The sequence below is a fragment of the Acinetobacter sp. RF15B genome (genome assembly GCF_007558235.1).
Taxonomy (GTDB): Bacteria; Pseudomonadota; Gammaproteobacteria; order Pseudomonadales; family Moraxellaceae; genus Acinetobacter; species Acinetobacter lwoffii_C.
The window spans coordinates 1-57,671 of the sequence record NZ_VLSR01000007.1 but is presented as its reverse complement, the minus strand read 5'-3'; the positions used below and the strand labels follow the sequence as shown (position 1 = coordinate 57,671).

Annotated in this window: 52 protein-coding genes and 2 pseudogenes (1 of these 54 running past the window's edge); 31 read left to right on the top strand and 23 right to left on the bottom strand. The window is 45.0% G+C overall.

Annotation, left to right across the window (positions count from 1 at the left end; genetic code table 11):
* Positions 1–109: the 5' end (the start) of a DUF805 domain-containing protein gene (locus E2K74_RS07160; RefSeq protein WP_151206888.1), read on the bottom strand. The gene continues 461 nt to the left of window position 1, outside the view; 109 of the gene's 570 nt are visible here — the first part of the coding sequence; the start codon lies at positions 107–109; the stop codon falls past the left edge of the window.
* Positions 110–403: 294 nt separating this feature from the next.
* Here E2K74_RS07160 and acs point away from each other — a divergent pair, with 294 nt between their 5' ends.
* Together acs and E2K74_RS07150 are read left to right on the top strand one after the other, a co-directional pair.
* Positions 404–2,350: an acetate--CoA ligase gene (gene acs / locus E2K74_RS07155; protein ID WP_151206887.1), complete on the top strand. Its 1,947-nt coding sequence runs from the start codon at positions 404–406 to the stop codon at positions 2,348–2,350.
* A gap of 611 nt (positions 2,351–2,961) precedes the next feature.
* The gene (locus E2K74_RS07150; protein ID WP_151205581.1) at positions 2,962–3,612 is read left to right on the top strand and encodes a response regulator; all 651 of its coding nucleotides are present in this window, start codon (positions 2,962–2,964) and stop codon (positions 3,610–3,612) included.
* A gap of 124 nt (positions 3,613–3,736) precedes the next feature.
* Here E2K74_RS07150 and E2K74_RS07145 read toward each other — a convergent pair whose 3' ends face one another.
* Both E2K74_RS07145 and E2K74_RS07140 read right to left on the bottom strand, forming a co-directional pair.
* Positions 3,737–4,507 (bottom strand): hypothetical protein, encoded by a 771-nt coding sequence (locus E2K74_RS07145; RefSeq protein WP_151206886.1) that lies wholly within the window; start codon positions 4,505–4,507, stop codon positions 3,737–3,739.
* A gap of 438 nt (positions 4,508–4,945) precedes the next feature.
* A complete protein-coding gene (locus E2K74_RS07140; protein ID WP_151206885.1) occupies positions 4,946–8,437 on the bottom strand; it encodes a PAS domain-containing hybrid sensor histidine kinase/response regulator in 3,492 nt (1,163 codons plus the stop codon).
* 181 nt (positions 8,438–8,618) lie between these two features.
* Here E2K74_RS07140 and E2K74_RS07135 point away from each other — a divergent pair, with 181 nt between their 5' ends.
* From E2K74_RS07135 to E2K74_RS07120, 4 genes are all read left to right on the top strand, one after another.
* Positions 8,619–8,951 carry a DUF485 domain-containing protein gene (locus tag E2K74_RS07135; protein WP_151205088.1) on the top strand — a complete coding sequence of 111 codons (333 nt, stop codon included), beginning with the start codon at positions 8,619–8,621 and terminating at the stop codon, positions 8,949–8,951.
* A 1-nt stretch (position 8,952) separates the two neighbouring features.
* The gene (locus E2K74_RS07130) at positions 8,953–10,659 is read left to right on the top strand and encodes a cation acetate symporter (protein ID WP_151206884.1); all 1,707 of its coding nucleotides are present in this window, start codon (positions 8,953–8,955) and stop codon (positions 10,657–10,659) included.
* A 223-nt stretch (positions 10,660–10,882) separates the two neighbouring features.
* Positions 10,883–11,599, top strand: a complete 717-nt coding sequence (locus E2K74_RS07125; protein WP_151206883.1) for an ion channel — start codon at positions 10,883–10,885, stop codon at positions 11,597–11,599.
* A 280-nt stretch (positions 11,600–11,879) separates the two neighbouring features.
* Positions 11,880–13,844, top strand: a complete 1,965-nt coding sequence (locus tag E2K74_RS07120) for a BCCT family transporter (protein ID WP_151206882.1) — start codon at positions 11,880–11,882, stop codon at positions 13,842–13,844.
* 65 nt (positions 13,845–13,909) lie between these two features.
* Here the strand turns inward: E2K74_RS07120 and omp33-36 are convergent, their stop codons facing one another.
* Positions 13,910–14,788 (bottom strand): porin Omp33-36, encoded by an 879-nt coding sequence (gene omp33-36, locus E2K74_RS07115; RefSeq protein ID WP_151206881.1) that lies wholly within the window; start codon positions 14,786–14,788, stop codon positions 13,910–13,912.
* 1,006 nt (positions 14,789–15,794) lie between these two features.
* On the opposite strand from omp33-36, the pseudogene E2K74_RS14850 reads away from it, so the two are divergent.
* Positions 15,795–16,547, top strand: a pseudogene (locus E2K74_RS14850) (IS5 family transposase); the annotation flags it as partial.
* A 322-nt stretch (positions 16,548–16,869) separates the two neighbouring features.
* On the opposite strand, the gene uvrA reads toward E2K74_RS14850, so the two are convergent.
* Both uvrA and tenA read right to left on the bottom strand, forming a co-directional pair.
* The gene (gene uvrA, locus E2K74_RS07105; protein ID WP_151206880.1) at positions 16,870–19,701 is read right to left on the bottom strand and encodes an excinuclease ABC subunit UvrA; all 2,832 of its coding nucleotides are present in this window, start codon (positions 19,699–19,701) and stop codon (positions 16,870–16,872) included.
* 555 nt (positions 19,702–20,256) lie between these two features.
* On the bottom strand, positions 20,257–20,934 hold the full coding sequence (gene tenA / locus E2K74_RS07100) for a thiaminase II (RefSeq protein WP_151206879.1): 678 nt from the start codon (positions 20,932–20,934) through the stop codon (positions 20,257–20,259).
* A 221-nt stretch (positions 20,935–21,155) separates the two neighbouring features.
* Here tenA and E2K74_RS07095 point away from each other — a divergent pair, with 221 nt between their 5' ends.
* From E2K74_RS07095 to ahpC, 4 genes are all read left to right on the top strand, one after another.
* Entirely contained in the window at positions 21,156–22,244 is a 1,089-nt protein-coding gene (locus E2K74_RS07095) for a DUF475 domain-containing protein (RefSeq protein WP_151205081.1), read from the top strand.
* A 151-nt stretch (positions 22,245–22,395) separates the two neighbouring features.
* A complete protein-coding gene (locus tag E2K74_RS07090; protein WP_151206878.1) occupies positions 22,396–23,760 on the top strand; it encodes an MFS transporter in 1,365 nt (454 codons plus the stop codon).
* A 48-nt stretch (positions 23,761–23,808) separates the two neighbouring features.
* Positions 23,809–24,381: a single-stranded DNA-binding protein gene (ssb, locus tag E2K74_RS07085; protein WP_151205579.1), complete on the top strand. Its 573-nt coding sequence runs from the start codon at positions 23,809–23,811 to the stop codon at positions 24,379–24,381.
* A 318-nt stretch (positions 24,382–24,699) separates the two neighbouring features.
* Positions 24,700–25,263 (top strand): alkyl hydroperoxide reductase subunit C, encoded by a 564-nt coding sequence (gene ahpC / locus E2K74_RS07080; protein ID WP_151206877.1) that lies wholly within the window; start codon positions 24,700–24,702, stop codon positions 25,261–25,263.
* Between the two features lie 67 nt (positions 25,264–25,330).
* Here the strand turns inward: ahpC and E2K74_RS07075 are convergent, their stop codons facing one another.
* Together E2K74_RS07075 and ycaC are read right to left on the bottom strand one after the other, a co-directional pair.
* Positions 25,331–26,254: a LysR substrate-binding domain-containing protein gene (locus tag E2K74_RS07075; protein ID WP_151206876.1), complete on the bottom strand. Its 924-nt coding sequence runs from the start codon at positions 26,252–26,254 to the stop codon at positions 25,331–25,333.
* Positions 26,255–26,396: 142 nt separating this feature from the next.
* Positions 26,397–27,023 carry an isochorismate family cysteine hydrolase YcaC gene (ycaC, locus tag E2K74_RS07070; RefSeq protein WP_151206875.1) on the bottom strand — a complete coding sequence of 209 codons (627 nt, stop codon included), beginning with the start codon at positions 27,021–27,023 and terminating at the stop codon, positions 26,397–26,399.
* Positions 27,024–27,330: 307 nt separating this feature from the next.
* On the opposite strand from ycaC, the gene E2K74_RS07065 reads away from it, so the two are divergent.
* From E2K74_RS07065 to E2K74_RS07055, 3 genes are all read left to right on the top strand, one after another.
* Positions 27,331–28,206 (top strand): pirin family protein, encoded by an 876-nt coding sequence (locus tag E2K74_RS07065; protein WP_151206874.1) that lies wholly within the window; start codon positions 27,331–27,333, stop codon positions 28,204–28,206.
* A 415-nt stretch (positions 28,207–28,621) separates the two neighbouring features.
* On the top strand, positions 28,622–29,929 hold the full coding sequence (locus tag E2K74_RS07060) for an FAD-dependent oxidoreductase (protein WP_151206873.1): 1,308 nt from the start codon (positions 28,622–28,624) through the stop codon (positions 29,927–29,929).
* 1 nt (position 29,930) lies between these two features.
* Complete coding sequence (locus E2K74_RS07055; protein WP_151206872.1) at positions 29,931–30,776, top strand: SAM-dependent methyltransferase; 846 nt, start codon at positions 29,931–29,933, stop codon at positions 30,774–30,776.
* 73 nt (positions 30,777–30,849) lie between these two features.
* Here the strand turns inward: E2K74_RS07055 and E2K74_RS15125 are convergent.
* Together E2K74_RS15125 and E2K74_RS07045 are read right to left on the bottom strand one after the other, a co-directional pair.
* Positions 30,850–30,954, bottom strand: a pseudogene (locus tag E2K74_RS15125) (IS982 family transposase); the annotation flags it as partial.
* Positions 30,955–31,097: 143 nt separating this feature from the next.
* Positions 31,098–32,018 carry a Dyp-type peroxidase gene (locus tag E2K74_RS07045; protein WP_151206871.1) on the bottom strand — a complete coding sequence of 307 codons (921 nt, stop codon included), beginning with the start codon at positions 32,016–32,018 and terminating at the stop codon, positions 31,098–31,100.
* A 157-nt stretch (positions 32,019–32,175) separates the two neighbouring features.
* On the opposite strand from E2K74_RS07045, the gene E2K74_RS07040 reads away from it, so the two are divergent.
* Positions 32,176–32,796 (top strand): LysE family transporter, encoded by a 621-nt coding sequence (locus E2K74_RS07040; protein ID WP_151206870.1) that lies wholly within the window; start codon positions 32,176–32,178, stop codon positions 32,794–32,796.
* On the opposite strand, the gene E2K74_RS15045 is transcribed toward E2K74_RS07040, so the two are convergent.
* The 6 genes from E2K74_RS15045 to E2K74_RS07015 all read right to left on the bottom strand — a co-directional run bounded on the left by E2K74_RS15045 (position 32,790) and on the right by E2K74_RS07015 (position 35,920).
* Complete coding sequence (locus tag E2K74_RS15045) at positions 32,790–33,059, bottom strand: DinB family protein (RefSeq protein WP_319922816.1); 270 nt, start codon at positions 33,057–33,059, stop codon at positions 32,790–32,792. The genes E2K74_RS07040 and E2K74_RS15045 overlap by 7 nt on opposite strands.
* Positions 32,983–33,306: a DinB family protein gene (locus E2K74_RS15040; RefSeq protein ID WP_319922815.1), complete on the bottom strand. Its 324-nt coding sequence runs from the start codon at positions 33,304–33,306 to the stop codon at positions 32,983–32,985. Before E2K74_RS15040 ends, E2K74_RS15045 begins: the two co-directional genes overlap by 77 nt.
* A 62-nt stretch (positions 33,307–33,368) precedes the next feature.
* The gene (locus E2K74_RS07030) at positions 33,369–33,848 is read right to left on the bottom strand and encodes a DUF523 domain-containing protein (protein WP_151206869.1); all 480 of its coding nucleotides are present in this window, start codon (positions 33,846–33,848) and stop codon (positions 33,369–33,371) included.
* Between the two features lie 6 nt (positions 33,849–33,854).
* On the bottom strand, positions 33,855–34,655 hold the full coding sequence (gene znuB, locus E2K74_RS07025; RefSeq protein ID WP_151205307.1) for a zinc ABC transporter permease subunit ZnuB: 801 nt from the start codon (positions 34,653–34,655) through the stop codon (positions 33,855–33,857).
* 3 nt (positions 34,656–34,658) lie between these two features.
* The gene (gene znuC, locus E2K74_RS07020) at positions 34,659–35,426 is read right to left on the bottom strand and encodes a zinc ABC transporter ATP-binding protein ZnuC (protein WP_151205306.1); all 768 of its coding nucleotides are present in this window, start codon (positions 35,424–35,426) and stop codon (positions 34,659–34,661) included.
* Positions 35,423–35,920: a transcriptional repressor gene (locus E2K74_RS07015; RefSeq protein WP_151206868.1), complete on the bottom strand. Its 498-nt coding sequence runs from the start codon at positions 35,918–35,920 to the stop codon at positions 35,423–35,425. The genes znuC and E2K74_RS07015 overlap by 4 nt, the downstream gene beginning before the upstream one ends.
* 147 nt (positions 35,921–36,067) lie before the next feature.
* Here E2K74_RS07015 and E2K74_RS07010 point away from each other — a divergent pair, with 147 nt between their 5' ends.
* From E2K74_RS07010 to adhP, 12 genes are all read left to right on the top strand, one after another.
* Positions 36,068–36,901: a metal ABC transporter solute-binding protein, Zn/Mn family gene (locus tag E2K74_RS07010; RefSeq protein ID WP_151206867.1), complete on the top strand. Its 834-nt coding sequence runs from the start codon at positions 36,068–36,070 to the stop codon at positions 36,899–36,901.
* 174 nt (positions 36,902–37,075) lie between these two features.
* Positions 37,076–37,474, top strand: a complete 399-nt coding sequence (locus E2K74_RS07005; RefSeq protein WP_151204714.1) for an ATP synthase subunit I — start codon at positions 37,076–37,078, stop codon at positions 37,472–37,474.
* Positions 37,475–37,578: 104 nt separating this feature from the next.
* The gene (atpB, locus tag E2K74_RS07000) at positions 37,579–38,454 is read left to right on the top strand and encodes a F0F1 ATP synthase subunit A (protein WP_151204713.1); all 876 of its coding nucleotides are present in this window, start codon (positions 37,579–37,581) and stop codon (positions 38,452–38,454) included.
* Positions 38,455–38,536: 82 nt separating this feature from the next.
* Positions 38,537–38,782 (top strand): F0F1 ATP synthase subunit C, encoded by a 246-nt coding sequence (gene atpE, locus E2K74_RS06995; protein WP_000424060.1) that lies wholly within the window; start codon positions 38,537–38,539, stop codon positions 38,780–38,782.
* Positions 38,783–38,821: 39 nt separating this feature from the next.
* Positions 38,822–39,292 (top strand): F0F1 ATP synthase subunit B, encoded by a 471-nt coding sequence (locus E2K74_RS06990; RefSeq protein WP_151204712.1) that lies wholly within the window; start codon positions 38,822–38,824, stop codon positions 39,290–39,292.
* Positions 39,293–39,304: 12 nt separating this feature from the next.
* Positions 39,305–39,841, top strand: coding sequence for a F0F1 ATP synthase subunit delta (locus tag E2K74_RS06985; protein ID WP_151204711.1), 537 nt, complete (start codon positions 39,305–39,307; stop codon positions 39,839–39,841).
* Between the two features lie 46 nt (positions 39,842–39,887).
* The gene (gene atpA, locus E2K74_RS06980; RefSeq protein WP_151204710.1) at positions 39,888–41,432 is read left to right on the top strand and encodes a F0F1 ATP synthase subunit alpha; all 1,545 of its coding nucleotides are present in this window, start codon (positions 39,888–39,890) and stop codon (positions 41,430–41,432) included.
* A gap of 89 nt (positions 41,433–41,521) precedes the next feature.
* Entirely contained in the window at positions 41,522–42,391 is an 870-nt protein-coding gene (atpG, locus tag E2K74_RS06975; protein ID WP_151204709.1) for a F0F1 ATP synthase subunit gamma, read from the top strand.
* Positions 42,392–42,417: 26 nt separating this feature from the next.
* Positions 42,418–43,812 (top strand): F0F1 ATP synthase subunit beta, encoded by a 1,395-nt coding sequence (gene atpD, locus E2K74_RS06970; protein WP_151204708.1) that lies wholly within the window; start codon positions 42,418–42,420, stop codon positions 43,810–43,812.
* 27 nt (positions 43,813–43,839) lie between these two features.
* Complete coding sequence (locus E2K74_RS06965; protein WP_151204707.1) at positions 43,840–44,259, top strand: F0F1 ATP synthase subunit epsilon; 420 nt, start codon at positions 43,840–43,842, stop codon at positions 44,257–44,259.
* Between the two features lie 152 nt (positions 44,260–44,411).
* The gene (locus tag E2K74_RS06960; protein ID WP_149520205.1) at positions 44,412–44,717 is read left to right on the top strand and encodes a hypothetical protein; all 306 of its coding nucleotides are present in this window, start codon (positions 44,412–44,414) and stop codon (positions 44,715–44,717) included.
* Between the two features lie 437 nt (positions 44,718–45,154).
* Positions 45,155–46,186: an alcohol dehydrogenase AdhP gene (adhP, locus tag E2K74_RS06955; protein ID WP_151206866.1), complete on the top strand. Its 1,032-nt coding sequence runs from the start codon at positions 45,155–45,157 to the stop codon at positions 46,184–46,186.
* 57 nt (positions 46,187–46,243) lie between these two features.
* On the opposite strand, the gene E2K74_RS06950 is transcribed toward adhP, so the two are convergent.
* From E2K74_RS06950 to E2K74_RS06935, 4 genes are all read right to left on the bottom strand, one after another.
* Complete coding sequence (locus E2K74_RS06950; protein WP_151206865.1) at positions 46,244–46,831, bottom strand: hypothetical protein; 588 nt, start codon at positions 46,829–46,831, stop codon at positions 46,244–46,246.
* Between the two features lie 311 nt (positions 46,832–47,142).
* The gene (locus E2K74_RS06945; RefSeq protein WP_151204703.1) at positions 47,143–47,685 is read right to left on the bottom strand and encodes a glutathione peroxidase; all 543 of its coding nucleotides are present in this window, start codon (positions 47,683–47,685) and stop codon (positions 47,143–47,145) included.
* Positions 47,686–47,816: 131 nt separating this feature from the next.
* Positions 47,817–48,401: a DUF3558 domain-containing protein gene (locus tag E2K74_RS06940; RefSeq protein ID WP_151206864.1), complete on the bottom strand. Its 585-nt coding sequence runs from the start codon at positions 48,399–48,401 to the stop codon at positions 47,817–47,819.
* A 185-nt stretch (positions 48,402–48,586) separates the two neighbouring features.
* Positions 48,587–49,348: an AraC family transcriptional regulator gene (locus E2K74_RS06935; protein WP_151206863.1), complete on the bottom strand. Its 762-nt coding sequence runs from the start codon at positions 49,346–49,348 to the stop codon at positions 48,587–48,589.
* 115 nt (positions 49,349–49,463) lie between these two features.
* Between E2K74_RS06935 and E2K74_RS06930 the strand changes: the two genes are divergently transcribed.
* On the top strand, positions 49,464–50,363 hold the full coding sequence (locus tag E2K74_RS06930) for a DMT family transporter (protein WP_151206862.1): 900 nt from the start codon (positions 49,464–49,466) through the stop codon (positions 50,361–50,363).
* 439 nt (positions 50,364–50,802) lie between these two features.
* On the opposite strand, the gene E2K74_RS06925 is transcribed toward E2K74_RS06930, so the two are convergent.
* From E2K74_RS06925 to E2K74_RS06915, 3 genes are all read right to left on the bottom strand, one after another.
* Positions 50,803–51,372, bottom strand: coding sequence for a Sua5/YciO/YrdC/YwlC family protein (locus E2K74_RS06925; protein WP_151206861.1), 570 nt, complete (start codon positions 51,370–51,372; stop codon positions 50,803–50,805).
* A 41-nt stretch (positions 51,373–51,413) separates the two neighbouring features.
* Positions 51,414–52,553 (bottom strand): DNA-processing protein DprA, encoded by a 1,140-nt coding sequence (dprA, locus tag E2K74_RS06920; RefSeq protein ID WP_151206860.1) that lies wholly within the window; start codon positions 52,551–52,553, stop codon positions 51,414–51,416.
* Between the two features lie 90 nt (positions 52,554–52,643).
* Positions 52,644–53,798 (bottom strand): LysM peptidoglycan-binding domain-containing protein, encoded by a 1,155-nt coding sequence (locus E2K74_RS06915; protein WP_151206859.1) that lies wholly within the window; start codon positions 53,796–53,798, stop codon positions 52,644–52,646.
* Positions 53,799–53,918: 120 nt separating this feature from the next.
* Here E2K74_RS06915 and def point away from each other — a divergent pair, with 120 nt between their 5' ends.
* The 3 genes from def (at position 53,919) to E2K74_RS06900 (ending at position 57,112) form a co-directional block, all read left to right on the top strand.
* Positions 53,919–54,449, top strand: a complete 531-nt coding sequence (gene def / locus E2K74_RS06910) for a peptide deformylase (protein ID WP_151206858.1) — start codon at positions 53,919–53,921, stop codon at positions 54,447–54,449.
* A gap of 103 nt (positions 54,450–54,552) precedes the next feature.
* Positions 54,553–54,975 (top strand): DUF2946 family protein, encoded by a 423-nt coding sequence (locus E2K74_RS06905; RefSeq protein WP_151206857.1) that lies wholly within the window; start codon positions 54,553–54,555, stop codon positions 54,973–54,975.
* 70 nt (positions 54,976–55,045) lie between these two features.
* The gene (locus tag E2K74_RS06900; RefSeq protein WP_151206856.1) at positions 55,046–57,112 is read left to right on the top strand and encodes a TonB-dependent copper receptor; all 2,067 of its coding nucleotides are present in this window, start codon (positions 55,046–55,048) and stop codon (positions 57,110–57,112) included.
* Positions 57,113–57,671: the final 559 nt, after the last annotated feature.

Sequence of the window (57,671 nt, the reverse complement as noted above, 5' to 3'; positions counted from 1 at the left end):
GAAGAAATGCGGACCAGGCAATAAAGCTGAGACGTCCAAATCGTCCCTGAACAGATAAGGGACGATCCGCTACGGATAAAGGAGGAGGGGAAGACGCTGACGATTTCATGGGCAAGATCCTGATCTGAATAAGATAAATCTGGAGATGAAGCGCTATTTTATTTCTTTTTTAAGCAGTAGGATGTAAATAGTGCTTTATTTTGAAGAACAGTTTCTTCACTCAGACTTGCATCACTGTAATTGGCATGATGATGATTGAATTTAAATAAGTATTCTACGACGAAAGCATGATTGTCGGATTTGAAATAAGCAGCTATTACTGACTTTATGCGCAAAAAATAATCAAGAATACAATACTATTAACCTCTCGTGATGAGATAGAGCAAAATCAAGGACGTGAATAATGAAAGAAATCTATCCAGTACCAGAAGAATTTAAAAAAACCGCGCGTACCACAGATACGCAGTATTTCGAACGTTATCAAAAATCCATTGAACATCCAGAAGAATTCTGGACCGAACAGGCAAAGCGCTTGGAGTGGATCAAACCGTTTAGCCAGGTAAAAAACACCAGTTTTGACCAAGATAATTTTAAAATTGAATGGTTTGCGGATGGCCAGCTGAATGTCAGTGCCAACTGTCTGGATCGCCATCTGAAAGAACATCCTTATAAACCGGCGATTATTTGGGAAGGCGATCATCCATCTCGCCACAAGATAATTTCCTTTGCCGAGCTGCATGATGAGACCTGCCGTTTTGCCAATGTATTGAAAAAAAATGGGATCCAAAAAGGTGACCGTGTGGTGCTGTATATGCCCATGGTGTCTGAAGCTGCGATTGCCATGCTGGCCTGTGCCCGGATTGGTGCGGTGCATTGTGTGGTCTTTGGAGGCTTTTCACCGGATTCACTGGCCAGCCGGATTGAAGACTGTCAGGCTAAGATCGTGATTACTGCTGATTCGGGCATGCGGGGGGGTAAGCAAATCTTACTGAAAGCCAATGTGGATGCCGCCCTGGAAATGAGTGGCACTGAATCGGTACAGCATGTGATTGTGGTGCATCGTACCGGTAACCCGATTGAGCTGCAGCCCGGGCGTGATCTCTGGTATCACATGGAAATCATGGCGGTGAATGATATCTGCCCGCCAGAGCCGATGAATGCAGAAGATCCACTCTTTATTCTGTATACCTCCGGTTCAACCGGAAAGCCCAAAGGGGTCATGCATACCACGGGTGGCTATCTTACCTATGTGGATTGCAGCTTCCGTGAAGTTTTTGATATTAAACAGGATGATGTGTTCTGGTGTACGGCAGATGTAGGCTGGATTACCGGACATTCCTATGTGCTCTATGGCCCACTTTCTAACGGTACAACAACCGTCATGTTTGAAGGGGTGCCTCAGTATCCAAGCTGGGCGCGTACCGGACATATTGTCGACAAGCACAATGTGACCGTGCTTTATACGGCCCCGACTGCTATCCGCGCCATGATGCGTGAAGGAGATGCCTATGTGCGGGAAAGTGATCGAAGCAGTTTAAGACTTTTGGGAACGGTCGGTGAACCGATTAATCCGGAAGCCTGGAACTGGTATTATACCGTGGTGGGCGAAAGCCGCTGTCCGGTGGTTGATACCTGGTGGCAGACCGAAACAGGCGGGTTTATGATTACCCCATTGCCGGGCGCAACTGACCTGAAGCCAGGTTCAGCCACCCGTCCTTTCTTCGGGGTACAACCCGCTATTGTGGATGCTGATGGCAATGAGCTGGAAGGTGCCACAGAGGGGAATCTGGTGATTAAAGACTCCTGGCCGGGACAGATGCGGACCATCTGGGGCGACCATGAACGTTTTATTGAAACCTATTTTTCGACCTATCCCGGGACCTATTTTACTGGTGACGGTGCACGCCGTGATGAAGATGGTTATTACTGGATTACCGGCCGCGTTGATGATGTACTGAATGTCTCAGGCCATCGTCTGGGAACCGCAGAAATTGAAAGTGCATTGGTCGCGCATGAAGCCGTTGCCGAAGCTGCTGTGGTCGGGATGCCGCATGAGATTAAGGGCCAGGGAATTTGTGCCTTTGTGACTTTACAGGCTGATGCTGAAACTACAGAAGAACTGCGGCATGAACTGGTTGGCTGGGTACGTAAAATTCTCGGACCGGTAGCCACACCCGATGCCTTGTACTGGGCGCCTGCTTTGCCTAAAACCCGTTCAGGAAAAATCATGCGCCGTATCTTGAGGAAGATTGCCGCCAATGAGCTGGACAGTCTGGGCGATACCTCGACCCTAGCCGAACCGCAGGTGGTTGATCAGCTGATTACTGAAGTACAGCGCAATACGGTCTAAATTGAATCGTTGCAATACCGGCATCATCTGCCGGTATTTTTTATTTTAAGTATGGTTTCTGTCCGCTTTGGGAGCGGGTTGAGGCATGTAATTTGCCAAGCCTAAGCCCTGCCGAATACAGATTAGTTTGAGAGGGCAGAGTAGGCCAAATGGTCTGAACTCCAGCTTTCGTTTTAGAAAATAGTGCAGACTGCCAGACATGCGCCTCATCGGCAAAGGTTCGGACTGATGAATATTCATTTTGTGATACTGAGCAAGAGTCAAGTCCGAGATCACTTGATTCATCACGATAAAGTAAAAAATAAAATAAATAAAAACTGTAAAGTGAGCCGATTTTGAGACATTGGTATAGAAATGAGATTGGATGAAAAGTAACGCAATAATATATTGAAATTTCTATTTATATTAAATTCAACCCAGTCTGAGAGAGCAAAAATAAACCGGGTATACAAAAGTGCTGAGAATGCAAGATTGAGTAAAATCCCTCAACAATGTGAGAATTTTAAAGAAAAACCACCATTATTTTAAAAATTATAGCCTCTCGCATATCCTTCTGGCGGCTTGTGTGGTTAGAATAGGAACTACCGTGTACAAGATCTTTCTCACGTCCTATGAATATTTTAATCGTTGATGATCATCCACTGTTTCGTCATGCTTTAATTCAAGCGGTTCGTTATAGTCTGCCACAGGCGCAGATTCATGAAACTGCGGCAGTCAATGAGTTTTATGAACGTCTGGAAAATGGTCCTGAACCTGATCTTGTCCTACTGGATTTAAACTTGCCAGGAGCATCGGGTTTCTCAGCTCTGGTTCATGTACGCGCCCAATATCCATCTTTGCCGATTATTGTAGTGTCTGCACATGAAGAAGTCAGTATTATCCAGCGGGCTATTGCACATGGTGCCATGGGGTATATTCCGAAGTCTGCACACCCAAGCCATATTGGTGAAGCCATCCGTGAAGTGCTGGAAGGGGAAATCTGGTTGCCGCCAAATCTGCCCGCCAATGTCAATTTTGATCCGCGTGCTGCGGATGAAACTGCACTGGCAGAACGTATCCAGTCGCTGACTCCTCAGCAGTTCCGTGTTCTGATGATGGTAGCGGAAGGCTTGTTGAACAAGCAGATTGCCTATGAACTGGATGTTTCTGAAGCGACTATTAAAGCGCATGTAACCGCAATTTTCCGCAAACTGGGTGTACAAAACCGGACTCAGGCCGTATTGGCGATCAATGCCCTCAATATTGACGAAAAGAAAATGTAAATTTGCCTGACTGGGTGTTTAAACTTAATAAAGACCACCTGTATCCAATTAAGGAGTTTAGTCAATAAACTCCTTAATTTTTTAAAGCTTACTCTGTTTATTGCATGAAGTTTTAGTTAAAAAATTATGCAATATAGTCCTGTTTTTGCGTCAGGTCAGTACAGAACATCGGGTTCAGGGCGCACTGTAATTCATCAATCTGATCTTGGGTCACATAGCCTTTAGACTTCAGATATTCTGCAATCCGGTCATCACGTAGGCTCAGGAAGGTCGCATCATAGACGCCCAGATCTACAAAGAGTGCGGCGGTCTCCAGACTGTTAAAACGGTCCAGATACACTTCATTGTCATACATCAAGAAGATATGATCCTCCTGTGCATTCGGATTGACCTGTAAATGTTCAGCAAGTTCATGCGGACAGGTTTTGATAAATAACAAATCAGAGAGTTCATCAAACTGTTGGGTGTCCAGACAGTCGCTATCATTTTTGACTTTACCCAGCCAGGCTTTAAACACCAAAACTGCTCCGCCACGCAGCAACATGCTCCAGATCTGGTGCCGTGTTTTTGCAGGTAAATCTTGTACTTCGGTTTCAAGTGACTGAATCAGCTTGTTTTCCTGTTCGGCAAGCCGTTCAAACAAACCTAGACCTTGGGGTTTATAGGCATAGGGTTCAAATACATCAAAATGTAGCTCATCAAAGACCTGTAATGCCAATGGAACAGCACTTTGATAAAGAGTTTCCAGAGCCTGATATTGATTGTCATCTAATTTGCTGTCTTTAAACAGCTGTGACCAGTTAATCGGAGGCAATAAAGCATTGACTCCATAACGCAGGTGAAATTGCTGGGTTTGATTCAGGTCATGAGCAACATGTTCATCTACCAGTTTCATTGTAAGAGCTCCTATGCAGTGCAAGTGGATCAGCTGCCAAAGAAGGGGGAAAGGATGGACTGGATGGAAACTGATCGTTTCTCAATTCTCTATTTTTAGGCCCAAGCTGGCTAGGTGAAAAATAAGACCAAAGTTTTATTCAATGGTTTTTTCTAAAAAGTATTATAAAAAGCAGTCGCTTATATTTTTGTAACTAAGTGTGCGGCTATGAATTAAGGGGTTCGGTAACTTTTGCCATAGTGAAAATTAAAATGAACTTTTTGATCAATAGATCAGGTCAAATTTTCGCAATTTTGGTGCTTTTGGCACATCTGCCTGTTTTTTCTGCATATTGAGTAAAGTTATGTGCAAGGTGTGTATAAAAAATGCCCATCTTCCAGATTGGAAGATGGGTATCCTGTGAAAAGGCTGGGAAGGAAAACTTAGCCAGCGAGTGAGTTAATGATCCGAAATCTTCAGGCCGGATAACCACGAGCGTAAGGAGGCCGGTTTTAACGGTTTTTTCAGCAGTACGATATTTAACTCTTTCAGACGCTGTGGCAATTCCGGATCTGAATCTGCGGTGATCAGTGCCACCGGAACCTGAGGCTGACGATGTTCCAGAATAAAGTCCAGACCGATCTTGCCCTGGTTCAAGTGCTGATCTACCAGCCACACCTGAATATTTTCCTGCCGGATCAGTTCGATGGCCTGTTCCGGTTCGGTGGCCTTAAAGACCTGATAGCCCCATTTGGTGAGCAGGGTCGACATACCTTCCAGAATGGCTTCATCATTATCCAGACACAGGACTTTAAAGGCCTTAGACTTTAATGGTATTGCCTGTACGGGGGTGGCCACCACTTGAGGTGCAGCCACTACCGGGACTTCAATCATGAAACAGGAGCCTTTGCCATATGTGGAATAGACATGCACCGGATAGCCCAGCATACTGGTCATGCGCTGTACAATCGCCAGCCCCAGTCCCAGCCCTTGTTCGCCCCATGGAGAAGCGTGGCCACAGCGCTCGAATTCCTGAAACAGTTTAATGCGCTGTTCTTCGGCAATCCCTGGGCCGCTATCCCATACTCCGATGCGGATATGATTGGGTTTTTCACTGGCACGCAGCACACCGACCACCACCTTACCTTTGGCGGTATAGCGTAGCGCATTGCTGACGAAGTTCTGGATAATCCGACGAATCCACTGCGGATCGGTATCAATCCAGAACTGGGCATCATGCACACTGAGCTTGATCCCGCGCTGTGCGGCAATTGACTTGAACTGGAGTTCCAGGTCACTCAGCAGATCATGCAATGGATAGGCCTGACGTTTAGGCTGAATCGTACCGCCTTCCAGCCGGGCAATATCCAGCAGGGCAGAGAGCATACTTTCCGCCCCATGCAGCGCACGATCCAATTGCTGTAAGGTTTTGCGGTCTTCATCATTCTGGATGCTCTGTTCCAGCGCCGTACTAAACAGGCGTGCGGCATGCATGGGCTGTAGCAGATCATGACTGGCAGCTGCAATAAAGCGGCTCTTGGACATATTGGCCTTGTCTGCCTGCTCACGCGCTAATTGCTGTTCAGACAGGGCATCGGCGAGCTGCTGGGTGCGATCGCGGACCCGGGCTTCCAGAACAGCTTCATTTTCACGGAAAGCGGTAATATCGGCAAAGGTTGTTACGAAACCACCACCTTCAATCGGATTACCACGCATCTGAATCACGCGGCCATCTTTACGGATCCGTTCAAATTCATGTGCACTGCCGACGCGCATCCAGTGAATCCGTTTACGCACATGCTCTTCCACCGAACCTGGACCACATTCGCCGCGTTCTGCGTTATAGCGGATCAGGTCAGCAATCGGACAGCCGACATAGACAATATCTTTTGGATAATCGAACAGTTTCAGATACTGGTTATTCCAGGCCACCAGACACATGTTTTCGTCGACCACACTCACCCCTTGGGTCATATGGTCAATCATGGTCATAATCAGGTTCTGGTTAAAACGCTGCCATTGGGAGGCCTGATCCAGAATATTTGCGACCTGGCCGAGCGCCAGGCCATTATTGACCATAGCGGTGGTCAATAAGGTCCGTGCTGATGCGGCGCCAATCGTGCCGGCCAGATACTGTTCGGTAAAACGCCACCACATCCCATTGGCACTGCTATTTTCATTGAGTTCGACATTATTTTGTGTACAGAACTGCTGGAATGCCTGCGCGGCCGGTACTTCACCGGTAATTCTTTTTGCCAGGGTCAGCAAATCACCCACTTTTAGGCGGGCAACATCCTGATGCGAATAACTTACTTCAGTCATCGGACTTTGCGATGGCAAAGGCTTGGTTTCATAATAGAAAAAGCTTTCGGCCTGAATCTGTTCTGCCACACTTGGGCGGAACATGCGTGAAATCCAGATGTATAACACGGTATTCAGACCCAATGCCCAGACCACGCCATGTGTCAGAGGATCAAAAGATTCAAATCCAATCAGGGCTTCGGGACGTAACCAGTTCCAGCCAAAAGGTCCTTGGGTCAGGAAATCTATACTAAATTGCTGATAGCGATCTGGCAGGCTGCGTAAAATCGTTGGCAGCAACAGCGTATAGGACCACAGGGCAAAACCGGTCAGCAAGCCGGCATATACGCCCTGCTTACTGCCACCACGCCAGTACAGACCACCAATCAGGGCAGGCGCGAACTGCGCAACCGCACTGAAAGCCAGCAGCCCAAAGACCGACAGTTGATCAATATCATTAAAGAAGTTGAAGAACAAAAAGCCCATCAGCATGACGGCGAGAATGCAGACCCGGCGGGTAAATTTAAGGACCAGCGGTAAGCGCTTGTCATGCCGCGACAGCAGTTTAAAACGCCACAGCGCCGGCATGATCAGGTCATTACTGAGCATGATCGATAGGGCAACGGAAGACACCAGCAGCATTCCGGTCGAGGCCGAGAAGCCGCCGAGGAAAGCCAGCAAGGTCAGCCAGTCCTGATTATAGCTGAGCGGTAAAGATAAAACGGCGACATCCGGAATGGCCAGATATTGGGGAGCGGCATGTAGTGCCCAGCTGGCAATCGGGATAATCGCCACCGTGGTCAGAATTAAATAGACTGCAAACCAGCGCCGTGCCCCGCGAATATGTTTTTCATCGCGCAGTTCTACCACAGCCACATGAAACTGGCGTGGCAGGCAGATAATGGCCAATGCAGCCAGCAGGGTTTGCGTCCAGAAACTTTCCGGTACGCCGAACACCTGGACGTCATGAAAAGTGCTACTGATATCATGACTGATCTGGGTCAGGTTCTCCGGTGCTTCAAACATGAAGAAACAGGCGACCGCCAGCAAGGCAAACAGTTTGACAAACGATTCAAAAGCCACTGCCAGCATCAGGCCGCCGTGCTGTTCGGTGTTGGCAATCTGCCGGGTACCAAAAATCATGGCCAGAATGGCGAGAATACCTGTCAGGAACAGCACGCCATTGGTAGTATTACTCATACCTGAGGAAGGTTCCAGAATAACTGTCGCACTGAGTGCAATAGCACGTAGCTGCAAGGCCAGATAAGGAATAATGGCAATCACCGCCAGAATGGTGACCAGTGAGGCGAGAGGGCCGCTTTTACCATAACGGGCGGCCACAAAGTCGGCAATCGAGGAGATGGCATGGTGCTGGCGTACCCGTCCTAAGCGGCGCCAGATATCGTAGCCAATTGCGACAAACAGCAGCGGACCAAGATAGATTGGCAGGAAGATGATGCCTTCACGAACCGCCGCTCCAGTCGCACCATAAAAGGTCCAGGATGAACAGTAGACCCCTAAGGTCAAACTGAACAACAACATACGCCCACGGGTGCTGAACCGGCTGGTATGTTTTTCTCCGTAAAATGCGCAGATAAAGAGTAATGCGATATAGAGGGCGAGCACCCCTATGATGAGCCAACTGTTCATAGAGCCTGATGTGTACTGAAGCTGGCCCTATAATAGCGCATCGTGAACGCTACAGTTAAAATTGATTATTTTTTAACGACCAAAGTCTTAATTACAAGACGCCACAATTCTTGTTAATTTGCAACAGTAATAATTCGAATTAAAAATAATCAGCCCACGGTTGGGCTACAGGAGTGCAACGATGGATGAGGTACAGGTAGATCGAATTCTACAGAATCCAAAATTCAAAGAAATGGTTAGCAAGAAGAGCACACTCAGCTGGACTTTAACGGGCATTATGCTGTTTGTCTATGTGGGCTTCATGTTGCTGGTTGGCTATAACAAAGAGTTTCTTTTGTCTTCTATTTCAGGTGGAGTGACGACTTGGGGGATTCCACTGGGTCTGGGCATCATTGTGTTGTCATTTATCTTATGTGGCGTTTATTCCTATATCGCGAATAACCGTCTCGATCAATTGACTGAAGAAGCAATACGTGAAGTAGAAGCAATTGCTCATGAAAAAGGACCTCATTAAGATGAAATGGAATTCTTTAATTGCCCTGGCTGCAACTGCAGTCGGCTCAGGGATGGCAATGGCTGGTCCGGATTTAGGCGCAGCAGAACAGCAGGCAACCAACTGGCACGCGATTATCATGTTTGTGATTTTCGTGGGGGCTACCCTGTTCATTACTAAATGGGCAGCAAAACAAACCACAAATACCAAGGACTTCTATACTGCCGGTGGTGGGATTAGCGGCTTCCAGAACGGTCTGGCGATAGCCGGTGACTATATGTCAGCAGCCTCCTTCCTGGGGATTTCTGCGATGGTGTTCCTGTCAGGTTTTGATGGCTTGTTATATTCACTTGGTTTTATGGTGGGCTGGCCAATCGTATTATTCCTGGTGGCAGAGCGTCTGCGTAACTTGGGTAAATATAACCTGTCTGACGTAGTATCTTTCCGTTTACAGGAAAAACCGGTGCGTACTTTAGCCGCCATGAGTTCATTGGTAGTGGTAGCCTTCTACCTGATCGCCCAGATGGTGGGTGCAGGTCAGCTGATCAAGCTGCTGTTCGGTTTGAACTATAACCTTGCTGTGGTGATTGTCGGCTTGCTGATGATGGCCTATGTAATGTTCGGCGGCATGTTGGCAACGACCTGGGTACAGATTATTAAAGCAGTCATGCTGCTGTCTGGTGCTACTTTCATGGCGTTCATGGTCATGAAAGGCGTCGGCTTCAGCTTTACCAACATGTTTGAACAGGCGATTGGCGTGTATTCAAAAGTGCATGACCTGAGCCTGGCAGATGCAACCAAAATCATGGGTCCAGGAAGCTTGGCATCTAACCCGATTGATGCGATTTCTTTAGGTCTGGCGCTGATGTTCGGTACTGCCGGTCTTCCACATATCCTGATGCGTTTCTTCACGGTAAAAGATGCCAAAGAAGCACGTAAATCAGTGGTTGTGGCAACAGGCTTTATCGGTTACTTCTACCTGCTGACCTTTATTATCGGTTTCGGTGCGATCCTGTATGTATCGAATAACCCGCAATTCCTGGATGTTGCGAAAATGGCGATCACTGGCAAGTTAGAGCTTGTAGGTGGTAATAACATGGCGGCGGTTCACCTGTCTGATGCAGTGGGTGGCGACCTGTTCATGGGCTTCATTTCTGCAGTAGCATTTGCGACCATTCTTGCGGTTGTTGCGGGCCTGACCCTGTCTGGTGCTTCAGCAATTTCGCATGACTTGTATGCCAACGTGTTGAAGAAAGGCCAAACTACGCCTGAGTCTGAGCTACGTATGTCTAAGCTTGCGACTTTAGGTCTGGCGATCTTCGCGATGATTCTCGGGATTCTGTTCGAGAAACAAAACGTTGCCTTCATGGTCGGTCTGGCATTCTCGGTGGCGGCATGTGCCAACTTCCCGGTACTGGTATTGTCCATGTTCTGGAAAGGCTTGACGACACGTGGTGCGGTGATTGGTGGTGTTGCAGGTCTGGTAACCGCAGTAACCTTGATTGTGCTGTCTAAAGCAGTATGGGTAGATACTTTAGGCATCTCGGATACTCCAGTGGTTCCATTTAACGGTCCTGCATTATTTGCAATGCCATTGTCTTTCTTGTGCTGCTGGTTGTTCTCGGTCACAGATAACTCAGCTCAGGCACAAGCAGAGCGCAAAGCTTTCGATGCCCAGTTTGTACGTTCACAAACCGGTATCGGTATCTCGGGTGCTTCTGATCACTAAGATCGGTTCATCCTAAAAAAGCCCCATCCGGGGCTTTTTTTATGGCCTGCAATACAGTCAGTTTTCTTCGCCATAACGTTATATGCAAAAAAATAAAAGCATGGCGTAGAGCGGTTTTCAGTAATTTTCATACAAATTGTTAAACACCCGTAAACCTGCTGCATGCTATGTTGAGGCTGATAATAATTAAATTGCGAATATGAATTCCAAGAAGAAGGGCAGTATGAAGCAGGCATTAAGACGATTCTGGGCAACATTTGAGCATTTGCCATCTGCATGGCTGCTCTGTTTGCAATTGCTGATTTTGATCCTATCGGTGCTGGCCTATGAAAGTGTGTCCTATCGTGCTGTTACCTGGGTGCTTGGAGTTCTGGTGCTGCTGGTCATTGCCAAAGTCATTCGACAGACCCCGATGTTTACGATTTTAGGGCTGACCTTTGTCGCAGGTGCGATTTTCTTTTCTTCCTTAATTGCTTTGGGGATTCAGGATAACTGGATTCATATCACGGCCAACCTGTTTGAAGCCAGTGCTTATTTTAGTGCAGCTTATGGCCTGTTGAGCTATATGTTTCATGATCGTTATCTGACCAAAGATGAGCTGTTTGCCGCAGGCGCAGTCTTTACCTTGCTGGCTTGGGGCTTTGCCTTTTTATATAGCATTTGCCAGTTGCTGGTGCCCTACAGTTTTGCACATCCCGATTTACATGCCTATCAACCCTGGCTGGATTTACTGTTCCTGAGTTTTAGTGTCCAGTCCGCCACCGGTTTATCTGACCTGATGCCGGTTAGCCCGATTGCCCGTATGCTGGCAATTATCCAGATGTTTTTTGGGGTGATGTATCTGGCGCTGATCGTTTCACGATTGATTGCCTTACAATATATTGCCTATATTCCCCCCAAGAAAAAACATCAGAAACAGGATAAAAATACCTCTCCGTAAAGCCAGACAGGTTTGAATTTCTTGTTACATTAAGCTGACGGCTTTATTTTTCACCCTATTTTAAAATAAGGCCGGATTCAAATTGATTTTATTTATCTGCCTTTATATTAGGGTCTATTGATATTTCATAAATGCTTGGCGCGGAAAGCAGAAAAAATATGCGTTGTTGCCAAGCCACAGGAATTATCAACACACTCTATTTATTTCTCTCATAGTTTTTACTTGCAAATAATTATTTGAGTCTCTCGCTCTTTCCATAGATTGAAAAAAAGAGGGATATATGTCTTCCAAACCATCTTCCTGGCTGGCTAATGTCAACCCGAATGTCTTTGTCAGTACCGTGGTCATTATCGCCATTTTTCTGGGACTGGTGCTCTTTGCGCCGGATACTTTTCAAGGACTCACGCAACAGTTAAATCAGTGGATTACCTCTTCATTTAGCTGGTTTTATGTGTTGTCCGTGGCTATTTTCCTGATTGTGTTGATTTATATTGCGCTGTCCGATATGGGGAAAATCAAGCTTGGACCTGATCATAGCCAGCCCGCCTATCATAGTGGTTCCTGGTTCGCGATGCTGTTTACCGCCGGCATGGGCATCGGACTCATGTTCTTTGGCGTTGCAGAGCCAGTCATGCATTATGTCACGCCACCGATTGGTGAGCCTCAGACACTGGTGGCTGCCCAGCAATCGATGCGAATTACTTTCTTCCATTGGGGGCTGCATGCCTGGGCCGTCTATACCCTGGTCGGTCTGGCACTGGCCTATTTTGCTTACCGGCATAATTTGCCCTTAAAAATCCGTTCCGCTTTATATCCACTGATTGGCAACAGAATTTATGGACCGATTGGAGATGGAGTCGATACCTTTGCCACCATCGGGACAATTTTTGGTGTCGCCACCACCTTGGGATTCGGGGTAACCCAGATCAACTCGGGCCTGAATTATCTGTTTGGTATTGAGCAGCAGCCGAGTACCCAGATTGTCCTGATTATTGTGGTCAGTAGCATGGCCGCCCTGTCAGTGTTTTTTGGTCTGGATAAAGGCGTAAAGCGGCTGGCCGAACTGAATTTGTTGCTTGCCCTGCTGTTGCTGATTTTTGTATTTTTGGCTGGCCCAAGTATTTATCTTTTACAGACCACGATTCAGGCTACAGGCCAATACGTCTCCAATCTGTTCAGCATGACCTTTAACCTGTATGCCTATCAGCCTAGCGGCTGGATTGGAGGCTGGACCATCATGTATTGGGCTTGGTGGATTTCCTGGTCACCATTTGTGGGCATGTTTATTGCGCGTGTATCAGAAGGACGCACAGTCCGGGAATTTATTGTTGGGGTGCTATTGATCCCAACAGGCTTTACCCTGATCTGGATGGGCTTTATGGGCAATGCCGCCCTACATAGTATTATTCATGAAACCAATACCAGTCTGCTTGAAGCGGTGCAGCGTGATTCATCGGTTGCACTGTTTGAATTTCTGGGCAGTTTACCCTTTAGTTCTGTCACCAGTATTGTGGCAACCTTGCTGGTGATGCTGTTCTTTGTGACCTCCGCCGATTCTGGTTCGCTAGTCACTGATTATCTGACAGCAAAAACTGAAAACTCACCGGTCTGGCAACGCCTGTTCTGGACTTTGGTGATGGCCTTGCTGGCGATTACCTTGCTGCTGGTCGGCGGTCTGGAGGCCTTACAGTCTGCCACGATCATGAGTGCCTTGCCTTTTACCCTGATCATGCTGCTCATTTGCTGGGGACTACTTAAAGCACTGAGGTTGGATGTAATTAAAATGCATGCTGTGCAGGCTGCACGTATTACGCCGCGTGCGATTCAAAATCCGCGCAGCTGGCAGCAAAGGCTGGGACTGATTATGCATTATCCGCATAGCAAGGCCGAAGTGCAGGCATTTATTGATACTACGGCAAGCAAAGCTTTTGGTAGTTTTCAGACCGAGCTGAAACGCCGTCAGATACAGGTCAAGATTCATGCGCTGGAAGAGGGAATTGAGTTGCGTGTCGACCATCAGGATGAGATGAATTTTATCTATCAGGTGGTAATGACACAAATGATCAGTCCCACTTTTATGTCCGAGCTTGAGGATGACCAGTCTTATCAGGCTGAAGTCTTTTTAAAAGAAGGTGGGCAGGGCTATGATGTAATGGAATGGACACAGGAAGATTTACTACAGGACATCATTGATCAATATGAACGTCATCTGCATTTCCTGAGCCTGATTCGTTCACCAGAATAAATATTTCGCCCAATAAAAAAAGGACGCATCAGCGTCCTTTTTTCTATTCAACGTCTAATCAGAAATTAGAAGCGGAATTTAGCATTTAAGCCTACAGTTTGCGTATCGCGCGCTTCGCCTTCAGCATTCGCATTTACATAAGATGCGCCAACTGCAACCGCTGGAGTGATGAAGTAGTTTACGTTCGCGCCCCAAGCTTTGTCTGGAGAACCAGCATAGCTAGATTCCATATAAGATGCGCCCACGCTTAAAGCAGGGTTAAGGAAAAGAGTTGTGCCTAAGTTATAAGCAGTATCTTCGCCATATACTAAACCAGTTTCAAAACCAATTGACATGTTCGTACCATCAATTGCACCTACATATTTAGTACGTGCAGTGATCGCATCCTGGTCTTCATTAATAGTTTGAGATTCTAGAGCTGCTTTCACAACGCCATTGTTGAACATGTTGAATGCGTCATAAGAAACTTGGTCAGCGACGCTAGTATAACCTACAGCAACCAAGAAGTTAGGTGCAAGTACAGCACCCAGTTCTAATGCATAACGGTCGCCTTGGTCATCTTTTTGACCGCCTTTACCATCAGTAATGGTGTGGCTATAAGATGCACTTGCATAAGCAGGAACAAATTTAGTTGGAACATAAGCTTCAGCTTTAGCACCAAAAGTATGAGAAACTTGGTCTTTAGAATCAGCGTCTACATCGTATTCGCCATATGTATATGCTAAAGAAACATTTGATGCCTGGTTTAAGAAAGCTGCTTCAGCTAAAGGACCTTTAGATGCATCTACATTTTTAAAGTAGTAAGTACCTTGAACAGCACCAGTGAAATCTTTGTCATTAACAGTATTGTCGATGAACTCTGACTGACCTTGAACTTCAAATTGATATGCTTGAGCGCCGGTCATGGCTAATAATAAAGCAGTGGCTAAACCGAGTTTTTTCATGATATTTACCGTTTAGTTACAGAAGATATACAATAGGGGAGCTATTGTATTGTAACAATTTATTAAGTCAATCAGCTGCTAAGTCCTTGTTTTTTACGATTAAAAAATTGTATTAATTTTGTGTAAAAGTCTACTTATTTAAACATGTTTCAGCTAGGTTAAAATTACCTTTAATTACAGCAAGCTATGCTTAGGGTTCAGCTTATAAAATGATAAAAAAGGCTAAATCATGAAGATTTAATTATTCCTAAAAACGATTAAATTTTAATTTTGATTGGTATAAACAATTTTAAATTTCTGCTTTAGAGAGGATGGAGGATAAAAAGTCCAAGTATTTTAAATAGACAATTTTTCTGTTAATTATTTATTTAGATCATTGTTTTTTAATTTATTGTGATAAATGTCACTATTAATGAAGGTGGACAACCTTAAATCCGACTAAAATAATAGGCTTTACTTTGCAGTCGAAATCGCACATAATAGAGAAATCAGGTCATGGTTCATACTTATATAGGATTCTGACTGATTCTCCACAATTTTTTCGTTTTATCGGCCCAGCTTTCCCCAAGGTTGGGCTTTTTTTTATTTTAAATTTATGAATAGAAGGCAAATAAGCCTACAAAGCTTCTTTATGAAAAAACAAAAAACGCACCAAAATGATTCATTTTTATCAGCTTTAAAAGCGAGATATCAATAAACAACAAAAAAAACCTCAATTTTCAAAGAAAATTGAGGTTTTTTCGCCAAAATGTCCGGGTAAATCAAAAAATCTGCTGAGGAATAATTTAACTCGCCCTAATGCGGTGCATTATGCACTTAATTGTGGCAGGTGTAAATAGGTTAAAAACAAGTTTATTTAATTTTTTTAAATTGAATTTTGCCCAAACCTCTTGTGGTAGCTTGAGCTATTTTTTTAAGGCCGGTAAAAAATTAAAAAGTATGAGGGCCAGAAATAGAGAGGTAGAGAAATTTTAATCTTCAGACCCAAGGGAATACCCAGTCATAAGGTAAACACGGATGAAATCAAAGCTATACCAATACAGCCATTCTATGCTGTTTAATGATTAAATCGCTATTTCGATTCTCTTTGACGGTTTAGGTGGGACAGCACCAAATTATTCCACACTTCGTACAAGACAAAAATTGATATTGCGATCAGCTAGCAAAAAATGTAGTGATAGACTTCATTGGCTTGTAGATTCTACTGGCCTGGAGTTTTTAGGTGAAAGTGAATGGAAACGGAAGAAACCTCAGCCTGAATATCGTCGCCCATGGCCCTCAGCTTCACCTTGGTATAAATGCTAAAACGCTGCAAAGAGATGCAGTTCAGCTCACCCCGAACGATATCAGCGATTCACAGGTACTCAGTGGTTGACTTGATCAAATCATCCTCTGATGAAGGCATAGATTCTATCTATCCCAATAGCGTTTATGATATAAAATACTGCCGATAGCTCATTTCAGATCATCAAGCACCTGTCATAATTCCACCAAGAAAAAAATACAAACCCATAGAAAGACAAAAATCGGAATTTTTAGATAGAAATGAATTATTAAAAACCTGCAAACGCTTAGGAAAAAGGATGGGGAAAAGTAGTTGGGGTAGCATCGACATAGTTTGGTAGAAACTAAAAGGTATTGCATAAAATGAGGGGGAGATAAACGGAGCGCAAGACACTTCAGTAGCTCAGTCAATGAGATTCATGCACGTATAGCCGCCTTAAATAAATTTATAGAATCAGGTCAACCTCACACCTAAGTTGTCACTTAAGTTTGAGTGAGCTAGGAGGACTTTATCTTTTAAAACTGTATACAACAAAGCCGCTTACAACTAAAAATGCTTGGAAAGAATTAATTTTTAAGGAGATTGTAAAAGATGAAAGATTTAAAGAATTTCATAAATGAGGTGTTTTAAGACAGATACTTAATCAGCAAATGAATGTTGAATTACAGCCCCAAATTAATGCATTAATATTTGAAAGACTGGATGACGAGGCAAAAGTATCTAATCCCGTAAGACAAAAAAATATTGAATATGTCATAAAAAAATTAAAAAAGGGCTCTTGTGAGCCCTTTCTAAATCACTTCAACAACGGCTTCAAAAATTTACCCGTATGTGATGCTTTCACTTTCACGACTTGTTCAGGCGTACCTTCCGCGACAATCATACCGCCACCCGAACCACCTTCAGGTCCCAAATCTACCACCCAGTCAGCAGTTTTAATCACATCCAGATTATGCTCAATCACCACAATGGTATTACCCTTATCACGTAGCTGATGCAGGATGTCCAGCAGCTTGGCAATATCATGGAAATGCAGACCCGTGGTCGGTTCATCCAGAATATACAGGGTTTGACCGGTATCGCGTTTGGCCAGTTCACGTGCCAGTTTGACACGCTGCGCTTCACCACCGGAAAGCGTGGTCGCAGACTGACCCAGACGGATATAACCCAAACCTACCTGATGCAATGTTTCCAGACGACGGTGAATGACGGGAATGGCATCGAAGAAATGCATGGCATCCTCAACGGTCATCTGCAACACATCGGAAATATTCTTGCCCTTATAGTTCACTTCCAGCGTTTCACGGTTATAACGTTTGCCATGACAGGCATCGCAAGGCACATACATATCCGGCAGGAAATGCATCGCCACCTTGATCATGCCGTCGCCTTCACAGGCTTCACAGCGACCACCTTTCACGTTAAACGAGAAACGACCCGCGGCATAACCACGTGCTTTGGCTTCCGGAGTTTGTGAAAACAGTTCACGAATCGGGGTAAATAAACCGGTATAAGTGGCCGGATTGGAACGTGGGGTTCGTCCAATCGGACTCTGGTCAATATCGACGACTTTGTCGAGGAACTGCAAGCCATCAATCGATTCAAACTTTTCCGATGTTAAAGTGGTTGCACCATTCAGTTGGGTCGCCGCCAAAGGTAACAATGTCCGGTTAATCAAGGTCGATTTACCCGAACCCGATACCCCGGTAACACAAGTCATAATGCCCAAAGGAATGGTCAGATCGACTTTTTTCAGGTTATGCCCAGATGCACCCATCAGCTTGATCTGTTCTTCAGGTTTAGGTGGCTGAATCCGTTTTTTCGGCACTTCAATTTTTAATTTTCCGGATAAATATTTTCCGGTCAGTGAGTCAGGATTGGCCAGAATTTCATCATAAGTGCCTTCGGCAATCACATGTCCGCCATGCACACCTGCACCGGGGCCAATATCAATAATATGGTCGGCAGCACGAATCGCATCTTCATCATGCTCGACCACCAAGACGGTATTGCCCAGATCACGCAGACGAATCAGGGTTTGCAGCAAACGGTCGTTATCACGCTGATGCAGACCAATCGAAGGTTCATCCAGCACATACATCACGCCCATCAGGCCGGCACCAATCTGCGAGGCCAGACGAATCCGCTGCGCTTCACCGCCCGACAATGTTTCGGCAGAACGGGACAGACTAAGATAATTCAGGCCGACTGACACCAGAAAGTGCAGACGTTCACGAATTTCCTTGAAGATCTTGTCTGCGATTTCACCACGGGCACCTTCCAGATTCAGGCTCTGATAATAACTTTCGGCATCACCAATCGACATGCGGGTAATGTCGGCGATGGTTTTGTCCAGAATCTTCACATTACGCGAGATCTCATTCAGACGTGAACCATCACAGGCATCACAGGCGGCATTCGACAGGTACTGTGCCAGATCATCGCGCACATAATTGCTTTCTGTTTCACGGTAACGGCGTTCCAGATGGGGCAAGATGCCTTCAAAAGGCATGACCCGGTTATGACGGCGGCCGCGTTCATCAATATAGCTCAGGTCAATTTTTTCCTTGCCGCTTCCATACAGGAATTTCTTTCGGGTGTTGGCATCCAGCTCTTCCCAAGGAGTATCCAGAGAAAAACCAAAATGCTCGGCGACTTTTTGCAGCATGCCATAATAATAAGGACGCTGACGGTCCCAGCCGCGGATCGCGCCTTGGCTGATGCTGACCTCTGCATTCGGAATCAGTTTCTCAGCACTGAAATGGCTGCGTGTCCCCAGACCGTCACAGACCGGGCAAGCACCAAAAGGGTTGTTAAAGGAGAATAGACGCGGTTCCAGTTCGGCCACTGCGCGTTCACATTCCGGACAGGAGTGCTTGGCAGAAAATACCCGATCCTCATGCTCATCTTTCATCCAGGATAGAATCGCGATATCTCCACCCAGACGTAAGGCTGTTTCAAAGCTCTCGGCAATACGGTTGCCCAGGTCATCACGCACCTTAAAGCGGTCAACCACCACTTCGATACTATGTTTTTTCTTTTTATCCAGCTCGGGTGGTGGATCAATTTCCATGATCTCGCCATCGACACGAGCCCGGACAAAGCCCTGGCTTTGCAGCTGTTCAAACAGGGCGGTGTATTCGCCCTTACGTTCACGTACCACAGGCGCTAATAATAACAGTGCAGTACCTTCTTCCAGTTCCTTAACCGCATCGACCATTTCACTGACCGTTTGCGCGACCATCGGCAGATCATGTTCAGGACAATAGGGTGTACCGACACGCGCATAGAGCAGACGTAAATAGTCATAAATTTCGGTAATTGTTCCGACCGTTGAACGTGGGTTGTGGCTGGTGGATTTCTGTTCAATCGCAATGGCGGGACTTAGGCCTTCAATTGAGTCGACTTCCGGCTTTTCCATTTGGGAGAGGAACTGGCGCGCATACGCAGACAGGGATTCTACATAACGGCGCTGGCCTTCGGCATAGAGCGTATCAAAAGCCAGTGAGGACTTGCCTGAACCCGACAGTCCCGTAATCACCACAAACTTGTCGCGTGGGATATCAAGGCTCACATTTTTCAGGTTGTGGGTACGTGCACCTCGAATACGGATGTGGCTTTGGCTCATGCAATGATCCTAGAATATTCATCAAAAACCTTTATATGATACCGAATGAAAAATGTTCAAGTGCAAATAAAAGTATTTTAAACGTCAAGTTATGTCGGATATTAGTCACGTCCACTATATAAAGACCAGCGCTTGATTGTGGTTAATTTTTACTCATTGCTCGCTTGGCAGGCTAGGGTAGCGAGGCGAATATGATCTTTTCAAAGCATATATCATGCGGAATATCATGAAGCATTTGGGCTTAGACGTTGAGTTGATTTTTCAGAAACTGAGTATAGGCCTTTTCAAAAAATCCAGAGCAAACAGACCATTGCAGCAAAGACCCAGCAAGTGAGTAACGAAGCTAAAAAAATTATCAAAACCAAGACCTGCGAGTATCAGAAGAGGAAGTTTTTTGCGGTGATTGAGAGGCTTAACAGTAGAGGAAATATGGAGATAAAGAAAAGCTGTAAGTGAGGGAGAACGTCCATTATGCACATTTCATCGCTTGATGAATAAAAATGCCAGTCAATGGTTCACTGACTGGCATTTTGGATGGGCTCTAGAAACGAAAACTTAGTTCACGTCATCCAGACCTGGCCATTGGCGCTGTTCAAAGGCACTCTCCCAGAACAGCCATTCCAAACGGGCTGCATCGGTATAGGCCTGATGCATTTTCTCCAGTGTATCGGCATCCACCCGCTCGGCGATACGGTCAATAGTGCTAATTACATTACGTACTGCGGTATGGAATTCTTCACCGGCATAGGTGTCAATCCAGGCCTGGTAAGGGTTATTCGGGGCGGCATTGTCAATAATGTCCTTGCCCACTTCTGCATAAATCCAGAAACACGGCAGCAGGGAAGCTACCACCACCGGATAGCTTTCTGCCCAGGCCACCGCCTGTAAATAAGAAGTGTAATGGTGACAAGCCAGTGTCAGCGGGGTATTTTCAAACTGCGCCTTGCTAATACCAAAATCCTGCATAAAGCCATCATGCAGGCTGCGTTCGACCACAATGGCAATTTTAGCCGCCTCACTAAACTGGATAACGTCATCGGCTTCAAACGCTTTTGCCGCACAGACAGCCAAGGCACGGCCATAAGCCAGCAGATAATGCGCATCCTGAATCACATAATGACTAAAAGCCTCACGGCTGAGTGTTCCCTGTGCCAGTTGCTGGTTAAACGGCAGAGCCAGTGTCTTTTGGTAGAGCGCAAGATTACGTTGCCAAACCTGTTGTGAAAAACTCATGCTGAAATCCTTAGCAGTTTAAGTTAAGCCATGCAGCACTATAGCAAAGAACCGGCTGTTTAAAAGACCAGGGAGGCTGCCTTGAGAAAATAATACAAAAGACCACAGGAAGTGCTTTGGTTTGGGCCACAAAAGTTTCATAATTGGCACAGTTTATTGTGTCCGTATTGCAGTTCTACTGAAAAAATACGTCTTATTTAATTGATTCAAGGTCGATATGTATGTTGAAACATTTTGGTTTCTCAATCGCATTCTCGATCGTGTGTCTTGGTTTGTCTGCTTATTGGGGTTATACCCATGGTCCGGAAGCGGGCTTGCAAACCATGCTCACAGCGCTTGCCATCACCGCTATCTTAGCGATTATGGAAGTGTCGTTATCTTTCGATAACGCGGTTGTCAATGCCTCAGTCCTGCGGGGATGGGATCCATTCTGGAAAATGCTATTCCTGACTATAGGGATTTTGATTGCCGTATTTGGTATGCGTTTAATCTTCCCGGTGGCCATTGTCGCGGTGACTGCGGAAATGGGCTTTATGGAAGTGGTACGGCTGGCCCTGAATAATCCTGCAGAATACTCGGCGCGTTTGATGGCCCATCATCCGGAGATTGCTGCTTTTGGTGGCGCTTTCCTGTTGATGGTGTTTTTGAACTTCTTCCTGGATGAAGAGAAAGACACGCACTGGTTCAGAATGCTGGAACGTCGTCTTGCCAACCTGGCTAGTGTTCCGGCCATGTCGGTCTTTATTGCCCTGGTGGTGCTGTTAATTATGGCTGGCAATGTGGTGGAAGACAAACGCTTGGCAGTGACCATGGCGGGAATCTGGGGCATCGTGATTTATATTGGGGTACAGGTCCTCAGTCATTTACTGGGCGGTGAGCCGGAAATTGATGAACAGGGCAATGCCATTCGTCATGATGAAAATGGCGTACCGACAGGTGTGGTCAAAGCCGGTATTGGTGGTTTCCTGTATCTTGAAGTGCTGGATGCCTCTTTCAGTTTTGATGGGGTGATCGGAGCCTTTGCCATTACTTCAGATGTGGTCATTATTATGCTGGGTCTGGCGATTGGTGCGATTTTCGTCCGTTCAATGACCATTTATCTGGTAGAAAAAGGCACACTGGATGCCTATATCTATCTGGAGCATGGCGCGCATTATGCAATTGGTGCTCTGGCCTTTATCATGATTGCCAGCGGAACCGGCTTGCATGTTCCTGAAATTGTGACTGGCCTGATTGGGGTGGCCTTTATTGTCTGGGCTGTTATTGCCTCTATCCAATATAAGAAAAAAGAAAGTGCCCTGCATCAATAAGGGATTCTGATCTTGAAAAGCGTGGCTCCGGCTGCGCTTTTTGTTTTTCAGCCCCTGCTGATTTTTATTTCAAATAAAAATCATGCCTTACTGGGGATGGAATGTCCTATAATCTGTGCACCAAGATTAATTCGCTGAATCGCCTGAATTTATGATGAATGCTTTAGAACGTCGCTCGACCTTTGCCCTGAGCAGTATTTTTGCGCTGCGCATGCTGGGGTTGTTTATGATTATTCCTGTATTTTCAGTAGCAGGGCAGTCATATGAATATGCTACGCCTGCGCTTATCGGTCTGGCGGTTGGTATTTATGGCCTGACTCAGGCGTTGCTGCAAATACCGTTTAGCCTGATCGCTGACCGTTATAGCCGTAAACCCCTGGTGGTTCTGGGCCTGTTGCTTTTTGCCCTGGGCGGTGCGGTTGCCGCCATGTCCGACACCATTTATGGAGTCATCATTGGACGTGCAATTGCAGGTGGCGGCGCAGTCTCGGCTGTGGTCATGGCCTTGCTGGCCGATGTGACCCGTGAAGAAAACCGTATGAAAGCAATGGCGGTGATGGGCATGAGTATCGGCCTGTCTTTTGTCGTCGCGTTTAGCTTGGGGCCTTGGTTGGCCGGACTGGTCGGTATCTCTGGCCTGTTTTGGGTCACGACCATTATGGGACTGGCGGCAATCGCCATGCTGTTGATGGTACCTAAAGTCAGCCGTCATCATAAAAACTTCCAGCAGGGGTATTTGACCCAGCTAAAACAGGTGCTGAAAATGGGCGACCTGAACCGTCTGCATATTTCAGTTTTCACCCTGCATTTATTGCTCACTGCGATGTTTATCTATGTACCTTCGCAGCTGATTGAATTTGGCGGTTTACCGTTGTCGAGTCATGGTTGGGTCTATCTGCCTTTACTCTTGATCAGCCTGTTTTTTGCGTTTCCAAGTATTGTACTAGCAGAGAAATACCGTCAGATGCGCGGTATTTTCCTGACGGCAATTGGCGGCATTATTTTGGGCCTGTTGATCCTGATTTTCGGTTTTGAGTCCAAATATATATTGCTGACCGGACTGGGCCTGTTCTTTATTGCCTTTAACGTGATGGAAGCTTTGTTGCCGTCCTGGTTGTCCAAGGCGGCCCCGATTCAATCTAAGGCCACCGCAATGGGCGTCAATGCCAGTAGCCAGTTTTTGGGTGCATTTTTTGGTGGCGTGATTGGTGGTCAATTATTGCTTTTGAACAATACGTTGCTGGGTTGGAGTATCTTATCGGCAATTGCTATAATTTGGCTATTGATGAGTTTTGGATTGGCACAACCTCGTTATCTTTCCTCACTGGTCCTTCGTTTGCCGGAGACCCGACAAACAGACGAATGGACTTCTCAGCTTTTGGCAATTCGTGGTATTGAAGAGGTTGTGGTGATGTCTGAACAGCAAGTGGCCTTTGTCAAGGTCGACAAACAGCAGGTTAATGAAGTCTCGCGACAACAATTAACGCACTTGTTAGGTAAAGAGGTAGCCATTTAAACATAACTCTTATAAAGTAAAATAGATACAAATAGGAATACAGATCTCATGCGTGGTGTAAATAAGGTTATTTTGGTTGGTACTTTAGGTCGAGATCCTGAAACAAAAACTTTCCCCAATGGGGGCTCCCTTACACAGTTTTCGATAGCAACCAGCGACTCGTGGACAGATAAAAATACCGGTGAGCGTAAAGAGCAAACAGAATGGCACCGTATTGTGCTGCACAACCGTTTAGGTGAAATTGCACAACAATACCTGCGCAAAGGTTCTAAAGTGTATATCGAAGGTTCATTGCGTACCCGTCAATGGACCGATCAGAATGGTCAGGAACGCTATACAACAGAAATCCGTGGCGAACAAATGCAGATGCTGGATTCGGCACGTCAACAAGGTGAACAGGCCGACAATGGTTTTAACCAGCCGCGCTTTAACAATAATCAGGGCGGCTATGGCAATAATAACCCGCAAGGTGGCTATGGTTCAGCGCCACAGCAAGCTGGTTTCAATAACAACCAGGGTGGGGGGTATGGTAACAATAACCCGGGCGGCTTTGCACCCAAAGCACAGCCGGCGCCAACTCCGGCACCTGCGGCCGATCTAGATGATGATTTACCGTTCTAAGTACTGAAAAACGGTAGATGATCCGCTCAAAAGCCTGCCAATCTGGTGGGCTTTTTTATTTAGGTGGAGAATCGCTCACTGGCCTGGCCTTAAAAATAAAACTTTCTAAAGAAGACGTGTAATTTAAATAGCTTCCCGTACAAAGCTGAGATTCTTTATTATTGAAGAAATAAATAAACATTGAATATGCAATAGAAAATTTTAATCCAAAAATCCGATAGTTTTTATAAAAATTTACGGTTTTTCCTATTGATTGGTTTTCTGTATTCTAGCTGTATCGAGTGAATACACAATTTTAGCAATAGATAGGAAAATCGAATGAGCTTAATCAATACTGAAGTCAAAGCATTCAAGGCCACTGCTTATCACAATGGCCAGTTTGTTGAAGTGTCTGAGCAGGACATGAAAGGAAAATGGTCCGTGGTCTTTTTTTATCCTGCAGACTTTACCTTTGTGTGTCCAACCGAATTAGGTGATTTGGCGGATAACTATGCTGAATTCCAGAAGCTGGCTGTGGAAATCTATGGTGTATCTACCGATACTCATTTTACTCATAAAGCCTGGCATGATACTTCGGACGTGATTGGTAAAATCCAGTATCCGTTAATTGGTGATCCAACCTGGACCTTGTCTAAAAATTTCGATGTGCTGATCGAAGCTGAAGGCCTGGCAGATCGGGGTACTTTTGTGATCGATCCGGAAGGTAAAATCCAGATCGTTGAGATCAATGCCGGTGGCATTGGCCGTGATGCCCAGGAACTGCTGCGTAAGATCAAAGCAGCACAATATGTGCATGCACATCCCGGTGAGGTATGTCCTGCGAAATGGAAAGAAGGTGAAGAGACACTGGCTCCTTCAATTGACCTGGTCGGTAAAATCTGATCGATTCGATCTAACTGCCAAGATCCAGCCCCTACAGGCTGGATTTTTTATTTAGGCTGTAAAAGACTCAGCTTATATAGCCTCTATGCTGGGTGGCGGTAGTTCTTAAACCCTGTATCAGATGTTCGATTAGCTTTTCCATCACCAGACGTTGTCCTTTGCGTGAGGCATAAACCAGTTGTACGGTGCCCATATTGGAACACCATTCAGGCAAAATATGTATCAGGCGGCCTGCCTGTATATCTTTTTCAACGGTTAAATAAGGCAGGTCGGCAATTCCCAAGCCATCCATCACCGAATAATATACTCCGGCTAAATCATTGCTTTTAATACGTGGCTGTAAGGGAATTTCGATTTGATCATGACCGCTGATATGCTGTAAAAGCCAAGAGTGGTGTGGTTTTTGTGTGCCCAGAACGATGGTTGGAAATTGATGCAGATCTGCCGGAGACTCAATCTGGCGGTGCTTTAGCAGACTTGGGCTGGCGATTAAACAGTGCATGGTTTTAATCACATCACGAACCACAATGCTGGAGTCTTCATTCGCCTGAAAGTTGGTACGAATCGCCAGATCAATATCATCATGCAGCACATCGACACGCCGGCTGGTCAGCTCCATTTCTACCTGAACCTGAGGATAGGTCTGCAAAAAATCATTTAATAAGCTGCGCACCTGATAGTGCATCATGAGTGACGGGCAGCTGAGCTTGATCAGGCCTTGCGGTTCGCTCCTCTGTTTCAGCAGGACACTGTGCGCGCATTCGACCTGATGAATGATCTTTTCACATTCCTGAAAGAATTCCTGACCTAAGGGCGTAACTTTAAAATGGCGTGTGGAACGCTGGATTAAGGTGACATTGAATTGTGCTTCAAGGTCCAGAATACGCCGGCTGAGTTTGGACTTGGTGATATTGGCGGCTTCACTGGCTGCACTAAAGCCGCCATGTTTCACGACCAGATAAAAATAATAATAGTCATCAAATGAATGCATGTATTAGCCTGGCATATTGAATTCATCTCAAAGTTATAGCATAGGATAAATCAGACGAATTCCCAAAGCATCTCTTCTGATCGGAACAAGGATCAGTGGGCTTAAAAGCAGCCCGAAGGCCGCTTTTAAGTACTCGATGGGATTATTTTCCTGCAGTATTCTGGTTATAGCTGTTGATGAGGTTGCGATAGTCAGGAATATGATTGCCAAATAAAGCCCCCAGACCTTCAATATCGTTACGCCAGTCACGGTGCAATTCACATGCAGTACCGAACCAGGTCATAAGCTGTGCACCTGCCTGAGACATACGATCCCAAGCAGAATCACGGGTGAGATGGTTAAATGTACCCGAAGCATCTGTGACGACAAAGACCTCAAAGTCTTCTGCGAGTGCTGAAAGCGTAGGAAAAGCCACACATACTTCAGTGACTACGCCTGCAATGATCAGTTGTTTTTTTCCGGTTGCTTTAACCGCTTTCACGAAGTCTTCATTATCCCAGGCATTAATTTGGCCAGGACGGGCGATATACGGTGCATCTGGGAACATTTCTTTCAGTTCCGGGACCAAAGGACCATTCGGGCCTTGTTCAAAACTGGTGGTTAAAATAGTAGGAAGATTAAAGTATTTTGCAGCGGCAGCCAGTGCCAGCACGTTGTTTTTAAATTTGTCCGGATCAATGTCACGCACCAGAGAGAGCAGACCAGTTTGATGATCTACTAACAGAACAGCTGCATTGTCTTTGTCTAAACGTACATAGGGTTTAGCCATTTTTATACTCCTCGTTATTCAGTATTGGAGACACCGGCTTGAGCTATGTATTGCCGACGTCCCTGAGCGCCATAATAGTCATGAAAATGAGACAAAATAAGCCCAGGTTGCAGGAAGCTTAATCTTGAAAATAGGACAAAGCCTAATTTCTATTGTTTTTAAAGACTTATAGAAAGTTTTTTAGCTATTTAAAGATATCACTGTCCTATATTTGGAATACTGAATATTAATCTCACTCTATCTTGGGCGCAGGCGAATGCTTAAAATAAGCGTATGTTTATCCTATCGTCTATATAGGAGTGAAAAGATGAAAAAAGTGATCGGTGTCTACCGTAACCAGCACATGCACTGGGTAGGTGACGGCTTTCCAGTCAAAAACCTGTTTTCTTATGACCGCTTAGGTCAGGCCATCAGCCCATTTTTATTACTGGACTATGCTGCGCCTTACCATTTTGATCCCGCGACGGTACAGCGCGGTGTAGGTTCACATCCACATCGTGGCTTTGAAACGGTGACCTTGGCTTATCAGGGTGAGGTCACACATCAGGACTCCAGTGGTGGTGGCGGCACGATTCAGGCAGGCGATGTGCAATGGATGACTGCAGGTGCAGGTGTGATTCATGAGGAATTTCATTCTCCAGACTTTGCCCGGCAGGGTGGCCTGTTTGAAATGGTACAGCTTTGGGTGAACTTGCCAGCCAAGGACAAGATGACTGCACCGGCTTATCAGGCGATCACCCAAGCAGAGATTCCACGCATTGAAATGGACCATGAGGCCGGGCATATCCGGGTGATTGCAGGGGAATATGGAGGACATCATGGTCCTGCCCAAACTTTCAGCCCGGTTAATGTATGGGATGGGGAGCTAAAAGCAGAATATGAAACCTTCCTCGATGTACCCGTACACCATACCACTCTACTGGTGTTGTTAAAGGGGGAGTTGGTGGTGAATGGCTCGCAAAAAGTGCTGGACAGTTCCATTGTTATGTTTGCCCGTGACAGTGATCCTGTGATTCAGTTACAGGCCTATCAAGACAGCCAGTTTGTGCTGCTCAGTGGTGAACCGCTCAATGAGCCAATCCAGGGGCATGGTCCATTTGTAATGAATAATAAAGCTGAAATTATTCAAGCCTTTGAAGATTTCAATCAGGGTCGCTTTGGTAAAATTCCCGTGAAGAGCTAAAGATATTTCAGTCCAGAAAACAAAGAAGCCTCTGCTTTTGCAGAGGCTTTGATCTTTTTATGCGCTGTAGTTTTTATTGTTTTGAGTGATTTTCTTATAAATCCATCTTGATACTTCTGGATGAATTTATAGTTTTATAATGGCTACATTATACACTTAGCTGATTTTTTGTAAACCGGTTGTTAAAATAATGGTTAAAAAAAACATATGTTTTTAAATATTTTTTTCTTATAACTAAATTAAAAATAAAGATAATCAGTCATATTTTGAAAATTATTCCAAGGCGCTGAGCGGGGTGAAAAATCATGGAAATTTCTGTTAATAGAGGTTTACGAAAAAAAAATATTCTGGAAGATTTTAATAACCTGTTTGCCGGGTGCATGGTTCATAATTTCTTTCAGTTTTTCAATGACGGATGATCAGCTTGGATATCGCAGTAATTGGTAGTGGCATGGCCGGACTGGCTACAGCCAGAATTCTTCAGGACGCAGGACATCATATCACCATCTTTGAAGCGCTTCAGGGTCGCGGCATGGACAGCCATAGCCTCGAGTTTGAAGGTGGCTTGATTGATGCCCCTTTACGTGTGATGAATCCTTATCTGTGGAAGAATACGCTGAGCCTGGCCACTCATCTGGGCATTAAAACCTATCCGGTACGTACCTACATGGCCTGTAGCTGGTTATTTGAAGACCGGACCGAAACCTGGCTAACCACTTCACGCAGCCGAATTGGCAATATTCCAATTATCAATAACCGTAAAGGGATCCAGCAATATGGCTGGCGACTGGTCAAAGGCCTGTTGCAACTGAAAACAGCGCTGACGAAATTTTTTAAATCCGATCATCAGGACATCAGCCTGGCAGAATTTATTAACCGTAACGAAATCGAGGAAGTATTCTGGCATGGTGCAGTGATGCCGGTACTGTATACCATCTGTACCTGTAATCCGAAAACCATCGGAGAATGGCCAGCCAAACCTTTACTCACCTTCCTGCGTCAGTTGACCGATGGGGATGCCTTGCTGCGTCTACAGGGCGGCACGCCAGCGCTGGTCGATAAACTGATTGAAGGCATTGAAATCGAAAGCGGCGCACGGATTGTGTCTATCAAGCAGCAGGATGACAAGGTACTGGTAGAGAATTCAGCCAGTCTGGTAAAAAGTTTTGACCGGGTGGTGGTGGCAACACCCACCATGCATATTGAAGAATTTCTCGATCAGTCACAATTCAAAGATGACATTGCGCTGTTAAAGAAATTTAAGTTTGAACAGGGTGAGCTGGTAATTCATAGCGATAGCAGCGTGATGCCGCCGAAGCGTAAAGACTGGGCTGTACTGAGCTATATGATGGACCGTAAGTTCACCCGTCAGCAGTTTACCATCTGGCTGAATGCCATTGAACCGACCCTGGTGGGTAAGTCTCCGGTATTTCAGACCTGGCGTCCAGTCACTGACATTGATCCGAAAAAAATCATTTCTTCGGTGAAGCTGACCCGTGCGGTGGTAGATGCCAATACGGTCGCCCTAAATCAGGAATTACAGCAACGCCATCTGGAATTGAACCGTAAAGTCTTCTTCTGTGGTTCCTGGTCATGCGACGGCTTGCCGATTTTGGAATCGGCCGTAACTTCGGCAATGAAAATTGCAGAAATTCTGGGTGCGCCGTTGCCATTTAAAGGACTCAAACCTAAAGTAGAGGTTGCTCCACAACTCGGTTACTAAAATGAAATGGCTCCAGCGACTGCGTCAAGCTATTCCTCAACATAAATATGCCATTCAGGCAACATTGTTGGGAGATCAGGCACAGTTGCCCTGGAGCAATTTGGGATATTGGCAGGCAGGTGAGCAGGATTATGTCACGGCCTGCCGTCATCTGGCTGACCATCTGGCGCAAGCCGTCCATTTAAATTCAAAAGATAAATTACTTGATTTGGGCTGTGGTCAGGGAGCCAGTTTGGTGCATTGGCAACAGCAGTATCAGGTCCAGTATCTGGCAGGTGTCGAGTTACAGCCTGCTTATGTCAGCAATATTCGACAGCATCTTCCCGAGCTAAATGCTATTTATCAGACATCTTTTCTGCATTTAAAAGACATGCAATTGCCCCAGCGTTTTGATGTCGTGCTTAGTCTGGATGCGGCCTATCATAGCCCTGTGCCGTTATTCCTGGCGCAGCTTCGCAATGTTTTGAATTCAAATGCACGAATCGGTTTTCATCATCTGGTCCTGACCAAAAACTGGGAATATTTAAGTCCATTTAAAAAACGTCAATATCAGCTGCTGCTTAAATCTGCTGATGTGAATTTAAACGACTTAATGAGTGTAGAGGTCCTACAGGACTGTCTAACCCAATTTGAATTTAAAAATATTCAGATTGAAGATCTGACTGAAGCCGTATTTTCAGGCTTTGCGAATTATGTTGAAACAACTTTAAATTCAAACAAATCCAAACCAAACATTAAAGCGCAAGTGCTGGATGATTTTAAAATTCAGATGACTGCGAAGCTTTGCGCTAAGCTTTATCAGGACGGCGTGGTGCGGTATGTACAAGTGACTGCACAAGCAGTTTAAGGTATGCGTACAGGAAAATGAAAGCTTTAGAAACATCAAAGCCTCACTAAAGAGCGAGGCTAAGAAAAGATCCCATTCTCAAACGTTTGTTGCTGTATTTTAAAAAATTCCAATAGGTTGCTTCAAATTTCTGAAAAAAATCATCAATGATGCAGAAGAAATATGTGAAATCGAACATGGTGGCTGAAGGCGTAGGTGGTGTGGTAACTCCCTAATAGTTTTCAGCCACCTTATTTTCAAGTTAATTTCTTATCCGCGATTCAGGTTATTTAATTAATTCACATATCTATAAAAAGCCGACTTACGCCGGCTTTTTTATTCTTACCCTTCCAACACCTCTTCCAGCAACTCCTCACTCGGTGCAAAGTAATACGCCCCATCCATTGGAGTCACAAAATGTAGCAAGCGGTCATGGATTCCATCGCCAGAGGTACCGAACATACGTTCTAACATAGCATCAATAATTTTCAGGTCTTTGGTGTAGGCAATGAAGAATAAGCCTTGATCACCACGGCCATCACCATAAGGTAGAGAATGACGCAAAATTTCCATTTCCTCACCTTCCTCATCTTCCACTACAGTACGTGCAACGTGAGCATCGGCAGGTTTTGTCTCATCCTCCAGTTCGATAGATTCCAGTTTGCTACGACCCATGACTTGTTCTTGGGCATCAACTTTTAACTTTTTCCATTTTTCCAGATTATGTGCATAACGCTGTGCGAAAATGAATGAACCGTCTTGGAAAATGCCAGCATCTTCACCGAGTAAAGCGACCTCAGCACGGTCATCAGGAAATTGCGGGTTCTCTGTCCCATCAATAAAACCGGTAATATCACGGCCATCAAAATACCGGAAGCAGACACGTTCATCCAGAACATGAACTTTGTCACGGATACCTTCAAAAAAAGCCTGGCTTAAAGCGAAACAGATATCCGCGCGTGCACTGGCGATATGTATCAGTACATCTGCAGGTACTACTGGCATGTCAAATGAACCCTGAATCGGTTTGAGTTGTTGAAAGCCGACAGGATGCTGATCATATAATTTTGCCCAAAGCGCAGGACCAAATGCCACCGCTGTCTTGATTTGTGCATGTGGATGCTGGGTAATCAAACGGTCACGGGTACTAAATAACAGTTCTAATTGTTGTTTAAGTTCTTCAAGGCTTAAATTTTGCAAACGTAGCACAATAAAACGAGCATGATCTGAGGGTAATGGCAAAATTACAGATTGGGCAGACATTCATGAATCCTGTAATAAATTTCTGTTTTTCAATCAAACTATTGTGCCTGAATCGCTACAGAGTGAATAGTATTCAACTTGAATTTCACCAGGATTTTGACCTGAAGATATTGGAAAAGTCATATAATACTGGGCAAAACTGCTACTGAGCTATGTCATGTCCTATCAAGTTTGGTTTGCCTATATGTTGGCCTGCTGGGTGATTAGTATTTCACCGGGTGCGGGTGCGATTGCGTCCATGTCGAGTGGCTTGAATTATGGCTTTCGTCAGGGATACTGGAATGCGCTGGGCCTACAGCTGGCCTTGCTGGTGCAAATTGCAATTGTAGCAGCCGGGGCAGGAGTGCTTTTTGCCACAACACCTTGGGCATTTTTGCTGGTGAAATGGTTTGGAGTTATCTATTTACTTTATCTGGCTTTTTTACAATGGAAAGCACCAGTGCAATCTATCCAGATTCAGCATGAACTGGCCCGCAAATCAGCCGGAAAATTGTTGTTAAACGGTTTCTTGGTCAATCTGAGTAATCCCAAAGCGATTGTATTTTTGCTGGCTGTATTGCCGCAGTTTCTGGATCTGTCCAAACCGCAATGGATTCAGTATGGGATCATGGCCGCAACCATGATTATCATTGATCTGATTGTGATGGCCGGTTATACCGGACTTGCTGCCAAGGTTTTGCGCTTACTCAGTTCAGCAAAACAGCAAAAGGTGATGAACCGGAGTTTTGCGGTCTTATTTGCGGGCGCGGCATTTTTATTAAGTCTGGTACATCAATGAGTTGAGGGGTTTTGCTTATCCAGAAGCATATATATCATGTCCAGTTCAGGCGAGGCGTAGTCTAGCATTATGAGGGCAGCGGTGATTTGTCCACGGTGATGGGTGGCATGATTAAAAACGTGTATTAATGTGGCAGCATAAGGGAGTTGCAGAGCTTGACCACGAGAACTTCGATAGCTGATTAAGCTATTTAAAAGGTCTTGATTTAAAGCAGTGCCTAAGCTTTGCCATTGCAGACAGCTTTGATTGAGTCGTTTGAGCAAGGCCGTACGTACGATCTGGTTCAAGAATATGATTTAAAGGTAGTATCGGTGAAAACCCGTGATAGAAACGGGAAAACCATAAGTGGTCAGCCAGCAATAAATGATTGAAAGTACCGGAAATGCTTTGAAAAAATAGACCGCAGTCTTTACAGAAATCCTCATCAGAGAGAGGTTCAAGTGCTGTCGTCAGGCCTTGAGTTGCCCAAATATGGTAGCGTATCAAAAGATCAATGGTCTGGATATTCATCAATAAGCTGTTGTTTTTTAGAATGGCTGAGTATAGGGCTTATCGGGCAATGATCAAAAAAATCAAGAATTCAAACTGGATAAATTCGCTAGAAACTGTTCCTCTGTGATGACCTTTATACCATGCTGCTTAAATAAGGCTGCGGTAACCCCATCTCCCTGAATTTTATTTCCCGTAAACGAACCATCATAAATCAGATGGCTACCACATGAAGGGCTGTTGGCTTTTAAAATCGCCTCTGTAACCTGAAAATCCTGCGCAACTTTTAAGGCCGCATAAGCACCCTGTATAAAGGCATGTGATACATCTTCTCCCTCTATATCTAGGACCGATGCCTGCTGATGAAGTACATCCAGTCCAGAACCCTGTTGAATTTCAGCGGGCGGGCGTGGGATGGCCAAGTTGCCATGAACTTCTGGGCATAAGCTGACATATTGCTGAGGAAGGAGCTGCTCAACGATTTCTTTGATTAGACAGTCTTGTCCATCATAACGAACTTTCTGGCCAAGCAGACAGGCACTGATAAAGTAACGCTTCGTCATGGCAGCCTAGTTTGATTTTCTAACTTTTTGTAGGGTAAATATGAGGGCAAATAACATGGCCATGGTCAGGACAATGGTTAAGCCGGTCGAAGTATTTAAGCCGGCACTTGACCACAGCCCAACCGTCACGCCAATCTGTGCAATCACAAAAGCCCAGATCACCATCTGTTTGGGAGAATGTGCTAACAGTCGGGCAGTTAAGGCTGGAATGACCAGCAATGCACCCATCAGTAAGGAGCCTACTGCACGCAGTGCGAGTACGGTAAATAAAGCCAAGAGCAGCATAAAGATCAGGCGCTGCCATTTGGCATTCACCCCTTCACTGACTGCCATATCCGGATCAATCGCGATCTGGATCTGTGCCTGCCAGTTTTTATAGAGCACCGCCAGGGCCAGAATAATGACCGCTGCAAAGGTCGGTAAATCTGCCCATGAAATGGTAAGTAGATCACCAAATAAATAGCTGAGTAGTTCCGGTCTTAAACTGGGTAAATGTTGGATAAACAGCAGACCTGAACAGAGCAAAGTCGCCGAACACAGGGCCAGCAAAGCATCATTCGGCAGGCGTGGGTCATGCAATATCCACAGAATAGCCACCAGCAGTAAAGCCAGAAAGGTTACACCGATCCAGAGCGGTAAGCTTAAGGCCCCCGCGATCGCCACACCGAGCAAAGTACCATGTGCCATGGTATCAGCGAAAAAGGACATACGGCGCCACAACATCAGGCAGCCAAGTGGGGCTGTGAGGAACACGAGGAGCGTTCCCATGATCCAGGCAGGTAAAAGGAGGTCTAGCCAGTCCATCATGGTTTAAGCTTCCGGCTCGGGGTGAATATGTGGACGAGGGTCCTGTTGGCAGGGGATGGCCGAATCACCATGCGCGCAGTGCTCGTGATGGTGTTGATAGAATACCCGGTTACTGCCAAAAATGGCCTGGTATTCAGGGTGCTGCTGTACCGTGTCTGGAGAGCCGCTACAGCAAATATGTTTATTTAAACAGACGACACGCGTGGTCCCTTGCATCACCCATTGTAAGTCATGCGACACCATCAAAATGGCACAGCCATATTTTTCTGGCAGACTGCGTACATAGTCATACAGTTCTGCTTCAGACTGAATATCCAAACCTTGCATCGGTTCATCTAAAACCAGAATATCCGGTTGGCGCAGCAGGGCGCGTGCCAGTAATACACGTTGCCGTTCCCCGCCTGACAATTGCTGCACCTTGGAATTTTCCAGCTTGCTGATGCCTGTATCACGAATAATTTCTGCTTTAACTTTGGCTGGACATTTTTCTAGAGCCAGTAAATCTTTGACACGTAAAGGCAGACTGTGTGATGGATTGAATTTTTGTGGTACATAGGCAAATTTTAAGCTCCGGCTACTCAGTACCTTACCGGATTGTGGTTTTACAATCCCGAGCATGACTTTAATTAAGGTAGATTTACCGGCACCATTCGGACCAATCAGTGTGACAATTTCTCTTTCTTGTAAAGAGAAGTCTACGGCTTTTAAAATGTCGCGCTCATCAATATTGACCCAAATATTCGAAAGTTGGATCAGAGGATCGGAACTCATGCTTTGTTCTGGCACTGCTGACAGGTTCCTGAAATCTCGATAATACTGTGGTGTGAGCTAAAACCATCAGAGGCAGCCAGAGCATCTAGCTGATTCAGCAGATCCTGTGCAGAAGCTTCTTTGACGGCTTTACACGCCGTACAAATTAAAAAGGCGGCCTGGTGACCTTCACGCGGATGACAGCAGGGAATATAGGCATTAATAGAAGTCAGGCGATGAATAAAGCCTTTTTCTAATAAAAAGTCGAGGGTGCGATAGACGGTAGGCGGCGCAGCAGGACGGTCACTGGCATTTTTCATTTGTGCCAGCAGATCATAGGCGCCCATAGGGCCGCTCGCCTTCAGGATGAGTTCCAGCACTTCTTTACGCAGCGGCGTCAGTCGTGCTCCAGTTGCTGCACAAATACTTTCCGCTTCTGCAAGACGGCGCTCGACATTTGAATGATCGTGCACGCCATGCAATGCGTTGTGGTGCTCGTGCGAACATGAACCCATAGTTCACCTCAAGTGCGAAACTGAAAATTAAAAAGATTTCAAATCTTAGCATGAAGTACCTGGAGTTTCGATCAGGCATAGGTATTTTTGCTATTTTGTTATATTATAACACTTAACAATTTCCTCGTTTTTAGGTGAGTTCTACTCATGTTCCGTTTCCTTGTCCTGTGTAGTCTGGCTTTATTCAGCACATTCAGCTGGTCACAAAGTCTGGTGGTTTCGACGCAGCCCATTTATCTGATTGCCAAGAAAATTACCCAAGGGGCGGAGCAGCCAACCTTATTACTGGCCAATCAAAGTGGTCATGATGTCAGTCTGACTCCGGCACACCGTAAAACCATTCAAGATGCCGGACTGGTGATCTGGCTGGGACAGGCCCATGAAGCGCCGCTGTCTAAAGTGCTGGACAATAAAAAAAGTATCGCTCTTTTGGAATCAGGGATCCTGAGTATCTTGCCGATGCGTAATCCCAAAGGGGCTGCCTTAAAGGAGACGGTCGATACCCATGTCTGGCTCGATCCGAATAATGCAGTCCGTATCGGTTTCTTTATTGCGGCTTTGCGTTCCCAGCAATTACCGCAATATCGTGAAATTTACTGGAATAATGCACGTGACTTTGCGCAAAACATGTTGGCCACAGCCCAGCGTTACCACTCTGTCAGCAAAGCCCGTCCTTATTGGGCCTATCACGATGCCTATCAGTATCTGGAACGTCCGCTGAACCTCAAGTTCATGGGCGCCATGACCGATGATCCGCATGTGGCACCGACCATGGCACAGATCAAGTTCCTGCATGATCACCGTCCACAACCCAAAATGTGCCTGCTGGCCGAAGCACATGCCGGAGAAAGTCAGTACCGTAAACTCCAGCCAATTGTCTTTCAGACGGTGGATGAAAGCATGAATGGGGTAGGGGACTTTATACAGGGCTGGCAGAAATTGGCTGGACAAACCCAGAACTGCGTGTTAAGTGCGCGCTAATGATTTAAAAAATAGACAAGTTTTGATTAGTTTGCCAGCATTTGGCCTGTGGAAAAAAACACGACTAAGGTCGGGAAAAGATTGCATGTTCAGGGGTGTAACTCTATAATGCCTGCGATTAAAAATAATCATCAGCTAAACTTGTCAAGCATGCTTGCAGTGAGTGAATAAATAATGAGCCGAACTAGTCGCTTGATTGACCGACGATTAGCGAAAGCTTTAGTCCTCTTACAAGCATGTATGATCCCTGTTTCAGCCTTGATCGGCTGGGTCGTGAAAGACTCAACCGCAGCCTTGAGTGCCGCTTTAGGGGCGTTCGTCTGTTGGCTTGCGACCTGTTATTTTTCATGGCAATCGTTTCGGACAGCGGGAGCTCGTGCCTCTAAACAGGTTCTTTCGAACATGTATAAAGGTATGATGGGCAAGTTTGCAATCGTGATTGTTGGCTTCATTTTAATTTTAGGCAATGTTAAGCCGTTGTCAGCGGTGGCGTTGTTTTGTGGTTTTATGCTCGTTCAGGCCATGTCGTGGGTCGCTCCGTTTTGGGTGTCACGTCTACAAAAACGAGTTTAAGCACAACAAAAAATTGAAAAGTTTTTTTTGAGCAGGCGAGATATCAAGCAGCACGCGATGTTCGCTTGTTCTATTAGTTTTTTGACATTGACCAGGTGTGATTTATGGCTGCTGAAGAACATGCCCTTACTTCGACCGAGTATATCAAGCATCACTTGACCAATATGACCTACGGCAAAATGCCGGACGGTACATGGAAGTTGGCCGAGAGCGGTGCTGAAGCTCAACAGATGGGGTTCACTGCTATTCACTTGGATTCAATGGGTTGGTCTATCGGACTGGGTCTGATTTTCTGTTTGCTGTTCTGGGTCGTGGCGAAAGCTGCAAACTCTGGTGTTCCGACCAAGTTCCAGTCTGCAATTGAAATGATTATCGAGTTTGTAGATTCAAGTGTACGTGACACCTTCCACGGTAAGTCGCGTCTGATTGCACCATTGGCATTAACTATTTTCGTGTGGATTTTCCTCATGAACTTGATGGACTTAATCCCTGTTGACTTTATTCCTTATACAGCTCAGCAGTTGATTGGTTCGATGCTTGGTGTAGATCCTCATCAAGTTTACTTTAAGATTGTTCCGACTACAGATCCAAACGTTACCTTAGGTATGTCAATTTCTGTATTCTTCCTGATCTTATTCTACAGTATCCGCGAAAAGGGTATTGGAGGCTTTGTTGGTGAGTTGGCACTGAATCCGTTCAATCCAAAGAATCCAGTTGCTAAAGTGCTTTTAATTCCATTCAACTTGTTGCTGGAATTAACCACTTTCTTGGCGAGACCAGTTTCATTGGCTCTACGACTGTTCGGTAACATGTATGCGGGTGAGTTGATCTTCATCTTGATCGCATTATTACCGTTCTGGATCCAGTGGGCATTGTCTGTGCCTTGGGCGATTTTCCATATTCTGATTATCACCCTGCAAGCATTTATCTTTATGATGCTAACCATTGTTTATCTAAGCATGGCAAGCGAAAAGCATTAATGTTAATTGCCTAACTGTCATAAGATGGTTAGGTACAATTTTTAATTTAATTGGGTATAAACCTAACCTCTGAGGAATTATCATGGAACTCACTTTAGGTCTAGTTGCAATTGCATCTGCTATTTTGATCGCTTTCGGTGCTTTAGGTACTGCGATTGGTTTTGGTCTTCTAGGCGGCCGCTTCCTTGAAGCAGTAGCTCGTCAACCAGAATTGGCTCCACAGCTTCAAACTCGTATGTTCTTAATCGCGGGTCTTCTTGATGCTGTACCTATGATCGGTGTTGGTATTGGCTTGTTCTTCATCTTCGCTAATCCATTTGTAGGTTAATCAGCTTAATTCCGAAATTCACTATTTGAGGAATTTGCAATGAATATCAACCTCACATTGTTTGGCCAAGCGATTGCGTTTGCGATTTTTGTCGCATTCTGCATGAAATTCGTTTGGCCACCACTAATCAATGCGATTAGTGAACGTCAGCGTAAAATTGCTGATGGCTTAAATGCTGCTGAAAAAGCGAAAGCTGACCTTGCAGACGCGCAAGCACAAGTGAAAGCTGAGTTAGATGCAGCAAAGGCACAAGCGGCTCAATTGATCGAACAAGCGAACCGTCGTGCAGCGCAATTGGTAGAAGAAGCTCGTACCCAAGCATCTGCAGAAGGTGAGCGTATTCGTCAACAAGCAAAAGAAGCTGTTGATACAGAAATCAATTCTGCTCGCGAAGAATTACGTCAACAAGTTGCTGCTCTTGCAGTGACGGGTGCAGAGAAAATTCTGAGCCAACAAGTTGATGCAGAAGCTCACAATGCCATGCTGACTCAGCTGGCTGCTAAACTTTAAGAGAGGCGGATTATGGCTGAACTCTTGACGTTGGCACGCCCTTACGCTAAAGCAGCATTTGCTTATGCTTCTGAGCAGAGTGCAACTGACTCATGGTCAACTGTACTTGAAGTGCTCAGTGCTGCGGTGCAAGACGAAGCATTTTCAGCTTATCTAAATCGCCCTGAGCTTACACCTGCCGAGCAGGTGGCTCTTTTTGCTAAAATTTTAGGTGAAGATCAGACCGCAGCAGTGTCTAACTTTTTGACATTGCTTGCAGAAAATGACCGTCTGACTCTGCTTCCTGAAATTGCTGCAGAATATGAACAGCTCAAATCACAGAATAACAATACTGTGGATGTTGTAATTGAATCAGCATTCCCATTAACTTCTGTACAAGAACAAACGTTAGCGCAGGCGCTCGAGAAAAAATTCGAAGCTGCGGTAAATGTTTCTGTAGAAGTAAAACCAGAGCTTATTGCTGGTGTAGTTATTCGTGCAGGCGACCAAGTGATAGATGATTCTGCGCTTAACAAGCTTGAAAAAATGCGTACTCGTCTTCTGGCTTAATTGCATATAAGAAGACTGAACTTTAAAAAGATTGAGGTATAGCGCAATGCAACAACTGAATCCATCCGAGATCAGTGCGCTCATTAAACAGCGTATCGGCGATCTGGACACCAGCGCGACCGCTAAGAACGAAGGAACCATTGTTATGGTTTCCGACGGTATTGTGCGTATTCACGGCCTTGCTGATGCAATGTACGGTGAAATGATCGAATTCGACGGCGGCTTATACGGTATGGCACTGAACCTAGAACAGGATTCAGTGGGCGTCGTTGTTTTAGGTAACTACTTAAGCCTTCAAGAAGGCCAAAAAGCGCGTTGTACAGGTCGCGTATTAGAAGTTCCGGTTGGTCCTGAACTTCTAGGCCGTGTTGTCGATGCTTTGGGTAACCCGATTGATGGTAAAGGCCCGATCGATGCGAAATTAACTGATGCAGTAGAAAAAGTTGCACCAGGCGTAATTTGGCGTCAATCAGTGGATCAGCCTGTACAAACTGGTTATAAATCAGTAGATACAATGATTCCAATCGGCCGTGGTCAGCGTGAGTTGATCATTGGTGACCGTCAGACTGGTAAAACAGCTATGGCGATCGATGCGATCATCGCTCAGAAAAACTCTGGCATTAAATGTATCTATGTAGCAATCGGTCAGAAACAATCGACGATTGCCAACGTAGTACGCAAGCTGGAAGAAACTGGCGCGATGGCGTATACCACTGTTGTAGCAGCTGCTGCAGCTGATCCAGCAGCAATGCTGTATCTGGCTCCGTACTCTGGCTGTACAATGGGTGAATACTTCCGTGACCGCGGTGAAGATGCACTGATCATCTATGATGACTTGTCTAAGCAAGCAGTGGCTTACCGTCAAATCTCATTGCTTCTTCGTCGTCCGCCAGGTCGTGAAGCATATCCAGGTGACGTGTTCTATCTACACTCACGTCTACTTGAACGTGCTTCTCGTGTATCTGCTGACTATGTTGAGAAATTCACTAATGGTGAAGTTAAAGGCCAGACTGGTTCTCTAACTGCATTGCCAATTATTGAAACTCAAGCAGGTGACGTATCTGCATTCGTACCGACAAACGTAATTTCGATTACTGATGGTCAGATCTTCCTTGAAACATCTCTGTTCAACTCAGGTATCCGTCCTGCTGTGAACGCGGGTATCTCTGTATCTCGTGTAGGTGGTTCAGCGCAAACTAAGATCATCAAGAAATTGTCTGGTGGTATCCGTACCGCTTTAGCACAATACCGTGAATTGGCAGCGTTTGCTCAGTTCGCTTCTGACCTTGACGAAGCAACTCGTAAGCAACTTGAACATGGTCAACGTGTAACTGAGTTAATGAAGCAAAAACAATATGCTCCATACTCAATTGCTGACCAGGCTGTTTCAATTTATGCCTCTAACGAAGGCTACATGGCTGACGTTGAAGTGAAGAAAATCGTAGACTTTGATGCTGCGTTAATTTCTTACTTCCGTTCAGAGCATGCTGCGTTAATGCAAAAAATCGATGACACTGGTGATTACAACAAAGACATCGAAGCTGCAATCAAAGCAGGTATTGAAAGCTTTAAAGCGACTCAAACTTACTAATTTTCAACCTTGTTGAATTTAGTATTGGTTTGGTTCACGGAATCAACCTTCGGAAGCTCGCAAGGGCTTTCGAATACTAGGTTAAGCGTATGGCAAATTTAAAAGAAATTCGCGCCAAAGTAGCTAGTATCAAGAGCACGCAGAAAATTACTCGCGCGATGCAAATGGTAGCAGCTTCTAAGATGCGTCGTGCGCAAGAGCGCATGGCTCAAGGCCGTCCGTATGCCGAAAATATGCACCGTGTAATTGCTCACTTGGTTCAAGCGAATCCTGAATACAAACACCGTTATATGGTAGACCGCCCGGTTAAGCGCGTTGGCTATATCATTGTGTCTTCAGATCGCGGCCTGGCTGGTGGTTTGAACATTAACCTGTTCAAGAAAGTGGTTAAACACGTCCAGCAGCAACAAGAGCAGTCAATTGAAGTTCAATTTGCTTTAATTGGTCAAAAAGCGGTTTCGTTTTTTAAAAACTACGGCGGTAAAGTGCTGGGTGCGACTACAAACGTAGGCGATACACCGAGTCTTGAGCAGTTATCTGGTTCTGTACAGGTGATGTTGGATGCTTATGATAAAGGCGAGTTAGATCGTATTTATCTGGTATCAAACGGCTTTGTCAATGCCATGACTCAAAATCAAAAGATCGAACAGCTTGTTCCTTTGGCAGCTGCTGAAGAAGACAAGAATCTTAACCGTCAATACGGTTGGGACTATATCTACGAACCTGAAGCTGAAGAGCTTTTAAATGGTTTGTTGGTTCGCTATATCGAGTCTGTGGTGTATCAAGGTGTGATTGAAAACATCGCATGTGAGCAGTCTGCACGTATGGTCGCTATGAAAGCAGCGACAGACAACGCAGGCGAGATCATTAAGAGCCTGCAACTTATTTATAACAAGCTGCGTCAAGCCGCGATTACTCAGGAAATTTCTGAGATCGTTGGTGGTGCCGCTGCCGTTTAACATTATTTTGAATTGAGGAGACAGCAATGAATAGCGGTCGTATCATTCAGATCATCGGCGCGGTTATCGACGTCGAGTTTGAACGCAACAGCGTTCCTAAGATCTATGACGCTCTCCAAGTAGATGGTACTGAAACTACTTTAGAAGTTCAGCAACAGCTTGGTGATGGCGTAGTTCGTACTATTGCAATGGGTTCTACTGAAGGCCTTAAGCGTGGTTTGAACGTAACGAATACTAACGCGCCGATTTCTGTACCAGTAGGTACAGCAACTCTAGGCCGTATCATGGACGTTCTTGGTCGCCCAATCGACGAAGCTGGTCCGGTTGCGACTGAAGCGCGTTTACCAATTCACCGTCAAGCGCCTTCTTATGCAGAACAAGCAGCTTCTACTGACCTTTTAGAAACTGGTATTAAAGTCATCGACTTGCTATGCCCGTTCGCGAAAGGTGGTAAAGTCGGTCTGTTCGGTGGTGCCGGTGTTGGTAAAACTGTAAACATGATGGAACTGATCAACAACATCGCGAAAGCACACTCAGGTTTATCTGTGTTTGCTGGTGTTGGTGAGCGTACTCGTGAAGGTAATGACTTCTATCACGAAATGAAAGATTCTAACGTTCTAGACAAAGTAGCAATGGTCTACGGTCAGATGAACGAGCCACCCGGTAACCGTTTACGCGTAGCGTTGACTGGTTTGACCATGGCTGAATATTTCCGTGACGAGAAAGACGAAAACGGTAAAGGTCGTGACGTACTCTTGTTCGTAGATAACATCTATCGTTATACACTAGCGGGTACTGAAGTATCAGCACTTCTAGGCCGTATGCCATCTGCAGTAGGTTATCAGCCTACACTTGCAGAAGAGATGGGTGTTCTTCAGGAACGTATTACATCGACTAAGTCTGGTTCGATTACGTCAATCCAAGCGGTATACGTACCTGCCGATGACTTGACTGACCCGTCGCCTGCGACAACGTTTGCTCACTTGGACGCAACTGTTGTATTGAGCCGTGACATCGCATCTTCTGGTATTTATCCAGCGATCGATCCACTAGACTCAACTTCACGTCAGTTAGATCCACTGGTCGTTGGTCAAGAGCACTACGAGATTGCTCGTTCAGTTCAAAACGTTTTACAACGTTATAAAGAATTGAAAGACATCATCGCGATTCTTGGTATGGACGAATTGTCAGAAGAAGACAAACTTACTGTATACCGTGCACGTAAGATCCAGCGTTTCTTCTCGCAACCGTTCCACGTAGCTGAAGTATTTACTGGTGCGCCTGGTAAACTTGTACCGCTTAAAGAAACGATTCGTGGCTTTAAAGGTCTTCTAGCTGGTGAATACGATCACATTCCAGAACAAGCGTTCTATATGGTTGGTGGTATTGACGAAGTGATTGCTAAAGCCGAGAAACTTTAATTAGCTACTCTAATTTAGGAGATTCTCATGGCGACTATGCAATGTGATGTTGTAAGTGTTCAGGAGTCTTTGTACTCAGGCACTGTGACTATGCTAATTGCAAAAGGTGCTGGTGGTGAGCTGGGTATTATGCCTGGTCATGCACCGCTAGTAACTTTGCTCCAACCTGGCGCGATCCGCGTTATTTTGGAAAATGGTACAGAAGAGTTGATCTATGTATCTGGTGGTATTCTAGAAGTTCAACCGCATGTTGTTACGGTTCTTGCTGATACAGCAGTCCGTGCAGAAAACTTGGATGAAGCGGCAATTATTGAAGCGCGTAAACACGCTGAACAATTGCTGGCCAATCAAAAGAGCGATTTGGATGCTGCTGCTGCTTTGGCTGCTCTTGCAGAAACTGCTGCTCAGCTGGAAACGATCCGCAAAATCAAAAACCGCGCAATGTAATTGTCGGTTTGAGATTGAAAAGACCACCCGAAAGGGTGGTTTTTTTATGCCTTCCCCCTAGAAAGCAAGGCTAGAAATACTCTCTAAAGTTGCATAGCTTCTCATTCACCTCATGTAATATATTAAGTCCATCATTTGCTTAATGAATTGATATGCACCTTATTGCTCATGAACCCCACTTTTGGGAACTCTATCAGGATGATGCTCATTATTACCTCAGTATCGCGGTAGATCTGGGTTCCGCACTGTCTTGCTGGGATGTGGCGTTGACACCACAAGAAATCTTGCAATATGAACATCGAGGTAGTGTCAGCATTCGGGAACTGGCAAAATCGGTGGTGGATCTGGTCTATAAAGGCGATTTTTCAACTCTCGAAAGTCGTGTGGTCAAGCCTTATCAACAGCATGCCATGCAGGCGGCATTTAAAGCCTGGCGTAACACTCAAAAAGCAGAATAAAATTTTATAGAGCAATAAGCCCACGAGGCCATTGTCTATTTCTGACAATATTGACCTTAAAGTTTGATCCAAAGCTTGATTCTGGTTAGATGCCTGTAATTTTTGACAGCTGAGGGAATACTTGGCGCAGAAAGCTGGGCTTGATAGTCCTCTTAACAATTCAGTTGGTATTAAATTTTAGAATCTAAGAAATATTAAACCACAACATTTTTTTAGTCTTAATCTTGGCAATCCAGTGTTTTGCAGTAGAGGCGTGTTCTCCCGCTGCTTTAAGTTTTTCAGTCCTCTCCCGGTATTTTTCTTTCTGATAATCATATTTGGAGGTGCGCAAATTTTCTACAAATCTCTAACTATTGGTTATTTATTATTCGATATAGTGAAGAAAGAGCGCTTAAAAATGTTGGCTCCTTGATATGAGTAATTGGGAGAAAATAAATATGAAAACGACAATGAAAGCGGCGGTGGTCACTGAGTTTAATCAGCCGCTGCAAATCCAAGAGGTGGAAATTCCGAAAATTGCGCCTGGTAAGGTATTAATGAAAATTATTGCCACCGGGGTTTGTCATACCGATTTGCATGCGGTACACGGTGATTGGCCGGTCAAACCGACTTTACCCTTTATTCCCGGACATGAAGGCGTGGGTGAAGTGGTTGAAGTGGGTGCAGGTATTGAGCACTTAAAGGTGGGTGATATTGTGGGTGTTCCGTGGCTGTATTCTGCTTGTGGACACTGTGATCATTGCTATGCTGGCTGGGAAACCTTATGTAAGCAACAGCAAAACTCAGGCTATTCAGTGAATGGCAGTTTTGCTGAATACTGTTTGGCCGATGGCAATTATGTGGGAGTGATTCCTGAAGGAGTCGACCTGCTGGAAATAGCCCCGATTCTATGTGCGGGGGTGACGGTTTATAAAGGTCTGAAAATGACCGAAGCCAAAACTGGGGACTGGGTGGCCATTTCCGGTATTGGCGGTTTGGGTCATGTCGCAGTTCAATATGCCAAAGCCATGGGTTTTAATATCGTGGCCATTGATATAGATGACAGCAAACTGGAACTGGCTAAAAGTTTAGGTGCAGATGTTGCCATTAATGCCCTGAAAGTGGATGTGAAAGAAGAAGTGATGAAAGCGACCGGAGACGGTTGTCATGGTGTATTGGTCACTGCTGTATCACCAAAGGCATTTGCACAGGCGATTGCCATCATTCGTCGTGGTGGAACCATGGTATTAAATGGTCTGCCGCCAGGAACATTTGACTTGTCAATCTTTGATATGGTGCTTGAAGGTATTACCGTGCGCGGTTCTATTGTAGGAACCCGGTTGGATTTAAAAGAAGCCCTGGACATTGCAGCACACGGTAAGGTCAAGGCCCATATTCATGTGGAACCTCTTGAAAATATCAATGATATTTTTGACCGGATGGCACATGGCAAAATTGATGGTCGTATTGTGGTGGATATGCGGCTTTAGCCAGTCAATCGCCCAGCCCCATTTGCTAGAGGTGAATGGAGCTAGGCGATCTGGACATTAACCTTCCTGAGTGGACTGCTTCTGATTGTCCGGAATCAGCATGCCCGCCAGTTTAATCATTTCAAGCTGGACGCTATTTAGCTGCTGTTCAATTTTCTTGAAGTCGACCTGGGTGAGGTCAATGTCGCCCTTGAATAAAGGAGTAGCCAATACTTGCTGATTGGCCTGTATCATATTTTGGCGAATAGAATCAATCTCTTGGCTCTTTAAATTCAGGCTGTTGAGCGTTTGATTCAAGCCATTTAGCTGTTGTTTCAATACGTTGGCAGTGGCCTGAAGCTTGAGCTGATCTTGGTCATTGAGGGCGGTTTGTAACTCAGATTGTGTCTGTTTAAGTTGCTCAACATAATCACCGGCTTTAAGCTGCATATCTGCCACATCACGAACGATATAAAACATGTTACCGCTTTTCCGTTCAGCTGCTGTTTCCGAAGATACTGGCTGCTCAGAATTTAACTCTGGTTTGGAAGCGGTAATCTCATCGGGTTGAACAGGCGGCTCTACCGCTTGCTCGCAGCCTAACAAGACCATAGCCGAACTAAATAAAGCAAAAGGAAGCAAGGCATTGGCAAGTATCTTGGCCATAAAATCAGGATCTCAATCTGGATATATTTCTTGGGGTTAATATAGAGACAAACTATGGAGATAAAAAAGATTGTTGCAAAGTCATAACAAATCTTTTTTAAGTGCTCTCAGAGATCACTCTGAAATCAGGGGAGGATTTAGCTAAGTCGTACAATACAGTGTACAGATGACGGGGGCTTTACCTGCTGAATGAATTATGCAGATCTTCAGCTACATGCCGGTTTGATCAGGCAAGCTAGAGTAGGGGGGGAGAAGGATTTCAAAAATAAGTATCTATAAGGCTCATAGATACTTATAAAATCAGTAAGCAGTTATTTGGCGAGTTCAGCATTCACCGCATCTACGATACGCGGATCATCCGCTGTAATGTCGGGAGCGAAACGCGCGACGACTTGCCCCTGTTTATTGACCAGAAACTTTTCAAAGTTCCAGAGGACTTCAGGCGGTTCATTTGGGGTCAGGCCATAATCCACCAAGTCTTTCCACCATGGACCTTCACCGATACGTTCTGGCTGTGCAGTTGTCAATGTTTGATACAGTGGATGTTTATCTGGACCAGCCACAGAAATTTTAGCAAATAACGGAAAAGAAACATCATAGTTCAGTGAACAGAACTGCTGGATTTCTTCATTCGAGCCCGGTTCCTGTTCTAAAAAATTATTGGCTGGAAAACCTAATATTTCGAGGCCTTGATCTTTTTTCTCACGGTAGAGTTTTTCTAAACCTTCATACTGCGGGGTCAGGCCGCACTTGGAAGCGGTATTGACGATCAGTAAAACTTTTCCGGCGAATTGATCTAACTTTATCTCTTCACCTTGAATGGTTTTAATGGAAATATCGGAAATCGAGGTCATGCATGCATCCTTATCGCATATAAATTAAAGTTTTAGGCTGTTCTTTTTAACTGGAATTTTGCTGGGCAGCAAGTGATTTTAGATGGGGTGGTGATTAGGGCAGGTCAGGCCGAAGCTACCTGCCCGGTTTATTATTGAGCTGGTTGAGCTGGTTGAGCTGGTTGAGCTGGTTGTGGATTTATTTTGGCCTGTAATGCCTGTACATCACGCATAATATCCTTTTGTACCTTCATAACCTGTTGTTGAAGCTGCTTAATTTTAGCTTCATCTGGTTTGGCTTCGGTGCTCAAGCGTGTCAGCTCTAGTCCCAGTTCATTTGAATGAATAAACTTGTTGCGAAGTTCATGCACTTCCTGGCTTTTCAGCGACAGTGTTTTTAGGTCACGATTAAACTCTGTCATGAAGCCCTGCATATCCTTCATGACGCTCTGAATCTGATCACGGTTATTGGCCTGTACGGCTTTCATCATCCGGTCTTGAAAATCCATGGCAGTTTCTGCCTTAGAGTTGGTCAGGGTTTGCAGATGATTCAAGTCATTGCGGATGTCTTCATGCTGATTGGTTGTCATATTGCCTGAAGTAGCGGGAGCAGGCGTAGAAGAGGCAGTCGCTGTAGTACTTTGAGTGTGGTCTGATTTAGCTGGCTCAGTCGGTTTACTACAGCCTGCAAGTGTCAGGCCTACCATACAGGCAGTCGTGAGAAGTAATTTTTTCATGCAAAGCGTACCCTGTATAAAAGTAAGATTAAATTTCGCAGATGAGCGTTTTTATAAAAACCAATTTTTTATTTAAACATGCTTTAAAGACAGGAAGACACCGCTTTACTTTTTATACTTAAAAATCATACGTGATAAAAACAGCAGAACTGAGATTTTCTTATAAACATTTGATATATATTTATTTAATTTAAGGAGCGCATCTGTGAGGGAGTCTGGCCGGTATAGCGTTTGAAAAAGGCGATAAAGCTAGAGCTATGCTGATAACCCAGCTCATAAGCAAGCCGTTTGATGGAAGTACCTTGGCGAATTTGTCCAATGGCATAAATAATTTTGGCACGGTTACGCCATTCAGAAATAGGCAGGCCAAGTTCCTGCTGGCTTAAACGTAAAATCTGCCGTTCGCTCAGGCTGAATCGCTTGAGCAGGCTATGTAAGCCATATTGAAACAACATCGGATCTGTAAGCTGCTGCAAGACGGGAAGCAATACCGGATGCTGGCTTTGCGGTAAATAATCATCATACCTTTCGGCTTGGAGTATTTGGTCGAACAGCACCTGCAAAAGATGCACATACATCTTATCGGTAGCAGGAGGGTGTTCTAGAATTTCCCTGACCAAGACAGACAGAAAAGGCCGAATACTGAAGGTTGTAACGTCTTGAGGAAGATGCTCACATAAGCTGGGATGAATTCTGATGCAGATAAAATGGGTGATGCCGTGGTCCAGCGCAACAGAACAATGCTCCGTCTGGGGAGGTAGCCACAGGGCATAATTGGGAGGAGCCAGAAAGGTCTGTTTTTCAGTACGAAGCTCCAAAATACCATCCAGACTAAAATTAAAATCCCCCCACAGGGAAGAGTGGGGTTCCACCTCTTCATCTTTTTTATAAAAAAACTGATTGATCTCAATCAGCCTATCAAGCGTAGGAGAGTCCGGTTTTTGCATTATTCTGAATATCCGTCGAGATGTCCTCTATACAGTATAGATGTCTGAAATTCAGTATTTCAATTATTTCAGACTTCCATAACAATAAGAGCTTGAATAAGTTGAGGTGAGAAAAATGTCAAGCGATCTGCGTAATCCGACATGGGCATTTGCCTTGCCGGTGCTGGCTGTCATGATCTGGTCATTAAATATTGTGGTAACCCGCTATGCAGCCGACTTGATTTCTCCGGCCAGTATCAGTTTTTATCGCTGGCTGATTGCCTTTCTCATTCTGACTCCATTTATGTTAAGTAAGGTCTGGCAGCAACGTCAGCTTGTTAGACAACACTGGTTACAGTTGGCAGTATTGAGCGCATTTGGAATGGTGCTTTATCAGGGTTTGGCCTATACCGCGGCACATTACACCACAGCCACCAATATGGGGCTAATTAATGCGTTTATTCCGATATTTACCATTCTGGTCTCTCTTTTTATTCTGAAAGATATACCGAATTATTTTGCCATTATCGGCGGTATTTTATCGTTTTGTGGTCTGATGTATGTGATGGCTCAGGGGAGCCTGACTGCATTGTGGCAAAATGGCGCCCATTGGGGTGACCTGCTGATGGTGATTGCAGTATTTTTCTACGCCTTTTATGGGGTGTTTTTGAAGAAGTGGCAATTACAGATCCCTTTATTGATCAGTCTGTATATCCAGATCGGTTTCGCGCTGATCTATCATTTGCCCTTTATTGCCTGGTTGGGGCTGGACAGTTTGAATACTGCCAACTTGAGCAGTGTGCTGTATGCGGGTATTTTTCCTTCGCTGATTGCACCTCTGGTCTGGATGCTGGCTGTACAGCAGATTGGTCCCAACCGGACCAGTATTTTCATGAACCTGATGCCCGTTTTTACCGCGATTATTGCCAGTATCTGGCTGGCTGAAAGTTGGACCATCTATCATAGTATGGGTGGAGCTATTATTTTCCTGGGGATTTTACTGGCGCAATATCAGCCTAAAATCAGGTTGGCCTAAGCTGTTGTGTGTGGCTCAAAAGATCGTTTGGTTGAAATTCAATCAAACGAAAAGTAAATTTTTATTGAAATTGACTGCTAAATTGGTAATTTTGAAGGGTTATATCAATAATAAAAATATAGCTTTATTTTAAAAACAGAATAGAAAGAGTAAGATATTTTTAATATAAGTTAAAATTTTTTATTTATTAATAGTTAAAATGTCTTAGATGATATTTTTTATATACTTGTTGTTCTGAAGCATTTCTCTCATAATACGCCCATCGAGAATGATGAAGCAAAAAAATCCTTGTTTTATCAGACTCCCAGAGATTTTTTGTACCCTCTGGATGTGATTTATACACATCCTTTTTTATGCTCAGCCATCCCTATATGGTTGAGCTTTTTTTTGTCTTAAAACTTTAGTCGGTCTTGATAAAGTTCAAAGCTTGGGCATGACTTTAGTCTCGAATGATTTCTCCGGTAACGGCATCAATGATCCGGCTCGGTTCCTGACTCAAGCCCAAGTCACCATTTAAATAATTTAAATCCTGCTGAAAATAGCCAATCGCATCCTGTAGGGAACGCGCGGGTTCCAGACCCGCAGGGTTGGCACTGGTGGAAACAATAAAGCCGCCAAAAGCCTGACAGAGGGCGACACACAGTGAATGACTGGTGACCCGTACTGCTACTTTGGGATGCTGGCCTTTAATCCAGGTGGGAATGTCATCATGGGCGGGTAATAACCAGGTAATTGCACGTTCTGCTGGTCGATTATTACTCCAGGATTCAATTACCTTTTCACGCATTTCCTCGCTCAACTCCCCTAACAGATGTTCGACCTGAGTAATATGCGCCGCCAACAAAATAACGCCTTTTTCAACCGGGCGCTGTTTCAGCTTTAAAATCTGGTGAAATGCCTGCTCATTATAAGGGTCGCAACCCAGCCCCCAAACAGCCTCTGTAGGATATGCCAGAACTTGTCCAGCTTTCAGACAGGTCGCTGCTTCGGAAACAGAGGTGGTGATCATGTGAATACCTTACTAAAAACGACAAAGGCCTATTGTGAACCTTATTTAAGTACACGACAACGCAGATACATGCCGGCTTGCTGGGTACTAAAGCCCAAAAGCTCAAGTTCCATCAGCTGGCTGGTAAGAGTAGCGACATCCTGCCTGAGCTGACTACTTAAATGATCCAGATCTTGTCCAACCCAGTCCAGCTGGTTATACAGGGAGATCAGATGTTGCGGAATGTAAGACGGCTCATGTGCTGCTGTTTCATTTTTGATGGAGTTTTGCAGGGCTTGCCATTGGGTCGGCAGGGCCAGATCTTCAATCACCTGCTCGGGATGATCAACTAAAATGGCTCCTTCACGAATCAGTTGATGACAACCCTGATGATGCTCACTATAAATATGCCCCGGAATGGCAAAGACTGTTTTACCTTGCTCCGCAGCCAGTTTGGCCGTAATGAGCGAGCCACTTTTTAAGGTGGCTTCTGCCACGATAATGCCGAGACTCAGCCCACTGACAATCCGGTTGCGCCGTGGGAAATGGTGTTGTAAGGGCGGGGTATTGGGTAAAAATTCGCTAATGACAGCTCCACCTTCAGTAATAATTTGCTGGCGCAGCTGCTGATGCTGGGCCGGATAAGTCTGGTCCAGGCCGGTTCCCATTACTGCAATGGTGCCTTGCTGTTGCAGTCCGGCGCGATGGGCGGCTTCATCAATCCCTTGTGCAAGTCCGCTATTAATATAAAAACCCTGTTCGCTCAGATAACTGGCAAAATCATAAGCTACCTGACGGCCATGCGCACTGGGCTTGCGACTGCCCACCAGAGCAATTTGTGCCTGTAACAAACAATCAGGCCGACCCTGGCCAAATAGAATCGGCGGACGATCATTATAGGGGCTTAACTGCTGCGGATAATGAGGATCACTGTCTAACAGAATGAAGTCGCTATCACGTTGAATGCTCTGCAAACTTTGCTGAAATTTTTGTTGTGAAGCTTCGAGCTGAAATTCTTTCAGCCGCTGTACATGATTGGCATGAATACCTAAGGCTTGCCAGATGGGCGCCTGATCAGGATGCAGGGCATCGCCCAGATGAGAATAGTGCTGCCGGATTTTATAAAAACTGGGCAGAGAATGCTGGACCAAATACCATAAACTGATCATGTCCAGTTGCGCAGCCGAGAAGGACTTCAACATGTCGAGACCTTTACCTGTCTTCTTATTATTATGAAAAGTGGAGGAGGGAGATACTGCTGTTTTTCAGCAGCATCTCTCAAGTACTATAAATTATTCATCCAGTAGGGGAGGCTGAACCGCTGCCCCAACCTTGATTGGTAGCTCACTTTCAAGTACATAAGCATAGCTCAGCTGATCAAATGCCTTGAAGACCATGATATTGCCAATACGCTCACCTGGTAACTGAATACGTTCCTTGGTTTTCGGGTCGGTCACGACTTCACCTTTCTGGTTCACACTCAGCACATGGCCGGCCTGTAACCCATGCGTGACACCACGGTCAATCGTGACCACACTATGTCGTGCAGCTGTACCGATTGAACCCAGTACACGCACAATCTGGCCACCAGAGGTTACATTTTCAGCATTGGTTGGATAAAACAGGGTCGGTAACATCGGATCATATTCTGGCAGGACACGGTCACCGCGACGCACTTCAGCAGTATAGGTATCGGTCAATTCCAGAGTACTGATGTCATTTTCATTGCGTACCGCAATCGCTGACGCGACCTGTATCAGCTCCTGGCCGGCATTGTATTTATTCCCTTTGGCATCGGTAAGCATATAAGGTTCAGCTTCACGATACACCCCATAACGCTGACCGGCCACAATCCCTTTACCGCGGCTATATACTTTCTGGCCTTTGCCTGCCAGTACACGCTGGTCTGCTGTTCCTAAAATATAAGGGGTTCCGGTCAGAGATTCCGGGGCAATAATCGTGCTACGTTCCAGCCATTGCTTGATATGTTCAAGCGGAATCACCGGAATGGTATTATTTAAAGATTCTACCCGAACCTGTGGTTGCAGCGCGGTGCTACCGATATAACGGCTGATAATGCCTGCACAGCCATCACCTTCATCTTTACCAATAATTGGACGGCCTTGGTAATCACACATCAGCAGGCGGTCACCCGGGAAAATCCAGTGTGGATTTTTCACGTGCTTATTACTGGCCCAAATTTCCGGCCAACGTACAGGATTTTTTAGGAATCGTTTGGAAATATCCCACAGCGTATCGCCTTTTTTCACTACATAGACTTGTGGTGCATTGGCTTTTAGGCTCGGTGGATTGACGTTACGTGTAGGCGCTGCCCCAGCGGTGTGAATTGTTCCTAGCCCCAAGCCCATACAAACTGCGAGTACGAGCACATGTTTTTTAAACCCCGGGGCACTAAAAAATGGCATGCCCTTCAAAACCTTTTTCATTATCATAATTCCTAAAATTATGTCTGTAGTTGCGTTATAATAACGATCTTACACACATTTTTTTGATGAAGCATTCCCTTCATTTGGTTTTTTGATCAATGGCATAGTTGAGGACGCAGTATGGCCTTATTACCTATTTTAAGTTTCCCGGACCCCCGTCTTCGCACCATTGCACAACCAGTCGAAGAAGTCACTGATGAGATTCGTCAGCTCGCTGCAGATATGTTTGAGACCATGTACGAAGCGCCAGGTATTGGACTTGCTGCGACTCAAGTCGATCGTCATATTCAGCTGATTGTGATGGACCTGTCTGAAGATAAAGATCAACCGATGGTGTTTATTAACCCCAAAATTACACCACTAACTGAAGAAACCCAGCCTTATGAAGAGGGCTGTCTGTCAGTTCCTCAAATATACGATAAAGTTGAGCGTCCGTCACGTGTAAAAATCGAGGCAATTAATCTTGAAGGTCAAGCATTTGAGATAGAAGCTGATGGACTTCTCGCTGTGTGTATTCAACATGAAATGGATCACTTAAATGGCAAGCTGTTTGTGGACTATTTATCGCCATTAAAACGTCAGCGTGCACGTGAAAAAATTGAGAAAGCAGCCCGCCAGCGTGAAAAAGCCAAAGTTGCGGTAAAACGTTAAAGTTCCAGCTCTTTTGAATAAATTTAGCCCAATTTCGATTGGGCTTTGTTATACTCTGCCAGGCAAATTTTCAGTATCTGCTGTTTTGTAGGGCTAGCCAATCATGGTATTGCGTGGTGGACTGCTGCTTTCTCTAGTGGCTGTTTTTTTACAGATTGCTGTTTTTTTACAGCCTTTGCTGCCGGAGCAATATCAGGTTGCACCGGTCTGTGAAACCATTACGCGCGCACTTTTATCGCCGGTAACTCAGCATTCGTCTGCCAGCTATGCCGACTCTTCCCATCTTGAATCCCATTCTGTGATAGAGCAGAGCGCGGGGCATGATCACCACAATCCGAGTCATCAATGCCAGTACTGTACGGTCTACGGCAATCTGATCCTGCCGCCTGAGCTGGAAGTGCAAGAAGTTCTGGACCGTATTCTGGTCCGTTTAATTGCTTTTGAAAAAGCCTTTAAACATGTCTGGTTTGTCCTTCAACAACTTTTTCTTATTCCTCAAGGCCGCGCTCCGCCAGCATTCACTTAAAGCCTGTTTGATACGCCGGGTCTTCACTGACTTAGGCACAGTTATATCTATGATTTAAGTGAGAAACAAAATGGCTCAGCCAAAATTTTATTTACAGCCCCTTGCGGCTGCGATTGCTGTTGCGTGTACTTCAGGTGTGGTATTTGCAGATGAGGCGAAAGTGCTACACACACTGGCCCCTATTGTGGTGACCTCCGCTGCGGGTAATGAGGCCAATGGCCTGATAGTCAGTGCCGATCCTAAACAGCCCATTCAACCAATTCCAGCTACCGATGGTGCGGATTATTTACAAAGCATTGTCGGCTTTAGTGCAGTGAATAGTGGAGCCGGGACCAATGGCGATGTGACCTTCCGGGGTATGTTTGGTTCACGCATCAAAATCTTGACCGATGGCACTGAAAACCTGGGTGCCTGTCCGAGTCGTATGGATTCGCCGACCTCTTATATTTCTCCGGAAAGTTATGACCGTATTTCGGTGATTAAAGGACCGCAAACGGTGCAATATGCCAATACCGGTTCAGCGGCAACCGTGATTTTTGAGCGTACACCTGAACAGTTTGATGACGATCAAAACTACCGTGGTCAAGCCAGTGTCTTAATGGGTTCATTTGGCCGTCTAGACCATAATATTGAAGCTGCTGCAGGAGACGAGAAAAAATATATCCGTTTGAATGCTAACCGTTCAGTATCGGATAGTTATCAAGATGGCGATGGCAACACAGTCCCTTCAGACTGGGAGCGCTGGAATACCGATATCGCACTCGGTTGGACACCGGATGAAGATACCTGGGTAGAACTGACAGGTGGTAAGGCCGATGGTGAAGCCGTGTATGCAGGTCGTGGCATGGATGGTTCAAAGTTTGCACGTGAGAGTGTGGGCTTACGTGTTGAAAAGAACAATGTCACTGAGACTTTGAAGAAAGTTGAAGCACAGGTGAACTATAACTTTAATGATCATGTCATGGATAACTATAGTTTACGTGAGTTTAAACCAAGCATGATGATGCCTGATAGAATGGCAACCAATGTAGCGCGTAAAACCTTAAATGCGCGAGTTGCTGTAACAAGTGAGTGGGATGAAGTTCAACTTGTTACTGGTGTCGATAGTCAAAATAATGAACATAGTATTCGTAAAACAGACACAGACAACAACATAGATTATAAAAATCTACCAAGAACAAAAGATATGAAGTATCAATCAGTGGGTGGTTTTGGTGAGATAACGTATCACTTTGATGATCAAAACCGTTTGGTCTCAGGTCTTCGTTTAGATCAGGTGAATGTAAAAGACAAACGCCAAGATTCTATTAATAATGGGTATAACCGTACATTAGATAAAACATTAGCGAGCGGTTTTATTCGATTTGAAAATACCCATCCTGAACATGATGATGGCAAAACATATATCGGTTTGGGATATGTTGAACGGATGCCAGATTATTGGGAGTTATTTAGTCCTCAATCTGGTAATGGAAATCCAAATACTTTTAACAATATTGATACCGAGAAGACTTTACAGCTAGATACGGGATATCAACATCAACATGGAGCTTTAAGTTCTTGGGTTTCTGCATATGCAGGCATCATTAATGATTATGTTCTTACAACATATTTGCCATCAACAGGGCATATGAAAATGTTGCAAGCTCATACTCGAAATGTGGATGCAACTATTGTAGGAGCTGAAGCAGGTGTTGGTTATCAGTTTACAGATGCAATTCAGGCAGATGTAAGTACCATGTATGCTTGGGGTAAAAATACTACAGACAATACGCCGTTACCACAAATTTCACCTTTAGAAGCGCGTGTGAATTTACGTTATGTGCAAGACAAATATAATTTTGGATTATTGTGGCGCTTAGTCGATGGGCAAAATCGTATTAGTCAAAACGAAGGTAACATTGTTGGCTATGACCTAAAGAAAAGTGCTGGGTTTACGACATTGTCTATTAACGGTTCATACAACTTAACGAAAGATATAGATTTGTCGGTTGGTATTGATAACGTATTAGATAAAACCTATACAGAGCATTTAAATAAAATGGGCAATGCAGGTTTTGGAGATGGATTTGCAAGTGATCAGCAATTTAATAATATGGGCCGCAATTACTGGGCACGAATCAGTATGAAATTCTAATCTGATTAACTTCAGAGCAAAAAAGCAGGGCAGAAGTCCTGCTTTTTACTCTTATTTTTTATAGTATTTTAATAAAATCAATAGCTTATGTTTTGTAGAACATTTTTAAATAAAATAATGAATATTTTTATGAATTATTTATTTTATAAAAAACATATACTTATAAAAATATTGGTTTATAAAATAAACATAAGAAAAAAAATCTTTGTGAGAAGTGTTGCAAGCTCTCTTAAATGCTGTAGAATGCACATCCATCGGCAGTGATGAAGATTAAAACTTGTTAAGAAACAAGGATTTAGCACAAGATGTTAAATTTAAGTGTCTTGAATGAGTTTAAAAATAATCGGATTTACTGGTTGACTTTCTACAAAGAAAGCGTAACATAGCCGACCTAGCTTGCTGCTGACGAAGCAGTAAGAAGATCATTAAGAGATTATGAAGAACAACTTGTGTGGATTTTTACTGGTTGATTGATCGAAATATTATCATTGATTGATTGGTTTAAATTACTCGAAGTTTATTTGAGAGAATTTGTCAGAAAATTGATGAGCCAAGATTG

Coding starts and splice junctions, on each gene's coding strand:
- acs (WP_151206887.1), top strand. CDS start 404: ATGAAAGAAATCTATCCAGTACCAGAAGAATTTAAAAAAACCGCGCGT.
- E2K74_RS07150 (WP_151205581.1), top strand. CDS start 2,962: ATGAATATTTTAATCGTTGATGATCATCCACTGTTTCGTCATGCTTTA.
- E2K74_RS07145 (WP_151206886.1), bottom strand. CDS start 4,507: ATGAAACTGGTAGATGAACATGTTGCTCATGACCTGAATCAAACCCAG.
- E2K74_RS07140 (WP_151206885.1), bottom strand. CDS start 8,437: ATGAACAGTTGGCTCATCATAGGGGTGCTCGCCCTCTATATCGCATTA.
- E2K74_RS07135 (WP_151205088.1), top strand. CDS start 8,619: ATGGATGAGGTACAGGTAGATCGAATTCTACAGAATCCAAAATTCAAA.
- E2K74_RS07130 (WP_151206884.1), top strand. CDS start 8,953: ATGAAATGGAATTCTTTAATTGCCCTGGCTGCAACTGCAGTCGGCTCA.
- E2K74_RS07125 (WP_151206883.1), top strand. CDS start 10,883: ATGAAGCAGGCATTAAGACGATTCTGGGCAACATTTGAGCATTTGCCA.
- E2K74_RS07120 (WP_151206882.1), top strand. CDS start 11,880: ATGTCTTCCAAACCATCTTCCTGGCTGGCTAATGTCAACCCGAATGTC.
- omp33-36 (WP_151206881.1), bottom strand. CDS start 14,788: ATGAAAAAACTCGGTTTAGCCACTGCTTTATTATTAGCCATGACCGGC.
- uvrA (WP_151206880.1), bottom strand. CDS start 19,701: ATGAGCCAAAGCCACATCCGTATTCGAGGTGCACGTACCCACAACCTG.
- tenA (WP_151206879.1), bottom strand. CDS start 20,934: ATGAGTTTTTCACAACAGGTTTGGCAACGTAATCTTGCGCTCTACCAA.
- E2K74_RS07095 (WP_151205081.1), top strand. CDS start 21,156: ATGTTGAAACATTTTGGTTTCTCAATCGCATTCTCGATCGTGTGTCTT.
- E2K74_RS07090 (WP_151206878.1), top strand. CDS start 22,396: ATGATGAATGCTTTAGAACGTCGCTCGACCTTTGCCCTGAGCAGTATT.
- ssb (WP_151205579.1), top strand. CDS start 23,809: ATGCGTGGTGTAAATAAGGTTATTTTGGTTGGTACTTTAGGTCGAGAT.
- ahpC (WP_151206877.1), top strand. CDS start 24,700: ATGAGCTTAATCAATACTGAAGTCAAAGCATTCAAGGCCACTGCTTAT.
- E2K74_RS07075 (WP_151206876.1), bottom strand. CDS start 26,254: ATGCATTCATTTGATGACTATTATTATTTTTATCTGGTCGTGAAACAT.
- ycaC (WP_151206875.1), bottom strand. CDS start 27,023: ATGGCTAAACCCTATGTACGTTTAGACAAAGACAATGCAGCTGTTCTG.
- E2K74_RS07065 (WP_151206874.1), top strand. CDS start 27,331: ATGAAAAAAGTGATCGGTGTCTACCGTAACCAGCACATGCACTGGGTA.
- E2K74_RS07060 (WP_151206873.1), top strand. CDS start 28,622: ATGATCAGCTTGGATATCGCAGTAATTGGTAGTGGCATGGCCGGACTG.
- E2K74_RS07055 (WP_151206872.1), top strand. CDS start 29,931: ATGAAATGGCTCCAGCGACTGCGTCAAGCTATTCCTCAACATAAATAT.
- E2K74_RS07045 (WP_151206871.1), bottom strand. CDS start 32,018: ATGTCTGCCCAATCTGTAATTTTGCCATTACCCTCAGATCATGCTCGT.
- E2K74_RS07040 (WP_151206870.1), top strand. CDS start 32,176: ATGTCCTATCAAGTTTGGTTTGCCTATATGTTGGCCTGCTGGGTGATT.
- E2K74_RS15040 (WP_319922815.1), bottom strand. CDS start 33,306: ATGAATATCCAGACCATTGATCTTTTGATACGCTACCATATTTGGGCA.
- E2K74_RS07030 (WP_151206869.1), bottom strand. CDS start 33,848: ATGACGAAGCGTTACTTTATCAGTGCCTGTCTGCTTGGCCAGAAAGTT.
- znuB (WP_151205307.1), bottom strand. CDS start 34,655: ATGATGGACTGGCTAGACCTCCTTTTACCTGCCTGGATCATGGGAACG.
- znuC (WP_151205306.1), bottom strand. CDS start 35,426: ATGAGTTCCGATCCTCTGATCCAACTTTCGAATATTTGGGTCAATATT.
- E2K74_RS07015 (WP_151206868.1), bottom strand. CDS start 35,920: ATGGGTTCATGTTCGCACGAGCACCACAACGCATTGCATGGCGTGCAC.
- E2K74_RS07010 (WP_151206867.1), top strand. CDS start 36,068: ATGTTCCGTTTCCTTGTCCTGTGTAGTCTGGCTTTATTCAGCACATTC.
- E2K74_RS07005 (WP_151204714.1), top strand. CDS start 37,076: ATGAGCCGAACTAGTCGCTTGATTGACCGACGATTAGCGAAAGCTTTA.
- atpB (WP_151204713.1), top strand. CDS start 37,579: ATGGCTGCTGAAGAACATGCCCTTACTTCGACCGAGTATATCAAGCAT.
- atpE (WP_000424060.1), top strand. CDS start 38,537: ATGGAACTCACTTTAGGTCTAGTTGCAATTGCATCTGCTATTTTGATC.
- E2K74_RS06990 (WP_151204712.1), top strand. CDS start 38,822: ATGAATATCAACCTCACATTGTTTGGCCAAGCGATTGCGTTTGCGATT.
- E2K74_RS06985 (WP_151204711.1), top strand. CDS start 39,305: ATGGCTGAACTCTTGACGTTGGCACGCCCTTACGCTAAAGCAGCATTT.
- atpA (WP_151204710.1), top strand. CDS start 39,888: ATGCAACAACTGAATCCATCCGAGATCAGTGCGCTCATTAAACAGCGT.
- atpG (WP_151204709.1), top strand. CDS start 41,522: ATGGCAAATTTAAAAGAAATTCGCGCCAAAGTAGCTAGTATCAAGAGC.
- atpD (WP_151204708.1), top strand. CDS start 42,418: ATGAATAGCGGTCGTATCATTCAGATCATCGGCGCGGTTATCGACGTC.
- E2K74_RS06965 (WP_151204707.1), top strand. CDS start 43,840: ATGGCGACTATGCAATGTGATGTTGTAAGTGTTCAGGAGTCTTTGTAC.
- E2K74_RS06960 (WP_149520205.1), top strand. CDS start 44,412: ATGCACCTTATTGCTCATGAACCCCACTTTTGGGAACTCTATCAGGAT.
- adhP (WP_151206866.1), top strand. CDS start 45,155: ATGAAAACGACAATGAAAGCGGCGGTGGTCACTGAGTTTAATCAGCCG.
- E2K74_RS06950 (WP_151206865.1), bottom strand. CDS start 46,831: ATGGCCAAGATACTTGCCAATGCCTTGCTTCCTTTTGCTTTATTTAGT.
- E2K74_RS06945 (WP_151204703.1), bottom strand. CDS start 47,685: ATGACCTCGATTTCCGATATTTCCATTAAAACCATTCAAGGTGAAGAG.
- E2K74_RS06940 (WP_151206864.1), bottom strand. CDS start 48,401: ATGAAAAAATTACTTCTCACGACTGCCTGTATGGTAGGCCTGACACTT.
- E2K74_RS06935 (WP_151206863.1), bottom strand. CDS start 49,348: ATGCAAAAACCGGACTCTCCTACGCTTGATAGGCTGATTGAGATCAAT.
- E2K74_RS06930 (WP_151206862.1), top strand. CDS start 49,464: ATGTCAAGCGATCTGCGTAATCCGACATGGGCATTTGCCTTGCCGGTG.
- E2K74_RS06925 (WP_151206861.1), bottom strand. CDS start 51,372: ATGATCACCACCTCTGTTTCCGAAGCAGCGACCTGTCTGAAAGCTGGA.
- dprA (WP_151206860.1), bottom strand. CDS start 52,553: ATGTTGAAGTCCTTCTCGGCTGCGCAACTGGACATGATCAGTTTATGG.
- E2K74_RS06915 (WP_151206859.1), bottom strand. CDS start 53,798: ATGAAAAAGGTTTTGAAGGGCATGCCATTTTTTAGTGCCCCGGGGTTT.
- def (WP_151206858.1), top strand. CDS start 53,919: ATGGCCTTATTACCTATTTTAAGTTTCCCGGACCCCCGTCTTCGCACC.
- E2K74_RS06905 (WP_151206857.1), top strand. CDS start 54,553: ATGGTATTGCGTGGTGGACTGCTGCTTTCTCTAGTGGCTGTTTTTTTA.
- E2K74_RS06900 (WP_151206856.1), top strand. CDS start 55,046: ATGGCTCAGCCAAAATTTTATTTACAGCCCCTTGCGGCTGCGATTGCT.